56 protein-coding genes (2 of these 56 cut by a window edge) are annotated in these 56,258 nt (G+C 58.5%); 29 read left to right on the top strand and 27 right to left on the bottom strand.

The window, feature by feature from the left end; all coding sequences use genetic code 11:
* Positions 1-416 carry the 5' portion of an aspartate aminotransferase family protein gene (locus tag C4J86_RS08405; RefSeq protein WP_124370066.1) on the bottom strand. 754 nt of this gene lie to the left of the window's left edge, so only the first 416 of its 1,170 coding nucleotides appear in the window; it begins with the start codon at positions 414-416; the stop codon falls past the left edge of the window.
* A 103-nt stretch (positions 417-519) separates the two neighbouring features.
* Between C4J86_RS08405 and C4J86_RS08400 the strand changes: the two genes are divergently transcribed.
* Positions 520-1,425, top strand: coding sequence for a LysR family transcriptional regulator (locus tag C4J86_RS08400; RefSeq protein ID WP_124372403.1), 906 nt, complete (start codon positions 520-522; stop codon positions 1,423-1,425).
* Here C4J86_RS08400 and C4J86_RS08395 read toward each other — a convergent pair.
* Positions 1,422-2,045, bottom strand: coding sequence for an HAD family phosphatase (locus tag C4J86_RS08395; RefSeq protein WP_124370065.1), 624 nt, complete (start codon positions 2,043-2,045; stop codon positions 1,422-1,424). The two genes, C4J86_RS08400 and C4J86_RS08395, sit on opposite strands and share 4 nt — an antisense overlap.
* 210 nt (positions 2,046-2,255) lie before the next feature.
* Here C4J86_RS08395 and C4J86_RS08390 point away from each other — a divergent pair, with 210 nt between their 5' ends.
* Positions 2,256-3,458 carry an anthrax toxin-like adenylyl cyclase domain-containing protein gene (locus C4J86_RS08390; protein ID WP_124370064.1) on the top strand — a complete coding sequence of 401 codons (1,203 nt, stop codon included), beginning with the start codon at positions 2,256-2,258 and terminating at the stop codon, positions 3,456-3,458.
* Positions 3,459-3,518: 60 nt separating this feature from the next.
* Here the strand turns inward: C4J86_RS08390 and fabV are convergent, their stop codons facing one another.
* The gene (gene fabV, locus C4J86_RS08385; RefSeq protein WP_124370063.1) at positions 3,519-4,712 is read right to left on the bottom strand and encodes an enoyl-ACP reductase FabV; all 1,194 of its coding nucleotides are present in this window, start codon (positions 4,710-4,712) and stop codon (positions 3,519-3,521) included.
* Between the two features lie 275 nt (positions 4,713-4,987).
* On the opposite strand from fabV, the gene C4J86_RS08380 reads away from it, so the two are divergent.
* From C4J86_RS08380 to C4J86_RS08365, 4 genes are all read left to right on the top strand, one after another.
* A complete protein-coding gene (locus C4J86_RS08380; RefSeq protein ID WP_124370062.1) occupies positions 4,988-5,812 on the top strand; it encodes an aspartyl/asparaginyl beta-hydroxylase domain-containing protein in 825 nt (274 codons plus the stop codon).
* Between the two features lie 149 nt (positions 5,813-5,961).
* Complete coding sequence (ppnN, locus tag C4J86_RS08375; protein WP_124361832.1) at positions 5,962-7,335, top strand: nucleotide 5'-monophosphate nucleosidase PpnN; 1,374 nt, start codon at positions 5,962-5,964, stop codon at positions 7,333-7,335.
* Positions 7,336-7,505: 170 nt separating this feature from the next.
* On the top strand, positions 7,506-7,763 hold the full coding sequence (locus C4J86_RS08370; protein ID WP_124361831.1) for an AbrB/MazE/SpoVT family DNA-binding domain-containing protein: 258 nt from the start codon (positions 7,506-7,508) through the stop codon (positions 7,761-7,763).
* Positions 7,760-8,155 (top strand): PIN domain-containing protein, encoded by a 396-nt coding sequence (locus tag C4J86_RS08365; protein WP_124370061.1) that lies wholly within the window; start codon positions 7,760-7,762, stop codon positions 8,153-8,155. Before C4J86_RS08370 ends, C4J86_RS08365 begins: the two co-directional genes overlap by 4 nt.
* Before the next feature lie 27 nt (positions 8,156-8,182).
* Here the strand turns inward: C4J86_RS08365 and C4J86_RS08360 are convergent, their stop codons facing one another.
* Positions 8,183-8,512, bottom strand: coding sequence for a YXWGXW repeat-containing protein (locus tag C4J86_RS08360; protein ID WP_124361829.1), 330 nt, complete (start codon positions 8,510-8,512; stop codon positions 8,183-8,185).
* 131 nt (positions 8,513-8,643) lie between these two features.
* Positions 8,644-9,543, bottom strand: coding sequence for a DMT family transporter (locus C4J86_RS08355; protein WP_124370060.1), 900 nt, complete (start codon positions 9,541-9,543; stop codon positions 8,644-8,646).
* Between the two features lie 97 nt (positions 9,544-9,640).
* On the opposite strand from C4J86_RS08355, the gene C4J86_RS08350 reads away from it, so the two are divergent.
* Positions 9,641-10,477, top strand: coding sequence for a LysR family transcriptional regulator (locus tag C4J86_RS08350; RefSeq protein WP_124361827.1), 837 nt, complete (start codon positions 9,641-9,643; stop codon positions 10,475-10,477).
* Positions 10,478-10,540: 63 nt separating this feature from the next.
* Here the strand turns inward: C4J86_RS08350 and mqo are convergent, their stop codons facing one another.
* Positions 10,541-12,187, bottom strand: coding sequence for a malate dehydrogenase (quinone) (gene mqo, locus C4J86_RS08345; protein ID WP_124366300.1), 1,647 nt, complete (start codon positions 12,185-12,187; stop codon positions 10,541-10,543).
* Between the two features lie 425 nt (positions 12,188-12,612).
* Here mqo and C4J86_RS08340 point away from each other — a divergent pair, with 425 nt between their 5' ends.
* A complete protein-coding gene (locus C4J86_RS08340; RefSeq protein WP_124370059.1) occupies positions 12,613-13,800 on the top strand; it encodes an MFS transporter in 1,188 nt (395 codons plus the stop codon).
* Positions 13,801-13,900: 100 nt separating this feature from the next.
* Here the strand turns inward: C4J86_RS08340 and C4J86_RS08335 are convergent, their stop codons facing one another.
* Complete coding sequence (locus tag C4J86_RS08335) at positions 13,901-14,119, bottom strand: hypothetical protein (RefSeq protein WP_124370058.1); 219 nt, start codon at positions 14,117-14,119, stop codon at positions 13,901-13,903.
* 146 nt (positions 14,120-14,265) lie between these two features.
* Positions 14,266-14,631: a DUF6124 family protein gene (locus tag C4J86_RS08330; protein WP_124370057.1), complete on the bottom strand. Its 366-nt coding sequence runs from the start codon at positions 14,629-14,631 to the stop codon at positions 14,266-14,268.
* Positions 14,632-15,168: 537 nt separating this feature from the next.
* On the opposite strand from C4J86_RS08330, the gene C4J86_RS08325 reads away from it, so the two are divergent.
* From C4J86_RS08325 to C4J86_RS08305, 5 genes are all read left to right on the top strand, one after another.
* The gene (locus tag C4J86_RS08325; protein WP_124370056.1) at positions 15,169-15,582 is read left to right on the top strand and encodes a hypothetical protein; all 414 of its coding nucleotides are present in this window, start codon (positions 15,169-15,171) and stop codon (positions 15,580-15,582) included.
* Positions 15,537-15,968, top strand: a complete 432-nt coding sequence (locus C4J86_RS08320; RefSeq protein ID WP_124370055.1) for a hypothetical protein — start codon at positions 15,537-15,539, stop codon at positions 15,966-15,968. The genes C4J86_RS08325 and C4J86_RS08320 overlap by 46 nt, the downstream gene beginning before the upstream one ends.
* Positions 15,965-16,669, top strand: a complete 705-nt coding sequence (locus tag C4J86_RS08315; RefSeq protein ID WP_124370054.1) for a hypothetical protein — start codon at positions 15,965-15,967, stop codon at positions 16,667-16,669. The genes C4J86_RS08320 and C4J86_RS08315 overlap by 4 nt, the downstream gene beginning before the upstream one ends.
* A gap of 484 nt (positions 16,670-17,153) precedes the next feature.
* Positions 17,154-17,885: an FRG domain-containing protein gene (locus C4J86_RS08310; RefSeq protein WP_124370053.1), complete on the top strand. Its 732-nt coding sequence runs from the start codon at positions 17,154-17,156 to the stop codon at positions 17,883-17,885.
* Positions 17,882-18,391 (top strand): YfbU family protein, encoded by a 510-nt coding sequence (locus C4J86_RS08305; RefSeq protein WP_206426329.1) that lies wholly within the window; start codon positions 17,882-17,884, stop codon positions 18,389-18,391. The genes C4J86_RS08310 and C4J86_RS08305 overlap by 4 nt, the downstream gene beginning before the upstream one ends.
* Positions 18,392-18,827: 436 nt before the next feature.
* Here the strand turns inward: C4J86_RS08305 and C4J86_RS08300 are convergent, their stop codons facing one another.
* From C4J86_RS08300 to C4J86_RS08290, 3 genes are all read right to left on the bottom strand, one after another.
* On the bottom strand, positions 18,828-19,418 hold the full coding sequence (locus tag C4J86_RS08300) for an HNH endonuclease (protein WP_124370052.1): 591 nt from the start codon (positions 19,416-19,418) through the stop codon (positions 18,828-18,830).
* A gap of 189 nt (positions 19,419-19,607) precedes the next feature.
* Positions 19,608-19,916, bottom strand: coding sequence for a BrnA antitoxin family protein (locus C4J86_RS08295; RefSeq protein WP_124370051.1), 309 nt, complete (start codon positions 19,914-19,916; stop codon positions 19,608-19,610).
* Positions 19,894-20,169, bottom strand: a complete 276-nt coding sequence (locus C4J86_RS08290; RefSeq protein WP_124370050.1) for a BrnT family toxin — start codon at positions 20,167-20,169, stop codon at positions 19,894-19,896. The genes C4J86_RS08295 and C4J86_RS08290 overlap by 23 nt, the downstream gene beginning before the upstream one ends.
* Positions 20,170-20,343: 174 nt before the next feature.
* On the opposite strand from C4J86_RS08290, the gene dusA reads away from it, so the two are divergent.
* Positions 20,344-21,330, top strand: a complete 987-nt coding sequence (dusA, locus tag C4J86_RS08285) for a tRNA dihydrouridine(20/20a) synthase DusA (RefSeq protein WP_124370049.1) — start codon at positions 20,344-20,346, stop codon at positions 21,328-21,330.
* A 281-nt stretch (positions 21,331-21,611) separates the two neighbouring features.
* Positions 21,612-22,538 (top strand): transaldolase, encoded by a 927-nt coding sequence (gene tal / locus C4J86_RS08280; RefSeq protein ID WP_124370048.1) that lies wholly within the window; start codon positions 21,612-21,614, stop codon positions 22,536-22,538.
* A 201-nt stretch (positions 22,539-22,739) separates the two neighbouring features.
* On the opposite strand, the gene rssC is transcribed toward tal, so the two are convergent.
* Entirely contained in the window at positions 22,740-23,222 is a 483-nt protein-coding gene (gene rssC / locus C4J86_RS08275) for an anti-sigma factor antagonist RssC (protein ID WP_003172602.1), read from the bottom strand.
* Positions 23,222-24,403, bottom strand: a complete 1,182-nt coding sequence (gene rssB, locus C4J86_RS08270; RefSeq protein ID WP_110624244.1) for a two-component system response regulator RssB — start codon at positions 24,401-24,403, stop codon at positions 23,222-23,224. Before rssB ends, rssC begins: the two co-directional genes overlap by 1 nt.
* Before the next feature lie 276 nt (positions 24,404-24,679).
* Between rssB and C4J86_RS08260 the strand changes: the two genes are divergently transcribed.
* The gene (locus tag C4J86_RS08260) at positions 24,680-24,976 is read left to right on the top strand and encodes a PilZ domain-containing protein (protein WP_124370047.1); all 297 of its coding nucleotides are present in this window, start codon (positions 24,680-24,682) and stop codon (positions 24,974-24,976) included.
* 62 nt (positions 24,977-25,038) lie between these two features.
* Here the strand turns inward: C4J86_RS08260 and C4J86_RS08255 are convergent, their stop codons facing one another.
* Entirely contained in the window at positions 25,039-25,728 is a 690-nt protein-coding gene (locus C4J86_RS08255; protein ID WP_057722960.1) for a VacJ family lipoprotein, read from the bottom strand.
* Positions 25,729-25,924: 196 nt separating this feature from the next.
* On the opposite strand from C4J86_RS08255, the gene C4J86_RS08250 reads away from it, so the two are divergent.
* The gene (locus C4J86_RS08250) at positions 25,925-26,533 is read left to right on the top strand and encodes an HAD family phosphatase (RefSeq protein WP_124370046.1); all 609 of its coding nucleotides are present in this window, start codon (positions 25,925-25,927) and stop codon (positions 26,531-26,533) included.
* 110 nt (positions 26,534-26,643) lie between these two features.
* The gene (locus C4J86_RS08245; RefSeq protein WP_124370045.1) at positions 26,644-26,910 is read left to right on the top strand and encodes a DUF4404 family protein; all 267 of its coding nucleotides are present in this window, start codon (positions 26,644-26,646) and stop codon (positions 26,908-26,910) included.
* Between the two features lie 138 nt (positions 26,911-27,048).
* On the opposite strand, the gene queF is transcribed toward C4J86_RS08245, so the two are convergent.
* Both queF and C4J86_RS08235 read right to left on the bottom strand, forming a co-directional pair.
* Positions 27,049-27,879 carry an NADPH-dependent 7-cyano-7-deazaguanine reductase QueF gene (gene queF / locus C4J86_RS08240; protein ID WP_124370044.1) on the bottom strand — a complete coding sequence of 277 codons (831 nt, stop codon included), beginning with the start codon at positions 27,877-27,879 and terminating at the stop codon, positions 27,049-27,051.
* 66 nt (positions 27,880-27,945) lie between these two features.
* Positions 27,946-28,458, bottom strand: coding sequence for a plastocyanin/azurin family copper-binding protein (locus tag C4J86_RS08235; protein ID WP_124370043.1), 513 nt, complete (start codon positions 28,456-28,458; stop codon positions 27,946-27,948).
* 155 nt (positions 28,459-28,613) lie between these two features.
* Between C4J86_RS08235 and C4J86_RS08230 the strand changes: the two genes are divergently transcribed.
* Together C4J86_RS08230 and C4J86_RS08225 are read left to right on the top strand one after the other, a co-directional pair.
* Positions 28,614-29,294 (top strand): heavy metal response regulator transcription factor, encoded by a 681-nt coding sequence (locus C4J86_RS08230; RefSeq protein WP_124370042.1) that lies wholly within the window; start codon positions 28,614-28,616, stop codon positions 29,292-29,294.
* Complete coding sequence (locus C4J86_RS08225; RefSeq protein ID WP_124370041.1) at positions 29,291-30,637, top strand: heavy metal sensor histidine kinase; 1,347 nt, start codon at positions 29,291-29,293, stop codon at positions 30,635-30,637. The genes C4J86_RS08230 and C4J86_RS08225 overlap by 4 nt, the downstream gene beginning before the upstream one ends.
* Positions 30,638-30,736: 99 nt before the next feature.
* On the opposite strand, the gene C4J86_RS08220 is transcribed toward C4J86_RS08225, so the two are convergent.
* From C4J86_RS08220 to C4J86_RS08210, 3 genes are read right to left on the bottom strand one after another with little or no spacing between them, the layout of a single operon-like run.
* Complete coding sequence (locus C4J86_RS08220) at positions 30,737-31,981, bottom strand: lipoprotein-releasing ABC transporter permease subunit (protein WP_124366282.1); 1,245 nt, start codon at positions 31,979-31,981, stop codon at positions 30,737-30,739.
* Between the two features lie 60 nt (positions 31,982-32,041).
* A complete protein-coding gene (lolD, locus tag C4J86_RS08215; protein WP_164484517.1) occupies positions 32,042-32,725 on the bottom strand; it encodes a lipoprotein-releasing ABC transporter ATP-binding protein LolD in 684 nt (227 codons plus the stop codon).
* A gap of 7 nt (positions 32,726-32,732) precedes the next feature.
* Complete coding sequence (locus C4J86_RS08210; RefSeq protein WP_124366280.1) at positions 32,733-33,983, bottom strand: lipoprotein-releasing ABC transporter permease subunit; 1,251 nt, start codon at positions 33,981-33,983, stop codon at positions 32,733-32,735.
* Between the two features lie 94 nt (positions 33,984-34,077).
* On the opposite strand from C4J86_RS08210, the gene C4J86_RS08205 reads away from it, so the two are divergent.
* A complete protein-coding gene (locus tag C4J86_RS08205; protein ID WP_124370040.1) occupies positions 34,078-34,656 on the top strand; it encodes a PilZ domain-containing protein in 579 nt (192 codons plus the stop codon).
* 44 nt (positions 34,657-34,700) lie between these two features.
* On the top strand, positions 34,701-35,423 hold the full coding sequence (locus C4J86_RS08200; RefSeq protein ID WP_124361806.1) for a glycerophosphodiester phosphodiesterase family protein: 723 nt from the start codon (positions 34,701-34,703) through the stop codon (positions 35,421-35,423).
* Positions 35,424-35,465: 42 nt separating this feature from the next.
* Here C4J86_RS08200 and sthA read toward each other — a convergent pair whose 3' ends face one another.
* Positions 35,466-36,860: a Si-specific NAD(P)(+) transhydrogenase gene (sthA, locus tag C4J86_RS08195; RefSeq protein WP_003189670.1), complete on the bottom strand. Its 1,395-nt coding sequence runs from the start codon at positions 36,858-36,860 to the stop codon at positions 35,466-35,468.
* A 431-nt stretch (positions 36,861-37,291) separates the two neighbouring features.
* Positions 37,292-38,755 (bottom strand): glyceraldehyde-3-phosphate dehydrogenase, encoded by a 1,464-nt coding sequence (locus tag C4J86_RS08190; protein ID WP_124361805.1) that lies wholly within the window; start codon positions 38,753-38,755, stop codon positions 37,292-37,294.
* 340 nt (positions 38,756-39,095) lie between these two features.
* Between C4J86_RS08190 and mfd the strand changes: the two genes are divergently transcribed.
* The 5 genes from mfd to C4J86_RS08170 all read left to right on the top strand — a co-directional run bounded on the left by mfd (position 39,096) and on the right by C4J86_RS08170 (position 47,199).
* The gene (gene mfd / locus C4J86_RS08185; protein WP_124370039.1) at positions 39,096-42,545 is read left to right on the top strand and encodes a transcription-repair coupling factor; all 3,450 of its coding nucleotides are present in this window, start codon (positions 39,096-39,098) and stop codon (positions 42,543-42,545) included.
* Positions 42,546-42,556: 11 nt separating this feature from the next.
* A complete protein-coding gene (locus C4J86_RS08180) occupies positions 42,557-43,123 on the top strand; it encodes a CsiV family protein (protein ID WP_124370038.1) in 567 nt (188 codons plus the stop codon).
* 9 nt (positions 43,124-43,132) lie between these two features.
* Positions 43,133-45,823, top strand: a complete 2,691-nt coding sequence (locus C4J86_RS08175) for a DEAD/DEAH box helicase (RefSeq protein WP_124370037.1) — start codon at positions 43,133-43,135, stop codon at positions 45,821-45,823.
* 228 nt (positions 45,824-46,051) lie between these two features.
* Positions 46,052-46,360 carry a transposase gene (locus C4J86_RS27020; protein ID WP_256658866.1) on the top strand — a complete coding sequence of 103 codons (309 nt, stop codon included), beginning with the start codon at positions 46,052-46,054 and terminating at the stop codon, positions 46,358-46,360.
* Positions 46,357-47,199, top strand: coding sequence for an IS3 family transposase (locus C4J86_RS08170; protein WP_305955298.1), 843 nt, complete (start codon positions 46,357-46,359; stop codon positions 47,197-47,199). The genes C4J86_RS27020 and C4J86_RS08170 overlap by 4 nt, the downstream gene beginning before the upstream one ends.
* A gap of 170 nt (positions 47,200-47,369) precedes the next feature.
* Here C4J86_RS08170 and C4J86_RS08165 read toward each other — a convergent pair whose 3' ends face one another.
* From C4J86_RS08165 to C4J86_RS08155, 3 genes are all read right to left on the bottom strand, one after another.
* Positions 47,370-50,675 carry a DEAD/DEAH box helicase gene (locus C4J86_RS08165; RefSeq protein ID WP_124370036.1) on the bottom strand — a complete coding sequence of 1,102 codons (3,306 nt, stop codon included), beginning with the start codon at positions 50,673-50,675 and terminating at the stop codon, positions 47,370-47,372.
* Positions 50,676-50,784: 109 nt separating this feature from the next.
* Positions 50,785-51,795, bottom strand: a complete 1,011-nt coding sequence (gene nagZ / locus C4J86_RS08160) for a beta-N-acetylhexosaminidase (RefSeq protein ID WP_124370035.1) — start codon at positions 51,793-51,795, stop codon at positions 50,785-50,787.
* Between the two features lie 135 nt (positions 51,796-51,930).
* On the bottom strand, positions 51,931-52,638 hold the full coding sequence (locus C4J86_RS08155) for a TetR/AcrR family transcriptional regulator (protein ID WP_124370034.1): 708 nt from the start codon (positions 52,636-52,638) through the stop codon (positions 51,931-51,933).
* Positions 52,639-52,901: 263 nt separating this feature from the next.
* On the opposite strand from C4J86_RS08155, the gene lexA reads away from it, so the two are divergent.
* Together lexA and sulA are read left to right on the top strand one after the other, a co-directional pair.
* A complete protein-coding gene (gene lexA, locus C4J86_RS08150; protein WP_003172575.1) occupies positions 52,902-53,510 on the top strand; it encodes a transcriptional repressor LexA in 609 nt (202 codons plus the stop codon).
* 10 nt (positions 53,511-53,520) lie between these two features.
* Positions 53,521-53,994: an SOS-induced cell division inhibitor SulA gene (sulA, locus tag C4J86_RS08145; RefSeq protein WP_124366271.1), complete on the top strand. Its 474-nt coding sequence runs from the start codon at positions 53,521-53,523 to the stop codon at positions 53,992-53,994.
* 23 nt (positions 53,995-54,017) lie between these two features.
* Here the strand turns inward: sulA and C4J86_RS08140 are convergent, their stop codons facing one another.
* The 3 genes from C4J86_RS08140 to topA all read right to left on the bottom strand — a co-directional run.
* Positions 54,018-54,251 (bottom strand): hypothetical protein, encoded by a 234-nt coding sequence (locus C4J86_RS08140; protein WP_124361797.1) that lies wholly within the window; start codon positions 54,249-54,251, stop codon positions 54,018-54,020.
* A gap of 63 nt (positions 54,252-54,314) precedes the next feature.
* A complete protein-coding gene (locus C4J86_RS08135; RefSeq protein ID WP_124370033.1) occupies positions 54,315-54,836 on the bottom strand; it encodes a DUF6586 family protein in 522 nt (173 codons plus the stop codon).
* A 235-nt stretch (positions 54,837-55,071) separates the two neighbouring features.
* Positions 55,072-56,258, bottom strand: partial view of a type I DNA topoisomerase gene (topA, locus tag C4J86_RS08130; protein WP_124366269.1) — the end only. 1,435 nt of this gene lie beyond the right edge of the window; the window shows 1,187 of its 2,622 coding nt (coding positions 1,436-2,622); the start codon falls outside the window, past its right edge; it ends in the stop codon at positions 55,072-55,074.

The raw sequence follows: 56,258 nt of genomic DNA, 5'->3' as shown, positions 1-56,258 counted from the left end.
GCCGCCATGGTGCCGAGGGTACGCCCGTGGAAGGCGTTCTCCATCACCACCACCAACGGCTCTTCAATGCCTTTTTTCCAGCCATACAAGCGTGCCAGTTTCAGCGCCGTCTCGTTGGCTTCGGCGCCGGAGTTGTTGAAGAACGCGCAGTCCAGGCCGGATAGCTGAGCCAGGCGCCGGGCCAGCTGCTGCTGCCAATCGATGCTGTAGAGGTTGGAGGTGTGCAGCAGCAGGCCCGCTTGCTCACGGATCGCCGCCACCAGCCTTGGGTGGGAGTGGCCCACATTCGTCACCGCCACACCGGCCACCGCGTCGAGGTATTCACGGCCCTGCTGGTCCCACAGGCGCGTACCCAGGCCACGGGTGAAGCTCAGGGCCAAGGGTTGATACGTGGTCATCAGGCAGGCGGCGGTCATGGTGGCAAGCTCCAGTGCATCGTGAGGATGAGTGCAGTATCGTTAGCCACTCCTGCTGGATAAACTGCGCATTCCTGCAATGACTTTGAACCAGGGCTTGATAATGGATGTGTTCCAGGCAATGTCGGTGTACGTGAAAGTCGTGGAGACCGGCAGCATGACCGCCGCCGCACATGAATGCGGAATGTCGACCACAATGGTCGGCAATCACCTGCGCGCGCTGGAGCAGCGCCTGGGGGTCAGCCTGCTCAAGCGCACCACGCGCAAACAAAGCCTCACGGAATTCGGCGGGGAGTACTACCAGCGCTGCCTGGAGGTGTTGGGGCTGGTGGCCGACTCCGAACTGCTGGCGGAGCAGATCCACAGCGAAACGCCCAAAGGCTGCCTGCGTATTACCGTGCCACCGGTATTCGGCAGCGAACGCCTGGTGCCGGCCTTGAGCGAATTTTCCCAGCGCTACCCGCAGATCGACCTGTACGTGGTGCTGAGCAATGAGCGGATGGACTTGGTCGACAGCGGCTTCGACGTGGCAATCCGTCTCGGCGACTTGGGAACCTCCAGCCTGATCGCCCGGCCACTGCAGGATTACACCCTGACCCTCTGCGCGTCGCCTGATTACCTGGCGCGACGCGGCACCCCGTCGACGCCCGATGACTTGCGGCACCACAACTGCCTGGCGTTCGCCTATCCGGCGAACGACAACTGGCGCGACACCGACAAGCTGTGGCGCATGACCGACGAGGACGGCGAGGTAGAGGTTCCGGTCTCCGGCTCATTGACCATCAACAGCTCGCAGGGCTTGCGCCAGGCGGCCGTCAATGGGATGGGCATCAGCATGCTGGCCGATGCCCTGGTGCAGCAGGACCTGGAGAGCGGCAAGTTGGTAGCCTTGCTGACCCGCTATCAACTGTCCAGCCGCCCCATGCATCTGCTGTATCGCCAAGACCGTTACCGCCTGCCCAAGCTGCGCGCCTTCGTCGACTTTGCCATGGAGAAGTGGGCGCGCTAGAAGCCCACCCCCAGCTTACGCAAATGGGCGGCAGTACGCTCGGCCGACACATGGTGAATACCCTGCCAGCCAAGGGCCACAGCCGCTTCGACATTGCCCGCGACGTCATCGATAAACACCACTTCGCCAGGCTGGACATCCGGCAAATGAACGCGCACCTGAGCGAGACTGGCATGGTAGATCGCAGGGTCAGGCTTGATCAGTTTCAACTGGCCCGAGACGACGATATCGCGGAAAAACTGCAGGAACGGATAGTGCTCGCGGGCATAGGGAAAGGTTTCCGCCGACCAGTTAGTCAACCCGAACAACGGCATTTTCGCTTGATGCAATGCAGTGAGAATTTCAACACCTTCTGGCAATTCGCCACGCAACATCTCGTGCCAGCGCTCGTAATAAGCCTGGATCAGGCTCTGATATTCGGGGTGTTGCTCAATCAAGTGGCGGGTGGCTTCGGCGAGGGTGCGACCGGCATCCTGTTCGGTGTTCCAGGCCTGGGTGCAGATATTGTCGAGAAACCATTGCCGCTCCTGCTCGTCGGCAATGAGCTTGCGGTACAGATGTTGCGGGTTCCAGTCAAACAACACACCGCCGAAATCAAACACGACTGCACGAATCGTCATGGGTCCTCCTGTTTGCGCACATGGATGACGCAGTCTTGCATGCCGAAGCAAACAGCAAAAGGTAAGCCACGGTAGGACCGTTCTGAAAAGTGAAACGCCCACTCACATCGCCGAAAGCATCGTTTAAGGTGAGCTTCGCTCTCAGGGAAATCCATGACTGAAAGGAATCATCAATGCGGTCGCAAAAAAACGTGACGTAGAGGTATTCCAATGATTGCCATGATTACCGCCGTAACATCACCTTCCGCGCTCAGTCTGGAAGTACTGCAGCGCAACCAGGCGCTTGTGCAGGCCAGCAATACGTCGGAGGTCGGTGCCCCGCATGCACTGATCGACCAGTTAAAAGCGCGAACCGGAATAGTGTCGAGCCACCTCGCCCCCTTGCAACGGATAGCGGCAGCCACCAACTCCATCATCGGCATACGCCCGGTCGAATCCGTGGCCACAGGGCTGATAGAAGCTGGGCACCCCACCAAGGACTTTCATATCAAAGGCAAAAGTGCCAATTGGGGGCCACAGTCCGGCTTGATCTGTACGGACCAGGCATTTAGCAAACTCGAACAGTTCGCGCACAAGTCACCGGAAAGGGTGGCTAACGCCAACGCGCAGATCCTGGACTGCATCGAGCAAGGCCATGCAGTCCCGATCCCCTTGAAACTCTCGCGTCATCGCATTGACGAGCTGGTAAAACTTGGCCAAATCACTGGGCGGGCAGCTCGCGGAGGTGATGGCACGCTGCAATTGAGCGCTCGCGGGCCAAGTCAGCAGCATTATGAGTTCCAAGCCCATCCCGCCTCGCCTGGCGACGACAACTATCTGATCACGCACAACGGCAAGGCGCTGCATGTGCTGGCCAAGCAGCTAGAGGGCAAGGCCTTGACCGCCGACTATGACCTGCACATGATCGCGCCTCATCTAAGTGACTTTGGCGCCCAGGATAAGCTGCCGGTCCCCGATATCGCCCACAGTGTCTTCAGGGATCGGGTTAGCCACTACCAGCAAGTTCCACGGGAATTATCGGCGGACTTTGAAAATGCCGCTCATTTCTACCGCAAGGAAAACCCCGATCTCGGCAATATCACGCCGCGAATAGAGGAAATGATCGGAATCATCAATCGAAAGCTTGTCGGCGACGCGGAGCGGGTGGTCCATCACAATGCAGACTCAGGCAGCCCTGCGACGGACGTGACAGCAAACTACCCGGCGACTTTCTTCCTGCCGGCAAAGCTAGGTAGATTCGATGAGATCAGTATCATCCATGACAGCAGGGAAATGGCTGAGCTGATAAAGACCGCCAAGGACAGCGGTTATCACGTGCCGCTCAATCCGCTATGGGAGAAGGAGGTGGTGAATGTGAGGCGGTCAGACTTCACCCTGGCAAAACAGCGCCTGTCTGGTTCCAGGCAAGCCTGACAGCTGAGCAGCAAAAAGCGGCTTGATAAGTCGATTATCAAGCCGCCACAGTGATAGCGCTTATGCCTGGACCAGACCGTTGATCTTGACGGTCGGGTTCACGTCCGCGTCGTAGTCCACGCCGTCGACTTCAAAACCGAACAAACGCAGGAACTCAGCCTTGTAACCGGCAAAATCGCTGATTTCGTTAACGTTGTCGTCAGTCACCTGGTTCCACAGCGCGGCCACGGCGTCCTGGACCTTCGGCTCCAGTTCGGCCAGGTCGGCGCGCAGGCGGCCGTCAGCATCAAGCTTGGGCTCTTTGCCGTACAGGCTGTCCTTGAACAGGCCGTAGACCTGCTCGATGCAGCCTTCGTGGGTGCCATGCTCCTTCATCACCTTGAACAGCAGCGACAGGTACAGCGGCATGATCGGGATCGCCGAGCTGGCCTGGGTGACCACGGCCTTGAGTACCGACACGCGGGCATCGCCCTTGAGCGCAGCGAGGTTGTCGCGCAGGGTCAGGACTTTCTTGTCGAGGTCTTTCTTGGCTTCGCCGATGGAACCGTTCCAGTAGATGTCCTGGGTCAGCTTCTCACCGAGGTAGGTGAACGCGGTGGTCTTGGCGCCTTCGGCGAGTACATCGGCGTCACGCAGGGCGTCGATCCACAGCTGCCAGTCTTCACCGCCCATTACTTTGACGGTGCCGTCGATTTCTTCCTGGGTGGCAGGCTCCAGGGTAGTGTCGACCACGACGCCCTTGTCGGTATTGATACCGCGCAGGGTCACGGCCTTGCCGATCGGCTTGAGGGTGGAGGTGTGCACCACGCCTTGGGGGTCGGTACGGCGTGGCGCGGCCAGGCTGTAGACCACCAGGTCGATCTTGCCCAGGTCTTTCTTGATGGTGTCGATGGTCAGGCGCTTGATCTCATCGGAAAACGCGTCGCCGTTGATGCTCTTGGCGTACAGGCCTTTTTCCGCGGCAAACTTCTCGAACGCGGCGCTGTTGTACCAGCCAGCGGAGCTCAGCTTGCCTTCTTCGCCTTCTTTTTCAAAAAACACGCCCAGGGTGTCGGCACCGCAGCCAAACGCGGCACTGATGCGCGCGGCCAGGCCGTAACCAGTGGAAGCGCCGAGGACCAGCACCTTCTTTGGGCCGCCTTCGATGGCGCCGTGCTGAATCACGTAGTCGATCTGCTCTTTGACGTTCGCTTCACAGCCAACAGGGTGAGCGGTCACACAGATAAAGCCACGAACGCGCGGTTTGATGATCATAAAAATTCTGCCTCTTCCAAGGTGCCGAAGGCCAGTGGTGGCCATTCAACTTCAATCGTACCGGTCTATGACGTCCGAAAAACCGAAGCGTCACGATAGTCGCAAATCTTCCGTTCTCAAAATTCTATCCACCCAAACCCGCTTGCCTCTGGGGCCAGTTACAAATTGTGCAGCGACTTCACAATTTTCGAACTATTTAAAACGCCTGCACGCGCCCATAAAGCCCTATCATGACGATATTGTTTCATTATGTTTCAGGCCTGGAGCCGCCTTTCATGAGCAAAAATGCCGTGGGTAAAAAGCTGATATCCCTTGCCTGGGTGCTCGGCGTTTTACTGTTTATCGCCTGTTTTCCGCGCACCAGCCTGGCGTTTTTACTGCTGGTGGTGGTTTGCGGTCTGTATGACTTCCTGCGTAATGGCCTGTATGACCGCGCTACCATCAAGAAATATTTCATCGGCAACGGCCGTAACACCTGGATTCTGGCGCCGTTCAACACCCTGTTCGACCTGCTGAGCCGCCGCAACCGTCATGTCTACACGATGGGCGACTTGCCGCTCGCCTGGCGCGAAGACCTGCAACAGGTCATCGACGACGCCATGGCCCGCAAGGAAGAAATCATCAGTTACCTGGACGCACGCATGGCCGAGAAGAAACGCGGCATGTTGTTTTTCCAGTGGTACGGTCGTCCGATCGAAACTGCCCTGGACATCCCGCAACTGCGCAAGGAACTGCCATTCGTGAAGACGATCGGCGTGTCGGTGTTCAACGAGAACCGCTCGACGTCCTTCCATTTCGGCCCGTTGCGCATGATGTTCCGCGTGCTCTACAACATGGCGCCGGCGCCGCATCACGAGGGTGTGTATATCCAGGTGGGCAAGCACAAGCACTATTGGCACGACGACCCGCTGTTCATCTTCGATGACACGCTGATGCATGCATCCTTTAACAAGAACGATGCGAAACGTTACTGCCTGTTCATCGATATTGTGCGACCGACCCCGGTGCCCTCCGTGTTGAACGCCGTGATCTCGGGGTTTGCCGGCCTGGTGTTCACCCTGCGTCGGGTTTTCTACAAAAACTGGAAGCTGATCCAGTAAGTTCTGCGGCATGATGGTGCTGGACGGTATTTGCACTCGGCCTTGTGCGTGAGGTAAATAACCGTCTCGTGCGACCGTATACGGCGCGCCTCATTCTCAAGCCATTGCGCCTTTTGTAGACGCGATGGCTGTGCTTTCAAGGAACCAGAATGCCCCAACGTCAAGTGATCAATGCCTCCGTCAGCCCCAAGGGCAGCCTCGAAACCCTGTCCCAACGTGAAGTCCAGCAACTGAGTGAAGCCGGCAGCGGCAGCATCTACGCCCTGTTCCGCCAATGCGCCCTGGCGATCCTCAACACCGGCGCGCATATCGACAACGCCAAGACCATCCTCGACGCCTACAAAGACTTCGAAGTGCGTATCCACCAGCAGGACCGCGGTGTGCGCCTGGAACTGCTCAACGCCCCGGCCGATGCCTTCGTCGATGGCGAAATGATCGCCAGCACCCGCGAAATGCTGTTCAGCGCCCTGCGTGACATCGTCTACACCGAGAACGAGCTGGACAGCCAGCGCATCGACCTGAGCAACTCCCAAGGCATCACCGACTACGTGTTCCACCTGCTGCGTAACGCCCGTACCCTGCGCGCGGGTGTCGAGCCGAAGATCGTCGTGTGCTGGGGCGGCCACTCCATCAACACCGAAGAATACAAATACACCAAGAAGGTCGGCCACGAACTGGGCCTGCGCAGCCTCGACGTGTGTACCGGCTGCGGCCCCGGCGTGATGAAAGGTCCGATGAAAGGCGCGACTATTTCCCACGCCAAACAGCGCATCACCGGCGGCCGCTACCTGGGCCTGACCGAGCCAGGCATCATCGCCGCCGAAGCGCCCAACCCGATCGTCAACGAACTGGTCATCCTGCCGGACATCGAGAAACGCCTCGAAGCCTTCGTGCGTGTCGGCCACGGCATCATCATCTTCCCTGGCGGCGCCGGTACGGCCGAGGAATTTCTCTACCTGCTGGGCATCCTGATGCACCCGGACAACCGCGACCTGCCGTTCCCGGTCGTGCTGACCGGGCCCAAACATGCGGCGCCTTACCTGGAACAACTGCATGCGTTCGTCGGCGCGACCCTCGGCGAAGCGGCGCAGAAGCATTACCAGATCATCATCGACGACCCGGCCGAAGTCGCGCGCCAGATGACCGCAGGGCTCAAGGCGGTCAAACAGTTCCGTCGCGAGCGCAACGACGCATTCCACTTCAACTGGCTGTTGAAGATCGACGAAGGCTTCCAGCGCCCCTTCGACCCGACCCACGAAAACATGGCCAGCCTGCAACTGACCCATGCGCTGCCGCCCCATGAACTGGCGGCCAACCTGCGTCGCGCGTTCTCGGGGATCGTGGCGGGTAACGTGAAGGACAAAGGCATTCGTTTGATCGAAGAAAAGGGCCCGTACGAAATCCACGGCGACCCGGCGATCATGAAACCGCTGGATGAACTGCTAAAGGCCTTCGTCGCCCAGCACCGGATGAAATTGCCGGGCGGAGCAGCGTATGTGCCGTGTTATCGCGTGGTGCAGTGAGCCAGCGGCGAGCCGTCATAGTTTGTATCGGTTTGGCGCGTGATCACAGGTGTGGGGATCGAGAGTTCGGACTAGGGTTCTAGTACCGACTCACCCACTTCTGCGAGCACCCTATGGACCAACGGATATTGTCCTCGATCACTCCTTACCCTAAGGTAAGGAGCATCACGATGGAGGTCTTCACTATGGCAACCGCCACACTTACTTCAAAAGGGCAAATCACCATCCCTGTTCAGGTCAGGACGGCCCTCGGCCTGGAAACAGGTGACCGGGTGGAATTCGTCGAAATGGAAGACGGCAAGTTTTCCATGATCGCCGCGAGTAAAACCGTCACCGACCTCAAGGGGCTGATTCGCAAGCCTGCCACTGCCGTGTCCATTGAGGACATGAACCGGGCCATCGCGGCACAGGGAGCAAATGCGCGATGATCGGCCTGGATACCAACGTGCTGGTGCGCTATGTCACCCAGGATGAGCCCGTTCAATCCGCCAAGGCGTCGCGACTGATTGAATCATTGAGCGCCGCGTCACCGGGCTTTGTCAGCCTGGTGACCCTTGTGGAATTGGTATGGGTGCTGCAGGCCTGCTACCAATCGGCCAAAAGCGATGTGGTGATGGTGCTGGAAACCCTGTTGCATACGCGCGAGCTCACTGTCGAGCACGCCGATGTCGTCTGGCAGGCACTGCGCAAGTTCGTTGCGAACAAAGCAGACTTCGCCGACTGCCTGATCGAACGCTGCGCCCACGCGGCCGGCTGCGAGTACACCGCCACCTTCGACCTGAATGCGGTCAAGGCAACGGGCATGAAACGGATCGGCTAGGCCATCTTTTGGAGAGAGGCCGCTCGGTCAGCGAACCCAACCACCGCCCTGCCAGTGGTAGCCATCGTTGCGCTGCACCCAATGCGGATGCACATAGCGATAGCCCACGCGTACCGGCTCCCAATGGCCGTGCACCGCTACATAGCGCCCACCTTCCCAGCGCCAGTAACCGCGTGACCAGATATAACCTTCGCGTACCGCCGGCTCGACTTCGATCACCTGCACCGGCGGCGGTTGCGGCGCCACGACTTCCACATACTCACGTTGTACCGGCCGGCGTTCATGCACGACACGCTCTTGCACACACCCGGATGCCGCGACGACTACCGCCGCCATTGCCGCATAACGTAGCAACATACAAAACCCTCGGGCGTACCGCCCTGTACCTGCATCAGAAAGAAATCCCCTGTGTTCCAGCCGGGCTCCTGCCTGGGCTTGAGTTATTTTTTAACAGGAGATGTCTGTCAGATTGCTGAACCCTCAAGGCCTCAGGTCGTGCAGGCGACGGTCGGTCGCTTCAGGCGCAACAACAGTAACCCGGCAATCACGACGGCAATGCCGGCATAGGTCGAAACATGGATTTCGTCGCCGAACATCAGCGCCGCCCATACCAGGGTGACCGGAGGCTCCAGATAGACCAACGCCGCAACCCGAGTAGCCGTCATCACGCGCAGCAGCCGCCAGAGGCTCAAGTAGGCGGCAAAGGTGGAAAACACCGTCAGCCACACAATCGAAACCAGTACGTCGGCGTCATGGGGAATGCTCAAGGTATCGGTATAAAGCACCGCGCCGGTGAAGCCGATAAACGTCAGCAGCGATTGGATAAACAGCGGCGTGAGCAAGTCGGCCTGTTTGCTCTGCTGCGAACGGCGCTCGTACAAGGTCGCCAGCGTCAGCCCCAGCGCCGACACCAGTGGCAGCCCATACATGGCCAAGCCAACTTCTTTGCCACTGTTGCTGTACTGCCCGGCTATCACGATCGCTACGCCGGCAAAGCTGACCATGAGCCCCACCCATTGCCAGCCGCCGCTGCGCTCAGTTGCACTGCCTGTCGACAATGCGGCGGTCATCAACGGCTGCAACGCCGCGATGATCGCCGCAATGCCCGGTGGCAAACCGTTCTGGATCGCCACATAGAGGCAACTCAGGTACAGAAACTGCGACAGGCAGCCGATGATGGCGTAATGGCGAATCTGCGCCCAGGTCACCTTCAGCAACCTGACGTTCAAGAACAGGCCCAGGCACAGCGATACCAACAAAAATCGCCAGAACAGCAGGTTGAACGCACCGCTGCCTTGTGTGCCCAACTTCGCGCCGATATAGCCCGAACTCCATGACAGAACAAACGCCCCTTGCAAGAGCAGCAATCCCAGGGTTGATCGCTTCATGCAGCCTCCAGCCTGTGTAGTTGACTTCAAGGCTAGGGAAGGAGGACTCTTCTGTATATTTGAATAACCTGTATTACCAATCCGTATTAGTAGAACCATGGCCAAACAACTGAATATCGATCTATTGCGCACCTTTCACGCCGTCGCACGCTTTGGCCGCTTCAACGAGGCGGCCGAACATGTGCACCGCAGCGCGTCCACCGTGACGACGCAGATTCAGAAGCTGGAGGACCAGGTCGGCCAACGCTTGTTCAGCCGCAGTAACCAGGGCGTGGATCTGACGCTGTACGGCAGGAAACTGTTGGGCGAAACCACCGAATTCCTCAAAAGCCACGACCGCCTGCTGATCTCGCTGATGCCCCAGCGCATGCAGGGCAAGATCCGCCTGGGCGTGCCAGACACCTACGCACCCGCCTTCATGCACACATTCCTGCCGGGACTGATCGCCGACAACCCGCTGCTGGAACTGGAAATCGAGGCGCGGACCAGTGGCGAACTGTTGAATCTGTTTACGGCAAACCAATTGGACCTGGTCATCACCGTCAGTGCACACCCACTGGCACAGGGTGAGCGCCTGGGGCCTGTGCAACCGCTGTGGGTCGCCGCCGAGCAGTTCAGTTACCCACCCAACGCGCCGCTGCCGATCACCGTGCCTATCGCTGGTTGCCCGTACCGCGCGGCGGCGTTGCAGGCGCTGAAAGATCACGGGATTTACCATCGCGTACTGCTGGAAAGCCCCAACTCATCAGCGGTAGAAGCTTGCGTGCGCAGCGGCGTGGCCGTGGGCCTGATGGAGGAGAGCCGCATGGGCGAAGGGCTGAGGCAAATCACGCAACTGCCGGCCCTCCCCGCACAGCATCTGTATCTGCTGTGCGACACCGCTAACGCGCTGGCCCTGCATCTGTACGAGCAAGTCAGGCACTTCAGGGTCTGAACGCCGCGCACAAAAAAGCCCGCTGACCGTCACCGGTTCAGCGGGCTTTTACTCGAGCGTTGCTTACAGCGCCAGATCAGACGCCGGCTTGCCTGGCTCAGCCGCAGGCTTGGCAGCCTCGGTGGCCTGTGGAGCCGTCAGTTGCGGAATGGCTGGCGGTGGGGTCAGTTGCAACACACCGGCGGTGTAGGCCCATTCCTTGGCAACCGCTTCAGGGCTGTCGTTCAGTTTGGTGCCGTAGCTTGGCACGATCTGGTGCAGTTTTTCCTGCCAGGCCGGGCTTGCAACCTTGTCCTTGAACACCTTTTGCAGCACGGTCAGCATGATCGGAGCCGCGGTAGACGCGCCTGGCGATGCACCCAACAGGCCGGCAATGGAGTTGTCGGCGGAGCTGACCACTTCGGTGCCGAGTTTCAGGACGCCGCCCTGCTCTTCGTCACGCTTGATGATCTGCACACGCTGGCCGGCTTGCCACAGGCGCCAGTCGGATTGCTTGGCGTTCGGGAAGTACTCTTGCAGCGCCTTGAAGCGGTCGTCATCCGACAGCATCAGTTGGCCGGCGAGGTACTCGACCAACGGGTATTCACGAATACCGACTTTGGTCATTGGCCAGATGTTGTGGGTGGTGGTGCTGGTCAGCAGGTCCAGGTACGAACCTTCTTTCAGGAATTTGGTGGAGAAGGTCGCGAATGGGCCAAACAGGATCACGCGCTTGCCATCCAGCACGCGGGTGTCCAGGTGCGGAACCGACATTGGCGGCGAACCGACCGATGCCTTGCCGTAGGCCTTGGCCAGGTGCTGCTCGGCGATGGTCGGGTTATCGGTGACCAGGAACGAACCACCTACCGGGAAGCCGGCGTATTCCTTGGCTTCCGGAATACCGGATTTTTGCAGCAGGTGCAGGGCACCGCCGCCGGCGCCGATGAACACGAACTTGGCGTCGGTTTCAGTCTTGGTGCCATCTTTGAGGTTTTTGTAGCTCACACGCCACGAGCCGTCGTCGTTACGGGTGATGTCCTGCACTTCGCTCGACAGTTTCAGGTCGAACTTAGGGGTGGTCTGCAGGTGGGCAACGAACTGGCGGGTGATCTCGCCGAAGTTCACGTCGGTGCCGATCGGGGTCCAGGTGGCCGCGATTTTCTGGTTCGGGTCACGCCCTTCCATCATCAGCGGAACCCATTTGGCGATCTGGGCCGGGTCTTCGGAGTACTGCATGCCGGCGAACAGCGGGCTCGCCTTCAGCGCTTCGTAGCGTTTTTTCAGGAACTTGATGTTGTCATCGCCCCACACAAAGCTCATGTGCGGTGTGGAGTTGATGAACGAACGCGGGTTCTTCAACACGCCCTGCTGAACCTGCCAGGACCAGAACTGACGGGAGATCTGGAACGCTTCGTTGATCTCGACCGCTTTGGGGATCTCAACGTTGCCGTTCTTGTCTTCCGGGGTGTAGTTCAGCTCAGCCAGAGCCGAGTGACCGGTACCGGCGTTGTTCCAGCCGTTGGAGCTTTCTTCGGCCACGCCATCGAGGCGCTCGACCATTTCCATCGACCAGCCCGGTTCCAGCTCGTTGAGCCAGACACCCAGGGTTGCACTCATGATGCCGCCGCCGATCAGCAGCACATCGACTTTCTTTGCCTCTTCCGCGTGAACGGACGTGATCCCCATCGACAAAGCCAGCCCCAGCAGGGCAGTGTTTACTTTCTTAAACATCAGTAGCACCTATGATAAAACGCCATCCGCCCTACCGCCCCTGACTCTGCAGGCCGTAGGGTGGGCACACAAGGCCGACGTAGCGACCTCACTGTTTTTGTCCCTTCTGCGCTGACTTCTTATCATTATTGGCTTCAGCTACCTGGGCGACAGCCAACCGCCGGGACGTATACGGGTGTACGCACCAGGGAAAGACTAGACCAAGACGGCGCGCAGAATATCACGCCAAACCGCGTTTATGCGCCGTTTGGCCAATTGACACCTTTAAATCGCAGGTTTTATCGCGCAGGTGTCAAGGCTGCCAGCCGCGACCTGGGGTCACAGGCCCGGAACTCTCATGCGCCTGGCTGTTCTAGACACCCTCACCGTCCCATGCGTAGCATCGGCGATTGTCTTTCGTACACCTCATCCAAACAGAGCAATTCATGTCTACCCACCCAACACCCGGGCACGTCCTGCCCGCGCGCAGTGCCGCCAAAATGGAAGCGGCCATGGCCGTGGGCGCTTTCGCAATCGGCACCGGCGAATTCGCCATCATGGGCCTGATGCCCGACATCGCCCAGAACCTGGGCTTGAGCGAACCGCAGGTCGGCCACGCCATCAGCGCCTACGCCCTGGGCGTGATGGTCGGCGCCCCGCTGCTGGCCATCCTCGGCGCCAAGCTGCTGCGCAAACACATGCTGTTATTGCTGATGGGCCTCTATGCCCTGGGCAACCTCGCCACCGCCTTCACCCCCACCTTCGGCTCGCTGGTAGCCTTCCGCTTTATCAGCGGGCTGCCCCACGGCGCCTACTTCGGCATCGCCGCCGTGGTTGCCTCCAGCATGGTGCCCAGCGACAAACGCGCCGGCGCCGTGGCCCGAGTGATGATGGGCCTGACCCTGGCCATGCTGCTCGGCAACCCCATCGCCACCTTCCTCGGCCAACACCTGGGCTGGCGCTCGGCGTTCGCCCTGGTTAGCGTGATCGCCCTGTGCACCATCGCCCTGGTCTGGCAATTTGTGCCCCACCGCCACGATGAAGAACGCAGTGACCCGCGCAAGGAACTGCGCGCCTTCACCAAACCCCAAGTGTGGATGGCGCTGTCCATCGGCGCGATCGGGTTTGCCGGCATGTTCTGCGTGTTCAGCTACCTGGCGCCGACCATGCTGGAAGTGACCAAGGTTTCACCGCAATGGATCCCCTTCGGCCTCGCCGCGTTTGGCATGGGCGGCATCATCGGCAACATTGCCGGCGGCAAGCTGTTTGATCGCATGCAATTTCGCGCGGTGGGCTGGATTCTGGTGTGGTCGATGGCCGTACTGATCTTCTTCACCTTCGCCGCCAGTTCGCTGTGGAGCGTACTGCTGGGCATCGGCCTCGTCGGCACCATGATCGCCCTGGCGGCGCCATTACAAATCCGCCTGATGGACATCGCCCACGAAGCCCCCAGCCTGGCAGCAGCGTCCAACCACGCCGCGTTCAACCTGGCGAATGCGCTGGGGCCGTGGTTTGGCGGCATGGCGATTACCGCTGGGTTTGGCTGGACCAGCACCGGCTACATCGGCGCGGTAACGGCGCTGATCGGACTGGGCCTCTACCTGATCGCGCGGCGTATGAAGGGCGGCAACTAACGCCACACGTTTCGCGCCGATCATAGATCCAATGTGGGAGGGGGCTTGCCCCCGATAGCAACAGGCCAGTCAATACACCAATAACTGCCCCACCACCCCATCAATCATCATGCAACAACCCCGCCCCATACTCCCCATAACTGCTGCCCAGCCCACTGCCGCCAAAATTCATCCTGGTGGCTTTGCTGGGGCTGTGGTCACCGAATGCCTGGCACCCGCCTGAGAAGCACGGGTCGCTGCTCACGGCGGGTGAAGAGGAACAAGCGCTCAACAACAACGTGCCGGTGATCATCACGACTTTGACGAGGTTCGAAATCATGGTCTCAGTTCCCTGTGGGCTGGAGGTGCTGGGGTCCTCGCTTGCAGGGAATCGTAGACCTCAACGGTGCAGGGAATTATGAAACTTTGCTGCGGGACAGCATGGGTTCAGGTTGCCGCCTTGGGGTAAGGCGGCAGGGTTGGTTGTCAGGCTTTGACTGGTTTGATTACAGGCGCAACTTGTTCTTGGGCTCGGTCTACGAGCAGCGAACTCAACTCGATTAACTGCTGAATGCCCAGGGCGATGGCGCGTTGGGAGTCGTCGAGGTCGAACGCCAGGGTGGCGGCCATTTCGTTGGCGGATGCGAGGTTTTCGGCGGCGTTGGCCAGGAGGGTTTCGGGCTCGAGGGTTGGGTTGACGAGGAAGAGGTTGTTGCTTGGGCGTTCGGCGGGTGCAGCGTCGTCGGATGGGGGCAAGTGATGATTGATTGCCCGCTGGGCTGCGGCTTGAAGCTTGGGGTCAGAGGATGCAGTGTTTGAAGCATAAGGCGGATTAGGTGTGACCTTGCACATGGCGAAGCTCCTTTAGCGTTTAAGGAACTGCCTATCTCACTTCCACATGAGGGGGTGGCAGCTGTACGCAGGTGTGGAAGACCAGGGCTAAAGGACCCGGCGCACCGAAGTGCCCCGCGCACAGCCGCCATAAGCAATCATACAGACGTAAAAAAACGTCGGCAGGTGTTTATGGGCGATTGAGCGCCTTCAGCTTGGTCGGACTTCCACATCCGGCCGCTGGGTTGGCAGCGGCTTGAGGAGGTTAGCTAGGGGTGGTCTGAGGGACAAGCTGAGAAAGGTGTGGGATATTTCCTAGAGGCTTGCGCCTGCCCCCCAATCGTTCTATCGCTTTATCCGTCGCTCCGATGACGGATTGGACGCACTGAAAGATCAGGCCTTGAATATAGAGGCCTGCAGTAAATCGCCGTTTACTTCGTACCATTTTCGTACCACCAAGAACCTGTCAGACGGCCACTTCCTGTAGACATGCAGCTTGAGGTTAGGTAGCTTCGTGCCACCACTCGAAAATTTACCTATCTGGAGTTGTAGTAGAAAATGGAATTCGACTTTTCGATTTTGTATGACACTGGCGAAAAAAAATTTGATGGCCTCGACATGTATTACGGCTCACGTTCAATGCAAGGCGTCGCAGAAACCATTGTAATCGCCACTCATGGCATTGTTAACGAACGATATATTTCTAAAACAACTGCAGCGAAAGGCTTTAAAAGTTCATTCAAATCAAGCTTCGAAGGTTCCTTCAAACAGCGATTCAAAATCACATTTACGAACCCAAAAACGATCAACAAGATCATAGATATAACCGCCAAGAGCTATATCGAGCTTTTAAAACACGCCATTCATGAAGCCATTGGTACTCCCACAGAGCTAACGCGACGCGGCTCAAAAAAACGTTTGATAGAATGTATTTTAGTGAAGACATTACCCACCGCCTATTTCCTGCTTTGAAAGAGGTTCACACACCCATTAAACACCAAGGATACAAAGCAACATTATTTGCCGCCCAAACCCCACTAGCGGACTTCAATAAAAAATCTTTAGAATACCTTGAAGAAGAAATAGTCAGCCCTGCACGCGAAATCTTAGTTGCCAGCATAAGTCGGTTTAACGCCAGAACAGGAACGGGGAGGCTCATTACAGAAATCAACGAGGATTCATATAGTTTTATTCCTGATACAAAACTATCAAAGGTAGTTAAACGATCCCTTATTGATAGCTTACAAGGGGTAGCCGCCGATATCTTCATCCCTGTCCTGGCGGAGGTCACCCGAATTACCATTAACGATGGTAGCACCAAATATTTCATACTGCATAGTGTTAGACCACACCCATGAAGCGCAATGTCGCCGTCATAGTTACAACTTTACTGGGCTCACTTTACTTTGCATATTTTTATCTCGCCAAAGAAGAAATAAGCGCTAGTTCACTAGGCACCCTTGGAGATTTCATCGGGGGAAATATAAACCCAGTACTAACATTTGTTACCACTATCTTACTAATAGAAACTCTATCACTACAAAGAAAAGCAACAAGTATTGCAGAAGAAGAGTCATCGGATGCCAAACGCACAATTAAAGAACAAGGTGAACTAATAAAAACGCAAATATTTGAAAGCTCATTTTTTAATCTTATAAATCTTTGCCTGGAAGAATATAAAAATTCCACGATAGAAAATAAAAAACATCCAATTCAAGGTTCAAAAGCGTTTAATACCATAGAAAGAAAATTTTCTGAACGCAAGAAAAAAGGAGAAAACCCCAGCGACATCTTAGACAGACTTGAACACGAGCACGGCGACGTCATTTTTAACGCAATTAAAACCTTTTCTACAATTTTTGGCTTTGTTAATGAAAATGCTCCTAACGGCACTCACGAACGATATATATCACTCGCTACAAAACTTACTCCAACACCAATAATATATCTAATATGCATAGCAAAACTTCATACTGACTGGCCGATTATAAAACCTTTCGATCAGGCAAATTTTTTCGAGAAAAAAGGCATTCCCAAACTAATTGCTGGTTACAGCTGAAATCTTAACCCGATGGGTGATTCAAGGAGACGGTAAGACCCAAACTCATCTCGATGTCCTCCCCATTGAACGATTCGACTGAACCTGTCCCATTGGCTCATTTAGCTCAGCCCATAATGCGTTCAACCCAGCGACAGTGCCTGTCGCTCCAATCCCAGTAACCACTGCAACCGACAACGTCTGATGCTGTGCGGACGAGAGCGCATGTAGGCAAATTGGAGAAGGATCATAGGGATATCGGGGTCAGACCACGATACCCTGCTTTGAGTTGGCAGAGGAAAAGCTAACGACTCACTCCCAGGCCCGGCTCACGACGACCTGCCCATCAATCAATGGATTCCTCAGGGTCTGACCCCGATATCTCCTTGCTCTCCTTGACCATCACCTAAAGGCGAACCTAAACCTTATCCCTCAGCCAATTGACAACCACATCTCAATTGAGATTGTATGTTCAATCTAAGGACATCAAAAAAAAGAGGGATGCATGTCAGCTTGGAATGAATTTCTAGCGCAAGTCCGCGACGCGGAGAAGGAACTTGGAAACCCCATTGAACCTTGGTATCGAGGTCACTCTAACCACACCTGGAAATTGACACCGAGCCTGCCACGCGAAAGTGATTGGCAAGCAAAAGAAAAAGAACTCTTTTATGAGTTTACAAAAACTGCTGCACGGCTCTATGACAAAAGGTCAGACGATTGGGAAACCTTGTTTGACATGCAGCATTACTGGATTCCAACTAGACTTCTAGACTGGACAACAGTTATGGGAGTTGCGATTGCATTCATCCTACATAGTGACTACTCAGACACAGAAGACAGTGCTCTGTTTATTCTTGACCCAATGGCCTTAAATCGACTGAGCGGCAGACACGACATAATTTCAGTACCAGAAGATAAGACTTACGAATATAAAAAAATATACTGGGAAAAAAGGCCATTCGAAATTGAACGCCCACTTGCAATACGGCCCAATCATATAAGCCCTCGACTTCAGGCTCAAAAAGGAACCTTCACTGTTTTTGGCACAGAAAACGCGCCATTTGAAACCGCAGCTGAAGCATGCTATCGAAAAGTCATACTTTCTAGTGATGCAAAAACTGAGGCCCGAGAATTTCTAAAATGGGCCAATCTAGACGAATACACAATATATCCTGACATAGTAGGAATGGCACGACACATTAAGAGCAAGATACTTTCACAAGGAAACACAAAATGATACAACTCACCAAGAAAGATCGCCTAATCTTAATAAACCAATATAAAATTTTGGCATCACTCGACAAAGACGACGAAAGTCACTACCTAGAATTAATACAAATACTCGAAAATGGTTATTCAATTTTTTATCCCATGATCGATGAGTGGATTGATCGTGACATGTCAGAAGAAGACGGCAAGTTTATTTTAAACATTCTTGATTTATATCGCGCAATTGAAGATGTAAAACGCGTAACCAAGAACCCTGAAATCCTAAATCATCGATACGCTTTTTTCAGAGGATTTGATGGAAACAATGAAACTCAATACATGGGATTCTGTCGATTCCTGATTGAAACACAAGGCAAGTTCCAAGAACAAAAACCTTATTTACTTAAGAACGACAACCTGAATAGCCACATGCCTATGACTGGAAAATATCGAGAAATGCTGAGTGTTTCCGAAGGAATTTCTGACATATGGAACATGTCACCAAAAGAAGTCTTAACTATTCTGAACGCATAAATCCTGACCCACCCACTGCAATGAATCACCGCTTAATAAGTTTACACCTAAAAACCGGGGGCTTTGCCCCCGCTGCTTTTTAGCTTTTCTAAAAAACAAAAAATACATATTTTTTGAAAAACTCACAATCATACCTAACGTTTACAAAAACCTAGTTGCTCACCCTCTAAACTGGGAAAATCAATATGATAAAACGTCTTCTCAGATATACCATACTGCAGCTATGGACACTTTTCATTTTTCCAAAAAAGGGGGACAGATTTATTTAATATTTGGAGGAACCCACTGGGATCATCGCGTACTACCACTAAAAAGGAATCGGCAAAGAGAAGATAGTGAGAGCAGAGGATCAGAGTATGCCGCGACGATTACGCTGGTTATGCTACGGAGAAAACGGCGAAACGGGCAGTGGATCAAGGATGGAACAGACCTGAGGTCAAAAATAACCCGGAAGGTTTGGCCTTAAAATGGCTAAAGCCATCTGTTCTGGACTACGAACCCAAATTTTATAGGCCATCACCAACCCAGTAATTTTATTTGCAGCGACTGCCTTATAGAGGTATTCGTAGCCCTGTACTCGGACGAAAAATCTAAGCATTCCATCGCTCAACGTAAAAAACTCATCGTGGTCTAAATCTAAAGCTTCTGAGGACTCAAGCAGCTTTCGATAGTAGAAGGCGATTTCGTCTTGGTCGTCACCCCCTTGAGCGCCTATCGGCAGCGTCATATCCGGCCGACCGTTAAATCCTTCGTGTGCAACCTTGTGGCATTCGTAACACAGCGTAATTCCGTTGCCGAGTTCATATCGCGCCTGCGAAAGCAATGTTCTTCTAAAAATATGATGCGCTTGGACCCGATCGTCAGAATTACAGACGACACACTGGTGTGTATCCCTAGCTCTGATAAACCGACTCCAAAGCGCAAGACACCATCTGTCTGAGCGGTTGTTATCAATTGCTCTATAGAGCCTATCTCTAAGCCTGATCAACTTTTCCTTATCGATGACAGAAACTTTCGAACAACTCACAACTCGCTCCTTAATTATCGTAGATTGATTGCGCCCGCCAGCCTCGTACCGCGCAGCTCCAACTAGAGATATATTTATGTTGAAACAACACCGAAAGGTAGCAAAAAACGGACAGATTTATTTATACCGTCGCTGAGAAAAAGCTAATCACAAGACAGCAAAAAGCCGCGTCATCCGCGGCTTTTTGCCTTAGGCCTTCAGTTCATCCGGTGTATGCGTCTTAAGCCAATCAGCCAAGGCGGCGTTCATTCGCGTTTGCCAGCCTGGTCCGGAAGCCCTGAATCGCTCCAGCACGTCAGCATCAAAACGAACATTAACGTGCTCTTTAGTGGCTACCGACTTTGGCCGCCCGCGCTTGGGTTTGAGCATTTCCTTCGCCTGAGCTTTGCCAAACAATCCCACAAGCACCTCGCTGGCTGGCTTGGCCTTAGCAAAGTCCTCAGCCGACCATTCCGGGTTAGCTGTATCGACCCTCTCAGGACTGGGTTTCTTGGTCATAATTTTTGACCTCCCGTTTGTTGGCTTTACGAAAGCTGATGACGTGGACCGCGTCACCCCGTGGGGTGAACACTACGACATGCAGCCGATCCCCTATGTATCCCATCGCCCGATAACGACACTCGCCATGTTCGAATCGATCATCTCCCAAGATCAAGGCCGTGGACCATTCAAAGTCCCGCACTAACGCAAACGGGAGTCCACGTTCTTCAACGTTACGAGCGTCTTTGGCTGGGTCATAGGTAATCTGCATGCGATTATCGTAGCCACAATAAATTATCAACACAAGGTTCGCGTCGAAAGCCTGACCGAGTGTGTATTCCGATTATCACCGAAGGTTAAATGGCTAGGCTTGAGAACCCGCCAAGTACCTGACAAGCATCCCTGATAAACTGCGCCCCATTCGTCTCGCCAACTCAGATCCCCCATGTCCCTACAAACCGCCCCACTCTCCCGCCGCTTCTCCGTCGCCCCCATGATGGATTGGACCGACCGCCACTGCCGGTACTTCCTGCGCTTGCTCTCCAAACACGCCCTGCTCTACACCGAGATGGTCACCACCGGCGCGATCCTCCATGGCGATCACGAGCGCTTCCTGCGCCACAGCGATGCCGAGCACCCGTTGGCGTTGCAATTAGGCGGCAGTGTCCCCGCCGATCTGGCCGCCTGTGCGCGTATGGCCGAAGCAGCCGGTTACGACGAAGTGAACCTGAACGTCGGCTGCCCCAGCGACCGGGTGCAGAACAACATGATCGGCGCGATCCTGATGGCTCACCCTGCGCTGGTAGCCGATTGCGTGAAGGCGATGCGCGATGCGGTGTCGATTCCGGTGACGGTCAAGCACCGTATCGGCATCAATGGCCGGGACAGTTATGCCGAGCTGTGTGATTTTGTTGGCACGGTGAAGGAAGCGGGCTGCACCAGTTTTACCGTGCATGCGCGGATTGCGATTCTGGAGGGGTTGTCGCCGAAGGAGAATCGGGACATTCCGCCGTTGCGGTATGACGTCGCGGCGAAGTTGAAGCAGGATTTCCCGGAGCTTGAGTTTATTCTCAACGGTGGGATCAAGACGTTGGAGCAGTGTCAGGAGCATTTGCAGACGTTTGACGGGGTGATGCTGGGGCGGGAGGCTTATCACAATCCATATCTGTTGGCGCAGGTGGATCAGCGCTTGTTTGGCAGTGAGGCGCCGGTGATTAGCCGGGCGGAGGCGTTGGCGCAGTTGCGGCCTTATATTGCTGAGCATTTGGCCAGTGGTGGGACGATGCATCACATTACTCGGCATGTGTTGGGGTTGGGCACTGGTTTTCCGGGGGCGCGCAGGTTCAGGCAGTTGTTGTCGGTGGATATTCATAAGGCGGCGGATCCGTTGGCGTTGCTGGATCAGGCTGGGGAGTTGTTGGAAGGGCGGTGACTGGTTGGCTTGCAGCGGGTCAGTTAGTTTTGGATTGGCTGATACATTGCTATCGGGGGCAAGCCCCCTCCCACATTTGGTGCGGTGTGCGGCTATGAAGGCGCTATCGGGCAGTTGGGTTGAACCTGGCGGCGGTTTTGCCCTCCTATTGAGCAGTACGACCGCCATTCATACGGCGGTTTTCAGGTTGTTGCCCTCGCAAACGACCTAACGCATTTGCGCCCTTGAGCGCCTGCCAGCGCTCGGGTAATGTCATCAGACCCACAGGACAGAGCACGCCCATGACTTCCAAGCTGGAACAACTCAAGCAATTCACCACCGTCGTAGCCGATACCGGCGATTTTTCTACCCTCGCCAAGCTCAAGCCGCAAGACGCGACCACTAACCCTTCCCTGCTGCTCAAGGCTTCGTCGATCGCAGGCTACGCCAAGCTGCTGGATGAATGTGTGCAGGACTGCAACGGCGACGTGGGCCTGGCCAGTGACCGTTTCGCAGTGGCGGTTGGCCAGGAGATCCTTAAAGTCGTACCGGGCCGTATTTCCACTGAGGTGGACGCCCGTCTATCGTTTGACGAAGAAGCGATCCTCAAGCGTGCGCACCGTCTGATCGATCTGTACGACAAGGCCGGCGTTAGCCGTGACCGTGTGCTGATCAAGATCGCGTCCACCTGGGAAGGTATCCGCGCAGCGGAAAAACTGGAAAAAGAAGGCATCCAGACCAACCTGACGTTGCTGTTCTCCTTCGCCCAGGCCGTGGCGTGCGCTGAAGCAGGTGTGTTCCTGATTTCGCCGTTCGTGGGCCGTATCTACGATTGGTACAAGAAGGCCAACGGCAACGACTACACCGGTTCCGATGACCCGGGCGTGCAGTCGGTGACGCGCATCTACAACTACTACAAAGCCAATGGCTACAAGACCGTGGTGATGGGTGCGAGCTTCCGTAACCTGAGCCAGATCGAGGAGTTGGCCGGGTGTGATCGCCTGACCATCAGCCCGGACTTGCTGGAGAAGCTGGCGGCGGATGAAGGCAAGCTGGAACGCAAGTTGGCGCCAGGGCACGCAGGTGAAGCGCGGGTGCATATGACTGAAGCGCAGTTCCGTTGGGAATCCAACGAAGATGCCATGGCGACTGAGAAGCTGGCGGAGGGGATTCGTCAGTTTGCTCGGGACCAGGAGAAGCTGGAGGCGTTGTTGTCGGCCAAGCTGTAAAAGCGCAGGCGGCAAAAAGGGCGGCACCCTGGCGGGTGCCGCCCTTTTTTGTGGGCGCCTGTCTCAAGTTTGTCGCAGGTCACACTGTGGGAGGGGGCTTGCTCCCGATGGCAGAGTGTCAGTCAGCTTATTCATAACTGACACATCGCTATCGGGGGCAAGCCCCCTCCCACATTGGAATGTGTTTCGACAGGAAAGCCGTCAGTGGCGTTCCAGAGCGTTGACGAGGTCGTGGAAGGCTTCGCGGTTGGACTCGTTCAAGCCCATCAGGATCTTGTGCGCTTCCAGCACCTTGACCCGTACGACTTCCTCGGACTGATCCTGTGAAGGCAGGTCGGTCAGGCATTCCGGGCAGGGGATCGGGCGGTCAACGATGTTGAACACCTGGTCGAAGCCCATGGACTGCAGCAGCCGGGTGATGTCTTCGTGGGTGGTGACGACGGTCGGCAACAGGCCCACCTTCTGCCGAGACAGAATGGACAACTTGGCCAGCAGGCCCAGGGTGGTGCTATCGATGCTGCGGGTTTCGGTCAGATCGATCACGATCGCCGAGAAGTTCAGCGCTGTGAAGATCCGCTCAATCGTCGCATCCAGCGCCGAACACAAGGTCAGGCGCACTTCACCGACAAATTTCAGGACGAAGGTCCCGTCTTGCTCGGCGAATTGGATTCTTCCGGTACTCATCAAAGATTCCTGCTCAACACCAATAGGGCGATATCATCCGGCATCTCCCCTAGCGTGGCCAATCCAAAAACCTGCCGCAGACCATCCAGGCTGCCGCCCGCCGACTTGACCTTTTGGGGCAAGGCGGCTTCTTTCTCTTTGAGTGTAGGCTCTGGAAGAAGGTCCAGGATACCGTCGGACATCAGCGTCAGGCTGAAAGTCGGCGGCAGTTCCAGGATGTGGTCTTCGTAGGTGGCTTCATTGAACAAGCCCACCGGCAGGCCACGCCCTTCCAGGTAACGCACACTGTCAGGAGTGTATAGAACCGGCATCGGCAGGTGACCGCCAATGCTGTAGGTCAAAAGACCGGTTTCTTCATCAATCACGCCGCCGACCATCGTCACGTGCTTGCCCAGCTTACAGCTGATCAGGCCCCGGTTGATGTGGCCCAGCACCTCGGAGGGGGTGAACTCGGGCAAGGTACCGTTGCGCTTGGACTCGAACAGCAACCGCGTCGTCATGAACTTCAACAACACGGTGACGAACGCTGAGGACGCACCGTGGCCGGACACGTCGGCCAGGTAGAACGCCACACGCCGCTCATCCACTCGGAAATAGTCGACGAAATCACCCGACAGGTACAGCGACGGGATGATCTGGTGGGCAAACTTGAATTCGTCAATGGTCCACGGACTGACCGGCAGCATGTTCATCTGCACCTGGCGACCGGCGTTCTGGTCTTCCTGGAGCAGGTTCAGGCTGGCTTCGAGCTCGCGGTTGGCGGTCTCGAGTTTTTCGCGGTAGCGCTGGTTTTCCAGCAACAGCCGGGCACGGTCCAGGGCGCGGCGCACCGAGTGCTCCAGCACGGCCAGGTCTTCCAGGGGCTTGATCAGGTAATCGGCGGCGCCCAGGCGCAGGGCTTCAACGGCGTCATTCATGACCCCGGCACCGGACACGACAATCACCGGCGTCTGCGGAGCACGCTCGGTCACCTGGCGAATCAGCTCGAGGCCGCCCATTTGGGGCATGCGCAAGTCGCAGATCACAAGGTCGGGCTTGTCGCGCTCGAATACCTGGAGACCCTGTTGGCCGTTGCTGGCCTGCAGGACGCTGAAGCCACTGTCTTCCAAATAGGCCGCGAGGCTCGCGCGCACTACTTCGTCGTCATCGATTATCAGCAGCGTGGCACTGGTTTTTTGCATGTGGGCAAACGGCGCCAGAATTAGGTTGGCGTAGGCGGCGCGGCAATGGCCGTGCTCACGTACTGGATTCGCTTTCTAGCCTCTCTGTCCTACAAAGCATTGGGATTTCGCCCATGCACAACGGTAAAGCAGAGGTGCCCTTCTAAGGCGCAGACGGTACTCCCATCCGTGAGGGGTTTCAAGCTCATGCCGATGGTCGCCGGGCGTCTTTACACCGCAAATCACCGGGAGTTATAAGAACGCTCATCACCACAACGCAAAGTAAGGATGGACTCAGTGAGCGAACACGAGCGCGACTACGCCGAAAAACGTGACTTCATCCGCATGCGTGTGGATGCCGATGTGTCCTTGATCCACGCTGGCCAGGAGATCGAAGGGATGTGCCTGGACCTGTCCAGCTCCGGCATGCAGGTGCAGGCACCTCGCCAGTTCAACGTGGGCGACCTGCTCACCGTGCGCATCGATTCAGAGCACGCCGCACTCAAGGGCCTTGAGGCCGATACCGAGGTGGTGTGGACCAAGGCTGCCGGCGATGAGCAGCACCTGGGCCTCAGAATCCTGAAAATGCGCTGATATGCGCCCACAAAAAAGGCGACCGTTCAAAGGTCGCCTTTTTCATTTCAAAACGTCTCAGCTTAAAAGTCGTCGACGACCTTGCCGTCCTTGACCTTGAACTCACGGTTCTGCAGGTAGGCGTTTCGGATAAAGGTGTACTTGTCGCCGCTGATCAGCTTTTCGCTGTCGAGCAGGCTGGCACGGGTGTCGACCACGTTCAGGCCGAAGGTGCTGTTGCGCCAGCCGATATCGTTCATGTAACGGTACGGTTGGGTGTAGCTGTCCACGTATTTGGACGGCGCATCGCGCAAGGTGCTTGGGCCCAGCAATGGGATCATCACGTAGGGACCGCTGCCGACGCCCCAGTAGCCGAGGGTCTGGCCGAAGTCTTCATCGCTACGCTGCAGCCCCATTTTGGTGCCGACATCGATGAAGCCCAGTACGCCGAATGTGGTGTTGACCAACAGGCGAGCCGTGTCGACGCCAGCATTGTGAGGCTTGAGCTGCAGGACGTTGTTGGCCAGGTTGCCGACATCGCCGATGTTGCGGAAGAAGTTGTGAACGCCGTCCTGCACGAATTGCGGGGTGACGAACTGATAGCCTTGGGCGATTGGCTTGAGGGCGTAGGTGTCAACGGTGTCGTTGAAGGTGAAGATCGGGCGGTTGACGCTTTCCCATGGGTCGTCTTCGGTCGCTGCTTGGGCGGCGAACGGGGCCAACAGGACGGTGGCACACACCGATAGCTGAGCGAAGTACTGGCTCCAGCGCATAGCTTTTGCTCCTTGAATAGTCTGTCATGGGCGCTATGCCCTGAATAAGGCCGTCAGTATATGACGGAAGTGTCGATTTAGGCACTCGCAAGGAAACGACTTTCATGATTTGGACAAAATTCCTACAAATACCCACCTGTGTCATCCACTTGTCATGCCATCCCGATAGCGTTGTAACTATTTCAGGGACGTTCAGATGCCGCATGCCGAGATAGCCGTCACCACTGCCCCCGCGTTGACTGCCGTGTTGTTTGGTTTGAGTGGCTGCCTGGTGGATTTCGGTTCCCAGGCGCGCAGCGACTCCCCTTCCCCCGATTCCCAGACCACACCCGGGGCCCTGAAAATTCTGCGCAGCCTGAAGGAACAAGGCGTGCCCTGCGCCTGGCTGGATGAATTGCCGCCCTCGATCACTACGTCACTGGCCGCCACCCTGCCCGCCTGGCTCAAGGCCGCCTCGCCCTCCGCCATCCGCTGGCCGGCGCCCCATGCCTGCTGGGAGGCCTTGATGGAGCTGAATATCACACGCCTGGACGGTTGCGTGCTGGTCAGCGGCGAGCCGCGACTGCTGCAATCGGGCCTGAATGCCGGCTTGTGGACCATCGGCCTGGCGTCCTGCGGCTCCCTGTGCGGCGTCGCGCCGCAGCAGTGGCAAGCACTGAGCGACAAGGAACGCGAGCACAAGCGCGGCAAGGCCACCGTGGCGCTCTATGGATTAGGCGTGCACTCAGTGATCGATCACCTCGGTGAACTCGGCACCTGCCTGGCCGACATCCGCCTGCGCCGGCTCAAAGGCGAGAAGCCCTGACAAGGATCATGCACGGTTGGCCGCAGTGGATTAATCTACAGGTCAGTTCGTAGACCTTTCCCGGCGTGCCGCGGTCTATGCCAGTGACTATCGATAAAAGGAAGAACGTCATGCCTGATCGCAAAAAGCTGGAAGAGCAGATCGAGATCCTGCGTGGGCAGTTGGAACAGGAGCCACCGCTGTCGCCTGAAAAACGTGAAGCGTTGGAGGAGTTGATTGCCAAGTTCGAAGTGCAACTTGAATTGGAACCGGCCACCCAAACGCCGAGCATTTCCGACGATGTGAATCAAGCGGCCATAGAGTTCGACGCTGAGCACCCGGTCATTTCCGGGACCTTGCGCAATATCATGATCACCCTGGGCAATATCGGGATCTAATCTGAACCCAAGTCCGGCGCAAAAGCAAAATGTGGGAGGGGGCTTGCTCCCGATAGCAGAGTGTCAGTCACAGCATCTGTGCCTGAACCTCTGCTATCGGGAGCAAGCCCCCTCCCACATTGGGTATGGTGCGCAGGCTTACTGGCGCGCCAGGCGTACGTTCTGGAACGCCACCTCTTCGGTGCTGCGATACGGGTTGATATCCAACCCGCCCCGCCGCACATACCGCGCATACACGGTCAACTTCGCCGGTTTGAGCAAGCGCTGCAGGTCCAGGAAGATGCGTTCCACGCACTGCTCATGGAAGTCCGAGTGCTGGCGAAAGCTCACCAGGTATTCCAGCAGGCTGGCGTGATCCAGCGCCGCGCCACGGTACTCCACCACCACGCTGCCCCAATCGGGCTGGCTGGTGACTGGGCAGTTGGATTTGAGCAGGTGGCTGTGCACGCTCTCCTCCACCACCCGCGAATCGTCACAGCGCAACAATTCCGGACGCGGGTGCTCGTAGCTGCTGACGTTGATATCCAGATCATCGATGCACACACCCGGCAACGCCATCACACCCTCAGCCTCGATCTCGGCCAGGCTGCGAATGCGCACGCTCACCGGTTTGCCGGCGGCGGCACTGAGGTCGGCGCGCAAGGTGGCTTCCAGACTCGGCGTATCGGCAAACGCGGTCTGGTTCAACGAGTTGAGGTACAGCTTGAAGGACTTGGACTCGATGATGTTCGGCGAGTCGGCCGGGATGCTGAACTCACCGATGGCCACCACCGGTTTACCGGACGGCAGCAACCAGGACAGTTCGAAGCAGTTCCAGAAATCCACGCCCTTGTAAGGCAGGGTCTCGGCGCTCAGGCCCAGCTCGGCCCACTTGGCGGCGCGAGGGATCGGGAACAGCAACGAAGGGGTATAAGTGGAGATGTATTCACTGGACTTGCCCAGCGGCGAATGTTCGGCTGCGGGATGCATGGCGGAAACCTGGCTAAATAAACCGCACAAGTCTACCAGCCTTTGCCCGCGCCCTTAAGGAACGCCTTACTCAACGGTCAGTTTGCCGACCATGCCCGCCTGGTAATGCCCGGGAAGATTGCAGGCGAACTCAAGGTCAGTGGCTTTGGAGAACTTCCAGGTCAGCTCGGCGGTTTTGCCGGGCTCGACCAGCACACTGTTCGGATCATCGTGCTTCATCGCGCCATGGTCCATTTTACTGTGGTCCATTTCTCCCATACCGGTGGCCGTAAGCATGCCGCTGGCCTGCATCTGTAACATTTCCTTCTGGTGTTCGGCATGCATGGCCGCGTCGCCGAGGTTGAACTCATGCAGCAACCGGCCTTTATTGACCAGCACAAAGCGCACCGTCTCACCGGCCTTGACGTCAAGGGACTTGGGCGAAAAAGAAATGTCCTGCAGGGTCACTTCAACCGTGCGTGTGGCCTTGTCCGCAGTGGCCGGCTGGCCGAAAGCATAGGTGTGGGCCCCATCGGCGACGGCATCGAAACTCAGGGCCAACAGGCAGCCCGCCAGGAACACAGGTGTACGCAACGCCATCTTTGACTCTCCAAATGGGTGACTCGCTTGGCCAGCACTTTAAGAGGGCCTCGCTGCCAGCCAACTGACTGCTAGATTACAACTTTGTCAGGTTACCCCTTTACCTGGGAGCCCGCGGTATAAAGTCCGGCGCCCACCGCTGCCAAGAGTCGCCCATGAAACTGCTGATTGTCGAAGACCAACCGAAAACCGGCCACTATCTGCGCCAGGGCCTGGCCGAAGCCGGGTTTACCACCGAACTGGTGGCCGACGGTATCAGCGGGCAGCACCTGGCGCTGACTGGCGACTATGACTTATTGATCCTCGATGTGATGCTGCCCGGTCGTGACGGCTGGCAAATCCTGCAAGCGGTGCGCAGTGCCGGCCTGGACATTCCGGTGTTGTTCCTCACCGCGCGCGATGCGGTGGCGGATCGCGTGCACGGCCTGGAGCTGGGCGCCGACGATTATCTGGTCAAGCCCTTCGCCTTTTCCGAACTGCTCGCCCGCGTACGCAGCCTGTTACGGCGCGGCAGCAGTGCACCGCAGGAAACCAGCCTGCAACTGGCCGACCTGCGCCTGGACCTGATCCGTCGCCGCGTCGAGCGCAGCGGCCAGCGTATCGACCTCACCGCCAAGGAATTCGCCCTGCTCGAGCTGCTGCTGCGCCGCCAGGGCGAAGTGCTGCCCAAGTCGCTGATCGCCTCGCAGGTGTGGGACATGAATTTCGACAGCGACACTAACATCATCGAAGTGGCGATCCGCCGCCTGCGCCTGAAAGTCGACGACGCCTTTCCCAACAAGCTGATCCACACCGTGCGCGGCATGGGCTATGTACTCGAGGAGCGCTTCACTTGATCAAGCGTTTGTCCCTCGCCAGCCGCCTGGCGCTGCTGTTTGCCGCCTGCACCGCCGTGGTCTCGCTGCTGGCCGGCGTGCTGTTCAACCATGCCAGCGAGGCGCACTTCATCGAGCTGGACCAGCAGCAATTGGACAGCAAACTCGTGGCGCTGCGCAGCACGTTGCAGGGGGTCGACTCGCCGCACGCGTTCGCCCAGCGCGAACCCCAACTGCGCGCCGACCTCAGCCATCAACCCGACCTCGCCTTGCGCATCACGGCGGCCGGCCAGCGCTGGCTTGACGATGCGCCGGGCGTGGCGTTGCCCGAGGCCCCCGGCCTGCATAGCCTGCAGAACGCTGGCACCGCCTACCGGGTGTATAACGCGCCGCTGAACCCTGGCCAACCCGGCTCGGCGCAATTGACCCTGATACTCGACATCACCCACCACCAGCATTTCCTGCAACGCATGCAGCGCTTGATCTGGCTGACCGTCGGCCTGTCGGCCCTGGCCACCGCACTGCTCGGCGCCTGGGCGGCGCGCAGCGGGTTGCGGCCATTGCGGCGCGTGGCTGAAGTCGCCGCCGGCGTGTCCGCGCATTCCCTGACGCAACGCTTGCCGCAACAGCAAATGCCAGCAGAACTGGCGGAGCTGGCCCAAACCTTCAATGCCATGCTGGGCCGGCTGGACGATGCGTTCCAGCGCCTCTCGGCCTTCTCCGCCGATATCGCCCACGAGTTGCGCACACCGCTGTCGAACCTGCTGACCCAGACCCAGGTCATCCTGACCCAGCCGCGCCCCTTGGAGGACTACCGCGAAGCGCTGCACAGCAACCTGGAGGAACTGCAGTGGATGGCGCAGTTGGTGAACGACATGCTGTACCTGGCCAAGGCCGATCACGGTTTGCTGGTGCCCAAGCGCGAACCTTTGGCGCTGGCCGATGAAGTGGAGGCGTTGTTGGAGTTTTTTGCGTTGCTGGCTGAAGACGCCCACGTCAGCCTGGTGCGAGAAGGCACAGCCCATACGATGGGTGATCGCGGTATGTTGCGTCGGGCGCTGTCGAACCTGCTCGATAACGCGCTGCGATTTACGCCAGCGGGCGGCGAAGTGCGGGTACGCATGGTGGACGGCGTGACACTCACGATTGAGAACACCGGGGAAGGCATTCCAGCGCAGTTGTTACCGCGGTTGTTCGATCGGTTCTACCGGGCCGACCCGGCGCGCCATGAAGGCAGCAGCGAACACGCGGGGCTGGGGTTGGCGATTACCCAGTCGATAGTGCGGGCGCATGGGGGGCGGATTTTTTGTGAGTCCGGGGTGGGGTGGACGCGGTTTGTGATCGAGTTGTCCCAGGGGGATTGATGCAGGCTGGGCCAGCCCTATCGGGAGCAAGCCCCCTCCCACATTTGAAATGCATTCCAAGTGTGGGAGGGGGCTTGCCCCCGATAGCGGTCTCAAATACTACGAATACCTGAGGGCATGCGCCGGCTCGATCTTCGCAGCCCGATACGCCGGGTAAATGGTCGCCAGAAAGCTCAACACAAACCCCGCCGAGCAAATCAGCAACACATCCCCACCTTGCAGTTCGGACGGCAGGTTGCTGACGAAGTACACATCCGAGCTGAAGATATGTTGCCCGCTCACCCGCTCCAGCCAGCCCACCAGTTCGCTCACGTTCAGCGCCGCAATCACCCCCAGCACGCCGCCGATCAGGGTGCCGACGACGCCGATTACCGTGCCCTGCACCATGAAGATCGCCATGATCTGGCGGGGCGTGGCGCCGATGGTGCGCAGGATCGCGATGTCCGCGCCCTTGTCGTTCACCACCATGATCAAGGTGGCAATGATGTTGAACGCGGCCACCGCGACGATCATCAGCAACAGCAGGCCGATCATGGTCTTTTCCATTTTCATCGCGCTGAACAGGCTGCCCTGGGTGTGGGTCCAGTCGTCCGCCTTATACGCCGCGCCGAGGCTGGCGGCGATATCGGCCGAGACCTTGGGCGCCGCGTACAGGTCCGTCACCGCCAGGCGTACGCTCTGCACCTGGTTGGGTTGCCAATGCTGGATTTCGGCCGCGTCGGCCTTGTTGATCAAGGCCATGGAGCCGTCCAGCTCGGCGCCCACCTTGAAGATACCCACCACGTTCAAACGCTGCATGCGCGGGGTGATCCCTCCCGGCGCGGTGCTGATTTCCGGGACGATCAAGGTCAGTTTGTCGCCCACGTTCAGGCGAAAGCGGCGCGCGGTGATGTCGCCGATCACCACGCCAAACTCACCGGCTTTCAAGTCTTCCAGTTTGCCGCGCACGATATGCTGGGCCACGATCGACACCTTGCCTTCCTGGGCCGGGTCGACGCCGTTGATCTCAATCGGCTGCATCGCGCCCTTGTAGGAGAACATACCGTCCATCTGGGTGAACGGTACCGCTGCCGTGACCTGGGGGTTCTTCATTGCAGCGGCGGCCACCGGCTGCCAGTCATCGATCGGGTTCACCCCCACGATGGTGGCGTGGGGCACCATGCCGAGGATGCGCGAGCTCATTTCGCGCTGGAAGCCGTTCATCACCGAAAGCACCACGATCATCGCCAACACGCCCAGGGCGAGGCCGATCATCGAGGTCATCGAGATAAACGAGACAAAACGGTTGCGGCGCTTGGCGCGGGTATAGCGCGTGCCGATGAAAATCGATAACGGTCTGAACATTCGCGGGCACCGTTGAAAAAATGAAAAAGCCCGGTTTCAAAAAAACGGGCTTGCAACAGGTCAGATAGCGACCAGATGACCTTCCTGCAAGTGCAGTACTCGGTCCATCTGGCGGGCCATGCTCATGTCATGGGTCACCACCAGGAACGCGGTGCGCATCTGGGTGCTCAGTTCCAGCATCAAGTCCTTGATGCCCTGGGCCGTGTGGGAATCGAGGTTACCGGTGGGCTCATCGAGCATCACCAGCCCTGGGTTGTTCACCAGGGCACGGGCGATTGCCACGCGCTGGCGCTCGCCGCCGGACAGCTCGGCCGGTTTGTGCTCCAGGCGATGGCCGAGGCCGACGCGCTCCAGCAAGGCCGTGGCACGCTGGCGCGCCTCCGGGATCGCGGTCTTGCCGATCAACAGCGGCATGCACACGTTTTCCAGAGCGGTGAATTCCGGCAACAGGTGGTGGAATTGATACACGAAACCCAGCGAACGGTTGCGCAGTTGGCCGCGGGCCTTTTCATTCAAGGCGGACAGCTCTTCACCGGCCAGCCACACGCTGCCCTGGGACGGCGTATCAAGGCCGCCCAACAGGTTGAGCAAGGTACTTTTGCCGGAGCCGGAACTGCCGACGATCGCCACGCGCTCGCCCGGATGGAGTTCAAGCTGCAGGTTAGCCAGCACCACCACGGATTCCGGGCCTTCCTCGTAGGATTTGCCCAGGTTGCGGCAGCTCAGGATTGCTTTTTCACTCATGCCCGATTCACTCATAACGTAATGCCTGTGCTGGCTGGGTACGTGCCGCGCGCCAGGCTGGATACAGGGTGGCAAGGAAACTCAGGACCAACGCGGCGCCGCCCACCATCAACACGTCCTGGGCCTGAACCTGGGACGGCAAGTAGTCGATGAAGTAGACGTCGGCGTTGAGAAACTTGTGGCCGAGCACTTTTTCAAGCAAGGCGATGGCGGCGCTGACATTCAGTGCGGCCAGAATCCCCAAGGCGGTGCCGATCAGGGTGCCGACCACGCCGATCACCGTGCCTTGCACCATGAAGATCGCCATGATCTGCCCCGGCGTGGCGCCGAGGGTGCGCAGGATGGCGATGTCGCCCTTCTTGTCATTCACCACCATCACCAGCGTGGAGATGATGTTGAAGGCGGCCACGGCGACGATCAGCAGCAACAACAGGCCAATCATGGCTTTTTCCATGCGGATGGCCTGGTACAGGTTGCCGTGGGTGCGGGTCCAGTCGCGGGCGTAATACTGCGATTCGCCCAGATGCTGGGCGATTTCCCAGGCGCCGCGCGGTGCCTCGAACAGGTCGTTGAACTTCAGGCGCAGGCCCTGCACCTGGTCCGGCTGCCAGCGATGCAGGCGCGCCAGGTCTGTGAGGTTGGTCAAGCCGAGGTAGCCGTCGATCTCGCCGGCGCCGACGTGGAAGGTGCCGACCACGGTAAAGCGCTTCATGCGCGGGAACATGCCGGCCGGGGTCACGGTGACCTCCGGCGCAACGAAGGTCAGCTTGTCGCCGACGCCCACACCGAGCTTGGCAGCGGCCTTGTCGCCGATGACGATGCCGAAGCTGCCGGGCGCCAGATCGTCGAGTTTGCCCTGCAACATGAACTTGTCGATGATCGAGACGTTGCGCTCCTGGGCCGGGTCGACGGCATTGAGCAGGATTTTCTGCACCTTGCCGTCATTGGTCAGCAGGCCCTGCATCTGGGTAAACGGCGCAACGGCCAGCACCTTGGGGTTCTGCTTGACCTTGGCGGCCAGGCTTTGCCAGTCACTGATGGGCGCGTCGCCCTCGATGGTCGCGTGGGGCACCATGCCCAGCACGCGGGTGCGCATCTCATGATCGAAGCCGTTCATCACCGACAGCACCACAATCATCACGACCACGCCCAGGGCGAGACCGATCATCGAGGTCAGGGAAATGAACGACACAAAATGATTGCGACGCTTTGCACGGGTGTAACGCGTGCCAATAAATACGAAGAGAGGTCTGAACATGTCGGGGCTTGTTCGGAGGAAAAGAAGACGTCCCGGTGGCGGGGTCTGGTCAGCAGCTTTACACTCAGACCATTACCGTTACCTGGGGTTCGCCATGTCGACATTAGATGAAGAAGAGCGCCGCGAATACTACCGTATCGACGACATGATCGCACTCCAAATCAAACCCCTGTCGGCCCCCGACGCGGCGAGCAAGGAAGTGTTGCTGGATGATTCGCCGCTGTTCAATCTGCTCAGTGAACTGCACCTCAGCGAATTCGAGGCCCAGCACCTGCTGCGCCAGATCAACGAAAAAGACCGCAGCCTGGCGGCGTTCCTCAAAGTGCAGAACAAACGCCTGGACCTGCTCAGCCAGGTCATGGCTCGCGGCCTGCTCGGCGAGGTGGGCGCGCCGCAGCCGGTGATCATTTCCGAAGGCGGCATCGACTTCCAGCACCCTGTGGCGCTGGCCCCGGACACACACCTGGCGGTCAAGCTGGTGCTGATGCCCCAGGCCCTGGGCCTGTTGCTGCGCGCGCGGGTCACCCATTGCGACCCCAAGGGCGAGCGCTTTGACGTGGGCACGGAGTTCGAATCCATGACCGATGCCCAACGCCAACTGCTGGCGCGCTACATCCTGCAGAAACAGGCGCAGGAACGTCGCCTGGCGCGAGAACAAAGCGACGAACTCTGAATGCGTATTCACGACGCCAGCGAGCCTGGCGCAAAGGAGCAATTGTGACCCTGATTTACGGCCATCGCGGTGCCAAAGGCGAAGCACCGGAAAACACCCTGACCAGCTTTCAGGAATGCCTCAAACACGGCGTGCGCCGCTGCGAACTGGATCTGCACCTGTCCATGGACGGCGAGCTGATGGTCATCCACGACCCCACCCTCAAGCGCACCACTGACCGGCGCGGCAAAGTCGTCGAGTATTCGGCGGCGGACCTGGTGAAGATGGACGCACGCAAAGGCGGCCCAGGCTGGGTCAACCCATGCCCGATCCCGCGCCTGGAAGAGTTGTTCGAACAGTGCGACTTCGATCACTGGCAACTGGAAGTCAAAAGCGCTTCGCGCACTCGCGCCGCGACCACCGTGCTGGCGATCCGCGAGATGGCTGTGCGGTTTGGCCTGATGGACAAGGTCACAGTGACCTCAAGTTCACGGGAAGTGTTGAAAGCGGCGGTTGACCTCACCCCAGACCTGTCACGCGGGCTGGTGGCCGAATACGCCTGGCTCGACCCGTTGAAGGTCGCGCAGAACTACGGTTGTGAGTTCCTGGCATTGAACTGGACGTTGTGCACCCCCGAACGGCTGGAAAAAGCCCAGCGCCAGGGCCTGCACGTATCCGTTTGGACAGTCAACGAACCTGCGCTGATGCGCAGGCTCGCCGACTTCGGCGTAGATAGCCTGATTACAGACTTTCCCGGTTTGGCCACTGCCACCCTCGGGAATTACTGAAATCGGTCTCCCCGGCCGGCTCAGGCCACCGGCCGGAGCCGCTCAAAAAAGCCGGTTGAGGCCGTCGTAGGCCGCTACCCGATAGGCTTCAGCCATGGTCGGGTAGTTGAACGTGGTGTTTACAAAATACTTCAGGGTATTTTGCTCGCCGGGCTGGTTCATGATTGCCTGGCCGATGTGCACGATCTCCGACGCCTGATAGCCGAAGCAATGCACGCCGAGCACTTCCAGGGTCTCGCGGTGGAACAGAATCTTCAGCATGCCTTGCGGCTCACCGGCGATCTGCGCACGCGCCATGCTCTTGAAGAACGCCTTGCCCACTTCGTAAGGCACCTTGGCCTTGGTCAGTTCGTGTTCGTTCTTGCCGATCGAGCTGATCTCCGGAATGGTGTAGATCCCGGTCGGCACGTCGTTCACGTAGCGCCAGCTGCCGTTGTCGACAATGCTGCCAGCGGCAGAACGGCCCTGGTCATGGGCGGCGCTAGCCAGGCTGGGCCAGCCGATCACGTCACCGGCGCCGTAGATGTTCGGCACGCAGGTGCGGTAGTTCTCGTCCACTTCGATCTGGCCACGGCTGTTGACCTTGACCCCGATGTTTTCCATGCCCAGCTTGTCGGTGTTGCCGGTACGCCCGTTGCACCAGAGCAAGGCGTCGGCCTTGATCTTCTTGCCGGACTTGAGGTGCAGGATTACGCCGTTGTCCAGGCCTTCGACACGCTCGTACTCTTCGTTATGACGCACGGTGATGTTGTTGTTGCTGAAGTGGTAGCTCAACGCCTGGGAAATTTCCGAGTCGAGGAAGCTCAGCAACTGGTCGCGGTTGTCTACCAGCTCCACCAACACGCCCAGGCCGCTGAAGATAGAGGCGTATTCGCAGCCGATCACCCCGGCACCGTAGATGATCAGTTTGCGCGGGGTGTGGCCCAGGCTGAGGATGGTGTCGCTATCGTAGATACGCGGGTGGTGAAAATCGATGTCCGCCGGGCGATACGGGCGCGAACCGGTGGCGATGATGATGTGCTTGGCAACCAGCTTCTCGACCACGCCGTTGGCGCAGACCACTTCGACGGTTTGCTCGTCGGCGAAGCTGCCGGTGCCGAAGAACAGATCGACGCGATTACGGGCGTAGTAGCCGGTACGCGAAGCAACCTGCTTGGAGATGACCTTTTCAGCGCTCTTCAACACGTCCGGGAACGAAAACCAGCGTGGCTCGCCGATGGCCCGGAACATCGGGTTGGTGTTGAACTGCATGATCTGGCGCACGGAGTGACGCAACGCCTTGGACGGGATGGTACCCAGGTGGGTGCAGTTACCGCCGACCTGGCGACGGCTATCGACCATCGCCACCTTGCGCCCTGCTTTGGCAGCGTTCATCGCCGCGCCTTCTCCAGCCGGGCCGGAACCCAGTACCACCACGTCGTAGTTGTAGACAGCCATGCGTACTCCTCAGAACAGGCCAGGCGTACGGTTGGACGCCTGGCTAAATCATGCCGCGGCCAGCGGGCATGAAGGACAATTTGGCTCAAGTGTGTGAACCGGGGCACAGTCTATATAAGGCTCAACGCCGCGCACATTAACCCTTGGTCGCGTCATAGGCCAGTCTTGCCATACTAACAGGCCGCTAATCAGCGTCGATTTCGGGATGAGCATTATGAAGCAACTATTTTTTTAGTGCTGAGGGTGTCAGGTGTAGAGGTTGTGGCTGAACCACCGCTATCGGGGGCAAGCCCCCTCCCACAGTTTGATTTTGCGAATACGTTCAAATGTGGGAGGGGGCTTGCCCCCGATGAGGCCCTCACTCACACCACAAAACAACAGGCATAAAAAAGCCCCGAACCAGTCAGGGCTTTTTCATTTATCGCTGAGGCTTAGCGCGGGAACGCCGGCGGGTTAACCCCAGCCATGTCTTCCATCACGCGAACCACCTGGCAGCTGTAGCCGAACTCGTTGTCGTACCACACGTACAGCACAACGCGGTTGTCCTGGCTGATGGTCGCTTCGGCGTCTACCACACCGGCGTGGCGCGAGCCGACGAAGTCGGTGGACACCACTTCCTGGGAATTGACGAAGTCGATTTGCTTATGCAGATCGGAGTGCAGCGCCATGTAGCGCAGGTACTCATTCATCTCTTCACGGGTGGCGGCTTTCTCAAGGTTCAGGTTGAGAATGGCCATCGACACGTTTGGCGTCGGCACACGGATCGCGTTACCGGTCAGCTTGCCGGCCAGTTCAGGCAGGGCCTTGGCGGCAGCGGTGGCGGCACCGGTCTCGGTGATCACCATGTTCAGCGCGGCGCTGCGGCCACGGCGGTCGCCCTTGTGGAAGTTGTCGATCAGGTTCTGGTCGTTGGTGTACGAGTGAACGGTTTCAACGTGGCCGTTGACGATACCGAACTTGTCGTTCACTGCCTTGAGCACCGGCACGATGGCGTTGGTGGTGCAGGAAGCGGCGGACACGATCTTGTCGTCGGCGGTGATTTCAGTGTGGTTGATGCCGTGCACGATGTTCTTCAGCTTGCCTTTGCCAGGCGCGGTCAGCACCACACGGTCAACACCCGGGCAGGCCAGGTGCTGGCCCAGGCCCTCGGCATCACGCCATACGCCGGTGTTGTCCACCAGCAGGGCGTCCTTGATGCCGTACTGGGTGTAATCCACCTCGGACGGGTTCTTCGCGTAGATCACCTGGATCAGGTTACCGTTGGCGGTGATGGTGTTGTTTTCTTCGTCGATGACGATGGTGCCGTTGAACGGACCGTGTACCGAATCGCGACGCAACAGGCTGGCGCGCTTGGTCAGGTCGTTCTCGGCACCTTTGCGCACCACGATGGCGCGCAGGCGCAGGCCGTCGCCGCCGCCGGTTTTTTCGATCAGGATGCGCGCCAGCAGACGGCCGATACGACCGAAGCCATAGAGCACAACGTCGGTGCCTTTGCGGGCAGCGGCGTTTTGCTGGCCGACCACGTCGGCCATTTCTTCACGCACGAACTGCTCGGCACTGCGGCCGGCGCCTTCTTTACGGAATTTGTACGCCAACTTGCCCAGGTCCACCGACGCCGCGCCGAGCTTGAGCTCGCTCATGGCCTTGAGCAGTGGGAATGTTTCGTGGACGGAGAGTTCGCTGTCGTCGGCGGAACGGTGACGCGCAAAGCGGTGAGCCTTGAGAATCGCGATGACGGACTGATTGATCAGGCTGCGGCCATAGATCGAGCTCACCACATTGTTATTGCGGTACAGCTGGCCGATAAGCGGGATCATCGCTTCTGCGAGTGCTTCACGGTCGATCCATTCACCAAGACACTGGTCGGGCTTCTGAGTCACGGGAACCTTCCACATGTAGGGGCAGAAAAAAGGGGCTACATTATGTCGCCCGACCGCCCGTTGAGCAATGCGCGACAGGCAACAAAAACCCCTTGCAAAAAAATACCACCCCGCTACAGCCCAGGAAATACGCGGGTTCCAGAAGGCCACTAGTTTGCCGAGCAGCCCGACTTGTCCGTAACCCTCCTAAACATTCGCGTATTTTGGCACTACATATTGAGTCAAAACCGACGATTGTTTGTCTTAGCCACTACATTTCCAACAAACCGTAATAGGCACAGTCAGCAACTGACAGGCGGCACCTCTGGCCGCTACAATTACCGACTTTGTCGCAACGCTTGGAGCTCAACCTTCCGTGCCCGTTCTGCGTCTACCGCTACTCCCTGCCGCGGCAGGTAAACAGCACTGGGGCAACCTGCCCGGTGCCGCCCTGAGCCTGGCCATTGCCGAGGCTGCCAGCGCAGCCAAACGCTTTACCCTGCTGCTTACCGCCGACAGCCAAAGCGCCGAGCGGTTGGAGCAGGAGCTGAGCTTCTTCGCCCCCGATTTGCCGGTGCTGCATTTTCCCGACTGGGAAACCCTGCCCTACGACCTGTTCTCGCCGCACCAGGACATCATTTCCCAGCGCATCGCCAGCCTGTACCGTTTGCCGGAACTGGCTCACGGCGTGCTGGTGGTGCCGATCACCACGGCCCTGCATCGCCTGGCGCCGACCAAATTCCTGCTGGGCAGCAGCCTGGTGCTGGATGTCGGCCAGAAACTCGACGTGGAGCAGATGCGCACGCGCCTGGAGGCCACCGGCTACCGCTATGTCGACACGGTGTACGAACACGGCGAATTCACCGTACGCGGTGCTTTGATCGACCTGTTCCCGATGGGCAGCAAGCTGCCGTATCGCATCGACCTGTTCGATGACGAAATCGAGACCCTGCGCACCTTCGACCCGGAAAACCAGCGCTCCATCGACAAGGTCGAGTCGATCAAACTGCTGCCGGCGCGGGAATTCCCGCTGCAAAAAGATGCGGTCACGCGCTTCAAGGCACGCTTTCGCGAGCGCTTCGACGTGGACTTCCGCCGCTGCCCGATCTTCCAGGACCTGAGCAGCGGGATTACACCGGCCGGTATCGAGTACTACCTGCCGCTGTTCTTCGACGAAACCTCCACCCTCTTCGACTACCTGCCCCAAGACACCCAGGTGTTCTCGCTGCCAGGCATCGAACAGGCTGCGGAAAACTTCTGGAACGACGTGCGCAACCGCTATGAAGAGCGCCGCGTCGACCCATCCCGGCCGTTACTACCGCCTGGCGAACTGTTCCTGCCGGTGGAAGATTGCTTCGCCCGCCTGAAAAACTGGCCTCGTGTAGTCGCCAGCCAGCAGGATGTGGACGCCGGCAGCGGCCGCGAGCGTTTCCCGGCGGGCACGCTGCCGGACCTGGCGATCCAGGCCAAAGCCACGCAGCCGCTGGAAGCGCTGTCCAACTTCCTCGGCGACTTCCCCGGCCGCGTGCTGTTTACCGCCGAATCCGCCGGGCGTCGCGAAGTCCTGCTGGAGCTGCTCGAACGCCTCAAGCTGCGCCCGAAGACCGTCGATAGCTGGCCGGATTTCGTAAAAAGCAAAGAGCGCCTGGCGATCACCATCGCGCCATTGGACGAAGGCTTGTTGCTGGACGACCCGGCCCTGGCGCTGATCGCCGAAAGCCCGTTGTTCGGCCAGCGTGTGATGCAGCGTCGCCGCCGTGAAAAACGCGCCGACGCCAACAATGACGCGGTGATCAAGAACCTCACCGAGTTGCGTGAAGGCGCGCCGGTGGTGCACATCGACCACGGCGTGGGCCGCTACCTCGGCTTGCAGACCCTGGAAATCGACAACCAGGCCGCCGAATTCCTCACCATGGAATACGCCGAAGGCGCCAAGCTCTACGTGCCGGTGGCCAGCCTGCACTTGATCGCGCGCTACACCGGCAGCGATGACGCCCTGGCGCCGTTGCACCGCCTGGGCTCCGAGACCTGGCAGAAAGCCAAGCGCAAGGCCGCCGAACAGGTGCGCGACGTCGCCGCCGAACTGCTCGACATCTACGCACGCCGTGCGGCCCGCGAAGGCTATGCGTTCGCCGACCCGAAAGCCGATTACGCCACCTTCAGCGCTGGCTTCGCCTTCGAAGAAACCCCCGACCAGCAAACCACCATCGACGCCGTGCGCGCCGACATGCTCGCGCCAAAGCCGATGGACCGCCTGGTGTGTGGCGACGTCGGCTTCGGCAAGACCGAAGTGGCGATGCGCGCGGCGTTCATTGCGGTGCATGGCGGCAAGCAGGTGGCGATCCTGGTGCCGACTACCCTGCTCGCCCAGCAGCACTACAACAGCTTCCGCGACCGCTTTGCCGACTGGCCGGTGAGCGTGGAGGTGATGAGCCGCTTCAAGTCCGCCAAGGAAGTGAATGCCGCCATCGCCGACCTCGCCGAAGGCAAGATCGACATCGTGATCGGCACGCACAAACTGCTCTCGGACGATGTGAGGATCAAAAACCTGGGCCTGGTCATCATCGACGAAGAGCACCGCTTCGGCGTGCGCCAGAAAGAACAGCTCAAGGCCCTGCGCAGCGAAGTCGACATCCTCACCCTCACCGCCACGCCGATTCCGCGTACGTTGAACATGGCGGTGTCGGGCATGCGCGACCTGTCGATCATCGCCACGCCACCGGCACGCCGTCTGTCGGTACGCACCTTCGTGATGGAGCAGAACAAAAGCACGGTCAAGGAAGCGCTGCTGCGCGAATTGCTGCGCGGTGGCCAGGTGTATTACCTGCACAACGACGTAAAAACCATCGAAAAGTGCGCCGCCGACCTCGCCGAACTGGTGCCGGAAGCCCGTATCGCCATCGGCCATGGGCAGATGCGTGAGCGCGAACTCGAGCAGGTGATGAGCGACTTCTACCACAAACGCTTCAACGTGCTGATCGCCTCGACCATCATCGAGACCGGTATCGACGTCCCCAGCGCCAACACCATTATCATCGAACGCGCCGACAAGTTCGGCCTGGCCCAACTGCATCAATTGCGCGGCCGGGTCGGGCGCAGTCACCACCAGGCCTACGCCTACCTGTTGACGCCACCACGCCAACAGATCACGTCCGACGCGGAAAAACGCCTGGAAGCGATCGCCAACACCCAGGACCTCGGCGCCGGCTTCGTGCTGGCCACCAACGACCTGGAAATCCGTGGCGCCGGCGAACTGCTCGGCGACGGCCAGAGCGGGCAGATCCAGGCCGTGGGCTTCACCCTTTATATGGAAATGCTCGAGCGTGCGGTGAAAGCCATTCGCAAGGGCGAACAGCCGAACCTCGACCAACCGTTGGGCGGTGGCCCGGAAATCAACCTGCGCTTGCCGGCGTTGATCCCCGAAGCCTACCTGCCGGATGTGCACGCGCGGCTGATCCTGTACAAGCGCATCGCTTCGGCCACCGACGAAGAAGGCCTGAAGGACTTGCAGGTGGAAATGATCGACCGCTTCGGCCTGTTGCCGGAACCGACCAAGAACCTGGTGCGCCTGACCCTGCTCAAATTGCAGGCCGAACAACTGGGCATCAAGAAAGTCGACGCGGGGCCGCAAGGCGGGCGTATCGAATTCGAAGCGCAAACGCCGGTGGACCCGTTGGTGCTGATCAAGCTGATCCAGGGCCAGCCCAACCGCTACAAGTTCGAAGGCGCTACGCTGTTCAAGTTCATGGTGCCGATGGAACGCGCCGAAGAACGCTTCAATACCCTGGAGGCGCTGTTTGAGCGCCTCATTCCGAAATCTGCTTGAAGGACGCCTCCATGCGCGTGTTCCGCATTCTGAGCCTGCTGTTGCTGGTATTCGCGCCTTCGGCCTTTGCCGAGAGCCCCTACCAGGTGGAGATGATCCTGGTGCGCCAGAATGCAGAGCCAGTGATCAACAGCCGCGCCGCCCCGGAAAACTGGGACGGAGGTGCACAGCGCCTGGGCGAGCGAATGAGCCCGCCGCGCCTGGGCAATATCGTCGAGAAACTGCGCGCCGATTCCAACTACACCGTGCTTGCGCACAAGGCCTGGGAACAGAGCCTCGGCGAACAGCCAGTGAAGATCGCGATCACCGACGGCCAGGAGCAATTCGGCCAATTTCCTATCGAGGGCGTGCTGAACCTGCAACTGGGTCGCTTCACTGACATCGACGCCGACTTCTGGATCAACCAGTTCGACAGCAACGGCAGCGTGATCGCCAGCGAACACCTGAGCCAGAAAGACGTGCGCACCAAGAACAACCAGCTCAATTACCTGGATGGCGGCCACCTGGCGCTGCTGATCAAGATTACTTCGCTGACCGCCAAGCCCCCCAGCGCACCACCGCCCGACATGCAGGACTGATCCCGCGCCATGCCCCTGACAGCGTCGCTGACCAAACCCCTGGCCCCTTCGTGGGCCAATCGCTTCAAAGAGCAAAGCCTGGAGCGCGGGCGGCGTTACGCGCTGGAGAATCGGGTGCGCATCGTCGAATCCGGCGACAGCACCATCACCGCCAGTTGCGAAGGTTCGGGCGGCAACGTCTACCGGCAGACCATTTCGTTGCGCGAATCGGCCAAGGGCATGCTGATTCTGGTGGACAGCCGCTGTACCTGCCCGGTGCACACCAATTGCAAGCATATTGCCGCCGTGCTGCTCAAGGTGCAGGAAACCCTGGCCTACCCGGCGGCTGCCCAGGATGCCGAGCTGCTGGGAAAATTGCAGGCGGTATTGGATAACCGCGTGGTGCTGCCGCAGGTGGTCATGGAGGATGTGCGCCCTGTGCCGCGCCTGTGGCTGGCCAGTGTGGAGTTCAGCGCGTTCGAACCGCGCAATGGCAAGATGCAGCGTTACATCCAGCATCGCGCGGCGCTGTCGTTCAACTATCTGGGCAACTATGTCAGCGGGCAAAAGAACGCCGATATCATCGTGCGCCAGGAAACCCAGAGCCTGCGCATCAAGCGCCATCCCGAGCTGGAACAGCCCTATCGCGAACACCTGCGCCTGCTCGGGTTCAAGATCGCCACGCGCCAGAGCAAGGCCCTGCCGGAAAGCGCCGGCGAGCTGTTCGAGATGGTCAATGACAGCGCCTGGCTGAATTTCACCCTCAACGCGTCCCCCGCGCTGCGGGCCGAGGGTTGGGAGCTGCAAATCGATGAAGACTTCGGTTTTGACCTCAGCCCGGTGGACGACTGGTACGCCAGCGTCGATGAAGCCCCCGAGCGGGACTGGTTCGATCTGGAGCTGGGTATCATCGTCAACGGCGAACGGCTGAGCCTGCTGCCCATCCTGCTGAATTTGATGCGCTCCCACACCGAAATCCTCAACCCGGAAAAACTCGCACGGCGCCGCGATGATGAATTGATCCTGGTGAATATTCCCGGCCTGCCCAACGGCCACGGTCCGCTGCAAGTGGCGCTGCCCTATGGGCGATTGAAGCCGGTACTGGCGACCCTCGGCGAGTTCTACCTGCAGGAACCCGGCACCACCACATTGCGCCTGGCCAAGGCCGATGCGGTCCGCTTGAACCCGCTGGAAGATCTGCCACTGCAATGGGAGGGCGGCGAGAAAATCCGCAACTTCGCCCAGCGCCTGCGGGACATCAAGGATTTCACCTGCGTGGCGCCTGAAGGCTTGAATGCAACCTTGCGCCCTTACCAGCTGGAAGGCCTGAGCTGGATGCAGTCGCTGCGCCAATTGGAGGTGGGTGGGATTCTTGCGGATGACATGGGCCTGGGTAAAACCTTGCAGACCCTGGCGCATATTCTTACGGAAAAAAATGCAGGACGGCTGAATCGACCGTGCATGGTGGTCATGCCTACCAGCCTGATCCCCAACTGGCTGGATGAGGCCGCGCATTTCACCCCGCAACTGCGGGTGCAGGCGCTGTACGGCGCAGGGCGTAAGAAACATTTCGCCAATCTGCAGGACTATGACCTGCTGTTGACCACCTACGCACTGCTGCCCAAGGACATCGTTACCCTCGCCGCCCTGCCCTTGCATGTGCTGATCCTCGATGAAGCCCAGTACATCAAGAACCCCACCAGCAAGGCGGCGCAAGCGGCTCGCGAGCTGAATGCGCGGCAGCGCCTGTGCCTGAGCGGCACGCCGCTGGAAAACCATCTGGGCGAGTTATGGTCGTTGTTCCACTTCCTGTTGCCGGGCTGGCTCGGCGATGTGAAAAGCTTCAACCGCGATTACCGCGTTCCCATTGAAAAACGCGCCAGTGAGGTGCGATTGCAGCACCTCAACGGCCGGATCAAGCCGTTCCTGCTGCGCCGCACCAAGGAACAGGTGGCAACGGAACTGCCGCCCAAGACCGAGATTATCCACTGGGTCGACCTTAACGAAGCGCAGCGCGACGTCTATGAAACCATGCGCCTGGCCATGGATAAAAAGGTCCGCGACGAGATCACCCGCAAGGGCGTGGCGCGCAGCCAGATCATCATCCTTGAGGCACTGCTCAAACTGCGCCAAGTGTGCTGCGATTTGCGCCTGGTCAACGATGCCGCGCTGCCCGCCCGAGGCAGCAGCTCGGGCAAGCTCGACAGCTTGATGCAGATGCTCGAGGAATTGTTTGCCGAGGGCCGGCGGATCCTGCTGTTCTCGCAGTTCACCTCAATGCTGAGTCTGATCGAGGCTGAACTCAAGCAGCGCAAAATCGCCTACGCCTTGCTGACCGGCCAGACCCGTGATCGGCGCACACCGGTGAAGGAATTCCAAAGCGGCAAGCTGCAGATTTTTCTGATCAGCCTGAAAGCTGGCGGCGTCGGCCTGAACCTGACCGAAGCCGACACCGTGATCCACTACGACCCCTGGTGGAACCCGGCAACCGAAAACCAGGCCACCGACCGTGCCTACCGCATCGGGCAAGAGAAGCCAGTGTTCGTTTACAAGATGATTGCCCGAGGCACGGTAGAGGAGAAAATCCAGCACTTGCAGAAAGAAAAATCCGACCTGGCGGCGGGTGTGCTGGATGGGCGTTCGACCGGGGATTGGCAGTTGGGTAATGAGGATATCGAGGCGCTGTTTGCACCGCTGCCCAATAAGCAGGAAAAGCGCTGACTGTCGGATCGCCATCGGGGGCAAGCCCTAATGCCAGTCAGTTAACCGTACACCACCGCCTGTAGGAGCGAGCTTGCTCGCGAAAAACTCACAGGCACCGCGTTTATTCAGGAAGCACGCGTTATCGTTGACGTTTTTCGCGAGCAAGGGCTAGCCGCCCGCCTGAACTGGCCTAATGATCCCGGACACCTCTTAAGGGCGATATGATTCGCCCAATCAGGAGGTTCCATGCAACAGCGAAAGACCTACACCCACGAGTTCAAGCAACGTGCTGCAAGCATGGTTCTTGATGATAACTGCTCAGTTCCCGACGTCTGTGCATCGATGGACGTTGGCCCTACGGCTCTGCGCCGCTGGGTTGATCAGGTTCGTAAAGAGCGTCACAAAGGGCAGCCAGTGGCAGGTACCAAGGCTATCAGCGACGAACAGCGAGAGCTTCAACAGCTACGAGCCAAGGTCAAGCGCCTGGAGAGTGAGGCTGAAATCTTAAAAAAGGCTACGGCTCTCTTGATGTCGGATCCCGATCGTTTTTCCTGATCGAGGAACTGAGGGAGTCGAGTTCATATCCGACCAGCCTGCTTTGCAGTGCGCTAGGCGTTTCCCGCAGCGCGTTTTATGACTGGCTTAAGCGTCGCTCAGCGCCAAATACCAAGCGTGACGCGCTTAGAGCAAAAGTCGTGCAACTGCATGTCGAAAGCCGAGAAAGCGCAGGTGCACGGATGATCTCTCAGCACTTGAAGGCCCAGCAGATCAAGGTAGGTCGGCATCTGGCCGGAAAACTTATGGCGGAGGCAAATCTGGCCAGCAGACAGCGCCGCCGCCATCAATATCGCTCTAGAGGCGTTGAAGCATTTGTGGCCAAGAACCTGCTTGAGCGTAACTTCGAGCCAACCGCAATTAATCAAGTCTGGTGCGGCGACGTTACCAGCCTAATGGTTGGGAAACGCTGGTATCACTTGGCAGTGGTCATTGATCTGTTCGCCCGCCGAATCGTTGGCTGGGCGTTTTCTCTGATCAATGACGCCAACCTGGTTAGCAAGGCGCTGAGAATGGCGGTGGAGGTTCGAGGCAAACATGCAGGCTTGATGTTTCATTCGGATCAAGGCTGCCAATACACCAGCCAGCTCTTTCAGTCCGCGTTGCTGGAGTATGGGATAACCCAAAGCATGAGCCGCAGAGGGCAGTGCTGGGACAATGCACCAACAGAGCGTTTCTTCGGGACGCTCAAATCAGAGTGGGTGCCCACCAAGGGCTATATGACAGTTGAAGAAGCCAAGCAGGATATGACCAGCTTCTTCATGCGATACAACCGAATCAGGCTCCACAGCTACAACAACTACCTGTCGCCAATAGCCATGGAGCAGGAGGCGGCTTGATCACCGTAATCGGTGTCCGGAAAAACTTGACCAGAACAGCCTCGCTCCTACAAAAAGCCTTAACTGACTGGCATTAGGGCTTGCCCCCTTTCACACTTGACCGCGTTCACCCTGAAGAAAAGCGGTCAAATGTGGGAGTGGGCTTGCCCGCGAAGGGCGCGCCGCAGTCGTTAGCCAGGCAACGGCGCAAACAGCGCCTCGATATCCCGCTGCTCCAGCTTCCAGCCCGCACTGGCGCCCCCTTCAAGCACACCGTCGGCCAGCGCTGCCTTTTCCAATTGCAACGCCTGAATCTTTTCTTCCACCGTACCTCGGGCAATCATCTTGTAGACGAATACCGGCTTATCCTGCCCGATCCGGTAGGCCCGGTCGGTGGCCTGGTTTTCCACGGCCGGGTTCCACCAGGGGTCGTAATGAATCACCGTATCCGCGGCCGTCAGGTTCAAGCCGGTTCCGCCCGCTTTCAGACTGATCAGGAACAACGGCGTCTTGCCGTCCTGGAAATTCTTCACCGGTGTGCGCCGGTCCAGGGTTTCACCGGTCAGGATTGAATAGTCGACCTGACGCTGCTTCAGTTCCTCTTCGATTAATGCCAGCATCGAGGTGAACTGCGAAAAGAGCAGGACGCGCCGCCCTTCGCTGAGCAACTCTTCGAGCATCTCCATCAAACTGCCGAGTTTGCCAGTACCGGCCCGGGCCGGTTTGGAGGCTGGTGCAGTCTTGACCAGACGCAAGTCGCAGCAGACCTGGCGCAACTTGAGCAGCGCTTCGAGAATGATGATTTGACTGCGGGCGACACCATGCCGGGTGATCTCGTCGCGAACCTTCCTGTCCATCGCCACACGCACGGTTTCATACACGTCACGCTGGGCGTCACTCAAGTCCACCCAGTGCACGATCTCGGTCTTGGGCGGCAGCTCGGTGGCCACCTGTTCTTTTTTGCGGCGCAACAGGAAGGGTTTGATCCTCGCCGTCAGGTGCTGCATGCGTTGCGCATTGCCGTGCTTTTCAATCGGCGTGCGGTAATCGCGATTGAAGGTTTTACTATCGCCCAGCCATCCCGGCAACAGGAAGTGAAACAGCGACCAGAGTTCGCCCAAATGGTTTTCCAACGGCGTCCCGCTCAGGCACAGCCGTTGGCCGGCATCCAGTTGGCGAGCGGCCTGGGCCGCCTTGCTGTTGGGATTCTTGATATTTTGCGCTTCGTCGAGGATCAGCACGCTCCAGCGCTGCGGCTGCAGGACCTCAAGGTCTCGCGGCAACAGCGCGTAGGTGGTGAGTACCAGGTCGTAATCGGTCAAGCGCGTGAAGTCGGCCTGACGCTGTGCACCGTGCAGCGCCAGGACTCTGAGCTGCGGCGTGAACCGTGCGGCTTCGTCGATCCAGTTCGGGATCAGGCTGGTAGGCATTACGGCTAACGCGGGCATTTGCAATCGCCCTGCCTGTTTTTCCACGAGCAGGTGCGCAAGGGTTTGTAGGGTTTTGCCCAGGCCCATGTCATCCCCAAGAATCCCGCCGACTTCCAGCTCGCGCAACGTTTGCATCCAGTTCAGGCCTTCGAGTTGATAGCCACGAAGTTCGGCTTTCAGGCCCTCGGGGGCAGAGACCTGGGCATGGGTGGAGCGCTTGAGACGCTGGGCGAAATCACGCAGTCGCTCGCCGCCCTGCCAGACCAGAGGTAGTGCATCCAGATTACTGAGCCTTGCCGCATCCGGCGCACTCAGCCGCAGTGCATCGCCTTCAGGCGCGCGCAGGTAGAGTTCGCCGAGGGTCGCCATCAGAGGTTTGATACGACCGTAGGGCAGCGCAACTTTGATATGAGTGCGGGCATCCAGACTGACCAACACGCGCTCATCATCATCACGTTCGGCCATGTAGGTGGCATCAAGCAGTTTGGGTTGACGCCGCATCAAGTCGAGCATGATGGGCAACAGGCTGTGCCGCTCGCCATTGACCTCAATGCCCAGCTCAAGGTTGAACCACTCGTGACCGGGTGACTCTTCAATGTCCGCGTACCAGCCGTCAACAGCCTCCACATTGTAATAAAACCCCGGGTGAATGACGACTTCCCACCCTGCTTCACGCAGAACCGACAGCTGGCTTTCAACAAAAGCCAGCCAGGCTTCATCGTTGGGTAGATCGAACATCTCTCCTGCACCGACAGGCAGTGCACCGCTTTTGCGATTGACCGTTTTAAAGCCGATTTTCGTGAGCGTCTTGCGCAAGGCTTTTTCAGCTGCGGGCTTGCGTTGGATGCGTTGGGTTTCGGTGCCGTTGAGAAACAGGATGTCCTCAGTGCCCTTGCCGCTGACCAGGCTTGTGTCGTAACGAAAAGCCAGGGCGGCGCGGTGTTCCAGGGCGGGCATCCGCCGATAGTCGACCTGGCTGTACACGTAGGATTCGTCGCTTCCCAATGTAAGACACCCTTGGGGCTCCAACGCATCCACGACGCGCTCGGTCAGCTCGCGTGGCGGAGGAATCGCCTTGGACGCCGCGCTGATGCGATGACTGAATAATGCGACTTGATCAGCTGGAATCATCGGCAAGCCGCAAAGATGCATGGCCAGATTTTCCTCCAGCCCGTGCTCGACCACCCCGATCGTCATGTTATCGAGGTCAAGATAATGAAGCGGCTGGAGGGGCAGCACTTCGTCCAACTCGCGCCCGTCGCTGATCCAGCGGGGAAAATAATTGCCATCGGGCATCACGGCCCAATCGAAACGAGCGGTGCGGGCCGGGCCAGGGTTAAGCGCCAGTCTTGGGCCCAGCTCAAGAAACAGGCGCTGGGTTTTTAATGCCAATTGGAGAATCTCGGCCCCCATCTCGCCGGCCAACTGAAAACTGCTGCCATAGTGGCCATAAGATCGGCCCAACAACAGCAATCGACCAATACGGGTATCCAGCTCATGCATATAGCCAGGGGCACGCCGCAATACCTCATCCATCGAGTGCAGAGGCTTGATATCGCTGTACTCGCCTTTTTTCGTCACGCGCGCCCGATACACCTCCAATGACCAGCCACTGGAATAAACATCAGGAGTGATTTGGTACAGCAAACAAGTGCCGGTGTTCTTGGGCTGAGCCTCACCCGGCGGGGTGGGCTTGGGGATGCTTTCGAGCCAGTTTTCGAGCTGCGGACTCAGGCGGTCACCCACCGGCTTCTTCGGCTCGTTCAGCTCTTCGTACAGCACAGTTAACGTAAACAAGACCGCAGCCGCGTGCTTGCAATTGATCGCCACCGGGCAAGAACACACACAGATGATGCCCGGCCGACGGGATGCTGCACTCTCCAGGGTAATCGACAGGGTGTAGACATTACGTCCAGAGCCCCTGCAATGCGCGATCAGCCGGTGATGCCCGAATTCTTTTATTTCAAGACGATTTTCGCCAGCGTACTCAAACCCACGCTCCAGCGAGCGAGGTTCAAAGTACGCTTGCCAATCCAATTCGACGATACGTGCAATTAGATCATTCATCAAACAAGGACTCTACAGCAGCCAGTAACGGGACTTAAAGCAGGGCGACTCCCACACTAGAGTAAGAGACAGCTCCAACAGCATTCAGACGCTGCCTACATCAAGCTTCTTATTCAATCAGCTGAGCGTCTCGCAACGCTCCAAGGGCTGTCAGCCAGCGCGGATCCTGTTTGTAGTCAGTCGAGGCAATTGCTTGTCCCCGCATACGCGCAATGCGAGTCGAAGGCGTGACCTTCATTCGCTGGGCTGCAGTCAGTGCAAGCTCGGCAGCCGCGCGATCATTGCACACCAGCCCCATGTCACAACCAGCAGTGAGTGCCGCCTCGATCCGACTGGCCGCATCACCCACCACATGGGCACCGGCCATGGACAGGTCATCACTGAAAATCACCCCGTCGAACTGCAGCTCACCGCGCAGGATGTCCTGCAACCAGCGGCGTGAGAAGCCGGCGGGCTGGCTGTCCACTTGCGGGTAGATCACATGTGCGGGCATCACGGCCGCCAATTGCTTGCTCAGGCGTGCGAAAGGCACCAGGTCATTGGCGCGAATCTGTTCCAGGCTGCGCTCGTCGTTGGGAATCGCGACGTGGGAATCGGCCTCGGCCCAACCGTGACCCGGAAAGTGCTTGCCGGTGGCGGCCATGCCCGCGCTGTTCATGCCGCGAATAAAGGCACCGGCGAGTACGGCGGCGCGCTCAGGGTTGCCTTCGAACGAGCGGGTGCCGACCACGGCGCTGCGCTGGTAATCCAGGTCGAGCACTGGGGCGAAGCTGAGGTCCAGGCCCACGGCGAGTACTTCGGTGGCCATGATCCAGCCACATTGTTCGGCCAGGTACTCGGCGTTGGGGTTATCCGCCAGCGCGCGCATGGCCGGCAAGCGCACGAACCCCTGGCGCAGACGCTGCACCCGGCCGCCTTCCTGGTCGACCGCCAGCAGCAGGTCCGGGCGCACCGCACGAATCGCCGCGCTCAATTCGCGGACCTGGCGCGGGTGTTCGATATTGCGCGCAAAGATGATCAAGCCGCCGACTTCAGGTTGGCGCAACAGATGGCGGTCCTCGGCCGTCAGCCAGGTACCGGCAACGTCGACCATCAAAGAACCTTGCAGGGCAGCAGTCATAAACCTTCCTTAAATAACGCGCACAACCCGTCATCCCTACCGGTTACGGTAAGCACGACGGGTTGCGCGTAAATAGCTGAAATCGGCATGGCGGCTAGCTTAGCGGATGCAAGCGGCCGCGCACACCCGCAGCCGTCAAACCTTGGCGAGGCTGGGTGTGGATTTGCTGCGCGGGCGCAATTGAGCCACGGCCATGGCCTGATCGGTCACACCGGTTTCAGCGCGCATGCCGGCGGCGAGGAATGGCACCATCAGGCGCATCACCTGCTCGATGGAGGTGTTGACGCCGAAATCCGTCTCGGCAATCGCGCGCAGCGCCTTGATCCCGGACATGCTGAAGGCCGCAGCGCCGAGCATGAAGTGCACACGCCAGAACAGCTCGATGGGTGGGATACGCGGGGCAGCTTCATTGACCAACAACATATAGCGACGAAACACTTTGCCGTACATGTCTTCCAGATAACGACGCAGGTGGCCCTGGCTCTGACTGAACGCCAGGCCCAATAGACGCATGAAGATAGACAGGTCGTTGCCGCTGCGCGGCTGAACCACCAGGGCTTGCTCGACCAGGATCTCCAAAAGCTCTTCCAGGCTTGGCTTGTTATCCGCCTTCGCCTGGCGACGCTCCAGCTCGCGATCAAGACTGGCACAGAACGGCCCCAGGAAGCGCGAGAACACCGCCTGGATCAGGGCTTTTTTTGAGCCGAAATGGTAGTTCACGGCGGCGAGGTTAACTCCAGCCTTGCTGGTGATCAGCCGCAATGAAGTTTCAGCAAATCCTTTTTCCGCGAACAATTGCTCGGCAGCATCGAGAATGCGTTCAACGGTTTCCGACTGGGCCATGGCTACTCCGCCTGACAAACACTTGTTTGAAACATACGTTTCAGGGTATGTCTTGTCAAGCCTGCGTGTCCGTTTTCCGGCTGGGCAGTCATCTATTTCGTCGCTATTTAATCACATCTTTCATGGCCTGTAGGCGGCGCTATCTCCGCCCCCCAATACGGATGATGGATGACCGTCCAGCGGAGTCGCGCAAAAGGATCATTGCCAAGCGCCGTCCACTGTATATAATCCCAGTCACTGTATAAAAAGACAGAGCGATCAACATGCTAAAACTGACGCCACGCCAAGCTGAGATTCTGGCTTTTATCAAGCGCTGCCTTGATGACAACGGTTACCCACCGACACGCGCCGAAATTGCGCTGGAGCTGGGTTTCAAGTCTCCCAACGCTGCCGAAGAACACCTCAAGGCCCTCGCGCGCAAAGGCGCGATCGAGATGACCCCTGGGGCTTCGCGCGGTATTCGCATCCCTGGCTTCGAAGCCAAGGCCGACGAATCGACACTGCCGATCATTGGTCGAGTGGCCGCGGGTGCGCCGATCCTGGCGCAACAGCACGTCGAGGAATCCTGCAACATCAACCCGACCTTCTTCCATCCGCGCGCCGATTACCTGTTGCGGGTGCACGGCATGAGCATGAAGGACGTGGGTATTTTCGACGGCGACCTGCTGGCCGTTCACACCACCCGCGAAGCCCGCAATGGCCAGATCGTCGTGGCGCGGATCGGCGATGAAGTCACCGTCAAGCGCTTCAAGCGTGAAGGCAGCAAGGTCTGGCTCCTGGCCGAAAACCCGGAGTTCGCGCCGATTGAAGTGAACCTGAAAGACCAGGACCTGGTGATCGAAGGCTTGAGTGTCGGCGTCATTCGCCGCTAAAGGAGACATCATGCAGCTCGTGCACACCCCACAACACACACAACTGTCGCTGTTCGAGGCCTTCATGGCCCAACCCCTTGCGCCCATCCTCAAGGAAACGGTCGAAGCGCCATGGAGCTGCGAACCTGAGGTATTCAGTGAATTGTCGTTGCGTGGGGCTGCCGGGAGCTGCTTGAGCCTGCTGGCGCCGATCCTGCGCGAACTCAGTGAGGAGCAGGACGCGCGCTGGTTGACGCTGATCGCCCCGCCCGCCAGCCTGACCCAGGCTTGGCTACGGGATGCCGGCCTCAACCGTGAGCGTATTCTGTTGCTGCAGCCACGGGGCACGCAAAGTGCCCAGCAGTTGACCTGCGAAGCTTTGCGCCTGGGACGTAGCCATACGGTAGTGAGCTGGCTGAACCCGTTGAATGCAACGGCCAAGCAGCAGCTGATCAGCGCCGCACATACAGGTGATGCGCAGAGCTTGAATATTCGGCTGGGGTAAGGGGTGAGCGGGTTACCCAGGGCTCAGTGCAGAACCTTTGGGCCATCTTCCTTCTCCGGCTCGCCTTCAGCCAGGCGACCGGCCATTTGCACGCCAACGCTCAACATCGCTTTAGCCACTTCCACATGCTGGCCTTGCAGGAAGGCTTTTGCGTCTTCGGAAAAGTCCAGGATGACCAGAGAACCTTCGTCCTCGGCCCGACGCAGCTCGATTCGGCCGTCAGGCAGTTCAACAATTTCCAGAAAGGACGTTGGCATAAAAGTCTGTTCTCCACGAAAGCGCGGGATTATATCAGTGTTGTCGCGTGCAGGCGTGCCCGCTCAGCACTCGCTCAAACCTTCGCGAAAGCGCAACGCTAGCTTTTTAAGCTCCTGACGCCAGCTTTCCAGCTCTTGCCGGCTCAAAGGCTTGGGCTCATCCGCCTCCAATGCAACCGCCACGATCAATGGCTGCGTCACATCCCCCTTGGGTACATGGGGAACGCGGGGCGGCTGGAACATGTCGGCGTGCGCCTTGAGCAGGCGGGCTACCCAACTGTCCGGGCTCTGGGCCATTTCCACCAGTTCGGCCAATTCCGGGATAGCCATGGTTTCCAGCACGTCTCGGGCCATGATCATTTCCGCGCGGGGCGAACCGGCCTGGGGCAAGCGGTAGAACCCGGCGATTTCATGGCATAACCCCAGCAAGGCGCCATACAGGTGAAACAGAGCGGCTTCACGACCCGCCTGGACCAGCGCGATGGCATTCATCTCCTTGCCCGCCTCGGCACGACCAAGGGCTTCCAGGGATAACCCCGCGAAGTAAATTTTCTGGTTGGTACGGGTATAGAGTTCGTTGGCCATGACGGCAATCTCCACAACGAATGAGGCGTGATGCTGGCTGTGTAGGAGCGAGCTTGCTCGCGAAAAACCTGAGAGCACCACTGTGTATCAGATTTCTCGCGTCATCGTTAACTGCAAGTGCCATGAGGCAGATCCAAATGTGGGAGGGGGCTTGCTCCCGATGGCGATGCATCAGTCACAGGTATGTTGACTGATACATCGCTATCGGGAGCAAGCCCCCTCCCACATTGGACTATCAAGCGCCCTGACGCTTGTCCTCGACCTTCCACTTGCCGCCGTCGTAGAACGCCTTCCAGCCGGTAGGCTTGCCGTCGACTTCGGTCTGCACGTACTGCTCCTTGGTTTTGCGGCTATAGCGGATCACGGCTGGGCGACCATCCGGGTCCTTCTTCGGCGCTTCACACAGGAAGTGGTACTTCGGATCGATCTCATCCTTGTGCGGTACGATTTCCAGCACCAGCGGGGCACGGGTCTCGCGGTTTTTCGGGAACTGGCTGGCCGCCAGGAACAAGCCCGAAGCGCCGTCGCGCAGGATGTAGGTGTCGTTGACCTTCTCGCACTTGAGCTCAGGCATCTTCACCGGGTCCATCTTCGGCGGCGCCGCGTCACCGCTCTTCAGCAGTTTGCGGGTGTTCTTGCAGGTCGGGTTGGTGCAACCGAAGAACTTGCCGAAACGGCCGGTCTTGAGCTGCATCTCGCTGCCGCACTTGTCGCACTCCAGGCTCGGACCTTCGTAGCCCTTGATGCGGTAGGTGCCCTCTTCAATCTCGTAACCGTTGCAATCCGGGTTGTTACCGCAGATATGCAGCTTATGCTTTTCATCCAGCAGGTAAGCGTCCATCGCCGTGCTGCAGATCGGGCAACGGTGCTTGCCACGCAACACCAGCGACTCGGATTCACCCTCGTCATCCGCCGCGATTTCATCGCCCGGCACCAGGTTGACGGTGGCCTTGCAGCGCTCTTTGGGCGGCAGGCTGTAGCCCGAGCACCCCAGGAACACGCCGGTGGACGCTGTACGAATCTGCATCGGCCGGCCGCAGGTGAGGCACGGAATGTCGGTCATGACTGGCTGGTTGGCACGCATGCCGCTCTCAGGGCTCTCGGCCACTTCGAGTTTTTTCTTGAAGTCGCCGTAGAACTCGTCCAGCACGCTCTTCCAGTCGCGTTCGCCCTGGGCCACGTCATCGAGGTTCTCTTCCATGCCGGCGGTGAAGCCGTAGTCCATCAGGTTGGAGAAACTTTCGGACAGACGCTCGGTAACGATGTCGCCCATTTTTTCCGAATAGAAGCGGCGGTTGTGCAGCGCCACGTAGCCACGGTCCTGGATGGTGGAGATGATCGCCGCATAGGTCGAAGGACGACCGATGCCGCGTTTCTCCATCTCTTTTACCAGGCTGGCTTCCGAATAACGCGCCGGCGGCT

The sequence above is a fragment of the Pseudomonas sp. R2-7-07 genome (assembly GCF_003852355.1).
Taxonomy (GTDB): domain Bacteria; phylum Pseudomonadota; class Gammaproteobacteria; order Pseudomonadales; family Pseudomonadaceae; genus Aquipseudomonas.
The sequence above is the reverse complement of the archived record's forward strand: the minus strand, read 5'-3'. Positions and strand labels throughout refer to the sequence as shown.

Coding starts and splice junctions, on each gene's coding strand:
- sthA (WP_003189670.1), bottom strand. CDS start 36,860: ATGGCTGTCTACAACTACGACGTGGTGGTACTGGGTTCCGGCCCGGCT.
- C4J86_RS08330 (WP_124370057.1), bottom strand. CDS start 14,631: ATGTGCAAGGTCACACCTAATCCGCCTTATGCTTCAAACACTGCATCC.
- C4J86_RS08155 (WP_124370034.1), bottom strand. CDS start 52,638: ATGGCCCAGTCGGAAACCGTTGAACGCATTCTCGATGCTGCCGAGCAA.
- C4J86_RS08165 (WP_124370036.1), bottom strand. CDS start 50,675: ATGAATGATCTAATTGCACGTATCGTCGAATTGGATTGGCAAGCGTAC.
- C4J86_RS08255 (WP_057722960.1), bottom strand. CDS start 25,728: ATGCGCTGGAGCCAGTACTTCGCTCAGCTATCGGTGTGTGCCACCGTC.
- lolD (WP_164484517.1), bottom strand. CDS start 32,725: ATGAGTGAAAAAGCAATCCTGAGCTGCCGCAACCTGGGCAAATCCTAC.
- C4J86_RS08230 (WP_124370042.1), top strand. CDS start 28,614: ATGAAACTGCTGATTGTCGAAGACCAACCGAAAACCGGCCACTATCTG.
- nagZ (WP_124370035.1), bottom strand. CDS start 51,795: ATGACTGCTGCCCTGCAAGGTTCTTTGATGGTCGACGTTGCCGGTACC.
- C4J86_RS08220 (WP_124366282.1), bottom strand. CDS start 31,981: ATGTTCAGACCGTTATCGATTTTCATCGGCACGCGCTATACCCGCGCC.
- C4J86_RS08135 (WP_124370033.1), bottom strand. CDS start 54,836: ATGGCCAACGAACTCTATACCCGTACCAACCAGAAAATTTACTTCGCG.
- C4J86_RS08360 (WP_124361829.1), bottom strand. CDS start 8,512: ATGTTGCTACGTTATGCGGCAATGGCGGCGGTAGTCGTCGCGGCATCC.
- C4J86_RS08190 (WP_124361805.1), bottom strand. CDS start 38,755: ATGTGGAAGGTTCCCGTGACTCAGAAGCCCGACCAGTGTCTTGGTGAA.
- sulA (WP_124366271.1), top strand. CDS start 53,521: ATGCAGCTCGTGCACACCCCACAACACACACAACTGTCGCTGTTCGAG.
- lexA (WP_003172575.1), top strand. CDS start 52,902: ATGCTAAAACTGACGCCACGCCAAGCTGAGATTCTGGCTTTTATCAAG.
- tal (WP_124370048.1), top strand. CDS start 21,612: ATGACTTCCAAGCTGGAACAACTCAAGCAATTCACCACCGTCGTAGCC.
- C4J86_RS08325 (WP_124370056.1), top strand. CDS start 15,169: ATGGAATTCGACTTTTCGATTTTGTATGACACTGGCGAAAAAAAATTT.
- C4J86_RS08365 (WP_124370061.1), top strand. CDS start 7,760: ATGATCGGCCTGGATACCAACGTGCTGGTGCGCTATGTCACCCAGGAT.
- C4J86_RS08245 (WP_124370045.1), top strand. CDS start 26,644: ATGCCTGATCGCAAAAAGCTGGAAGAGCAGATCGAGATCCTGCGTGGG.
- C4J86_RS08355 (WP_124370060.1), bottom strand. CDS start 9,543: ATGAAGCGATCAACCCTGGGATTGCTGCTCTTGCAAGGGGCGTTTGTT.
- C4J86_RS08295 (WP_124370051.1), bottom strand. CDS start 19,916: ATGACCAAGAAACCCAGTCCTGAGAGGGTCGATACAGCTAACCCGGAA.
- rssC (WP_003172602.1), bottom strand. CDS start 23,222: ATGAGTACCGGAAGAATCCAATTCGCCGAGCAAGACGGGACCTTCGTC.
- C4J86_RS08315 (WP_124370054.1), top strand. CDS start 15,965: ATGAAGCGCAATGTCGCCGTCATAGTTACAACTTTACTGGGCTCACTT.
- C4J86_RS08320 (WP_124370055.1), top strand. CDS start 15,537: ATGTATTTTAGTGAAGACATTACCCACCGCCTATTTCCTGCTTTGAAA.
- C4J86_RS08350 (WP_124361827.1), top strand. CDS start 9,641: ATGGCCAAACAACTGAATATCGATCTATTGCGCACCTTTCACGCCGTC.
- C4J86_RS08180 (WP_124370038.1), top strand. CDS start 42,557: ATGCGCGTGTTCCGCATTCTGAGCCTGCTGTTGCTGGTATTCGCGCCT.
- ppnN (WP_124361832.1), top strand. CDS start 5,962: ATGCCCCAACGTCAAGTGATCAATGCCTCCGTCAGCCCCAAGGGCAGC.
- rssB (WP_110624244.1), bottom strand. CDS start 24,403: ATGCAAAAAACCAGTGCCACGCTGCTGATAATCGATGACGACGAAGTA.
- C4J86_RS08370 (WP_124361831.1), top strand. CDS start 7,506: ATGGAGGTCTTCACTATGGCAACCGCCACACTTACTTCAAAAGGGCAA.
- fabV (WP_124370063.1), bottom strand. CDS start 4,712: ATGATCATCAAACCGCGCGTTCGTGGCTTTATCTGTGTGACCGCTCAC.
- C4J86_RS08205 (WP_124370040.1), top strand. CDS start 34,078: ATGTCGACATTAGATGAAGAAGAGCGCCGCGAATACTACCGTATCGAC.
- C4J86_RS08210 (WP_124366280.1), bottom strand. CDS start 33,983: ATGTTCAGACCTCTCTTCGTATTTATTGGCACGCGTTACACCCGTGCA.
- C4J86_RS08340 (WP_124370059.1), top strand. CDS start 12,613: ATGTCTACCCACCCAACACCCGGGCACGTCCTGCCCGCGCGCAGTGCC.
- C4J86_RS08305 (WP_206426329.1), top strand. CDS start 17,882: ATGATACAACTCACCAAGAAAGATCGCCTAATCTTAATAAACCAATAT.
- C4J86_RS08400 (WP_124372403.1), top strand. CDS start 520: ATGGATGTGTTCCAGGCAATGTCGGTGTACGTGAAAGTCGTGGAGACC.
- dusA (WP_124370049.1), top strand. CDS start 20,344: ATGTCCCTACAAACCGCCCCACTCTCCCGCCGCTTCTCCGTCGCCCCC.
- C4J86_RS08290 (WP_124370050.1), bottom strand. CDS start 20,169: ATGCAGATTACCTATGACCCAGCCAAAGACGCTCGTAACGTTGAAGAA.
- queF (WP_124370044.1), bottom strand. CDS start 27,879: ATGCATCCCGCAGCCGAACATTCGCCGCTGGGCAAGTCCAGTGAATAC.
- C4J86_RS08310 (WP_124370053.1), top strand. CDS start 17,154: ATGTCAGCTTGGAATGAATTTCTAGCGCAAGTCCGCGACGCGGAGAAG.
- C4J86_RS27020 (WP_256658866.1), top strand. CDS start 46,052: ATGCAACAGCGAAAGACCTACACCCACGAGTTCAAGCAACGTGCTGCA.
- C4J86_RS08250 (WP_124370046.1), top strand. CDS start 25,925: ATGCCGCATGCCGAGATAGCCGTCACCACTGCCCCCGCGTTGACTGCC.
- C4J86_RS08175 (WP_124370037.1), top strand. CDS start 43,133: ATGCCCCTGACAGCGTCGCTGACCAAACCCCTGGCCCCTTCGTGGGCC.
- C4J86_RS08235 (WP_124370043.1), bottom strand. CDS start 28,458: ATGGCGTTGCGTACACCTGTGTTCCTGGCGGGCTGCCTGTTGGCCCTG.
- mqo (WP_124366300.1), bottom strand. CDS start 12,187: ATGTTTAAGAAAGTAAACACTGCCCTGCTGGGGCTGGCTTTGTCGATG.
- C4J86_RS08390 (WP_124370064.1), top strand. CDS start 2,256: ATGATTGCCATGATTACCGCCGTAACATCACCTTCCGCGCTCAGTCTG.
- C4J86_RS08140 (WP_124361797.1), bottom strand. CDS start 54,251: ATGCCAACGTCCTTTCTGGAAATTGTTGAACTGCCTGACGGCCGAATC.
- C4J86_RS08395 (WP_124370065.1), bottom strand. CDS start 2,045: ATGACGATTCGTGCAGTCGTGTTTGATTTCGGCGGTGTGTTGTTTGAC.
- C4J86_RS08335 (WP_124370058.1), bottom strand. CDS start 14,119: ATGATTTCGAACCTCGTCAAAGTCGTGATGATCACCGGCACGTTGTTG.
- C4J86_RS08380 (WP_124370062.1), top strand. CDS start 4,988: ATGAGCAAAAATGCCGTGGGTAAAAAGCTGATATCCCTTGCCTGGGTG.